At 71.7% G+C, this 57,671-nt stretch carries 40 protein-coding genes, 1 other RNA gene and 1 pseudogene (2 of these 42 only partly in view); 33 read left to right on the top strand and 9 right to left on the bottom strand.

From position 1 onward, the window contains the following. Window positions 1–1,612, top strand: the 3' portion of a protein-coding gene (locus EOT10_RS42585; RefSeq protein ID WP_127828875.1) for a bifunctional glycosyltransferase/CDP-glycerol:glycerophosphate glycerophosphotransferase. The gene continues 1,154 nt to the left of window position 1, outside the view; 1,612 of the gene's 2,766 nt are visible here — the last part of the coding sequence; the start codon falls outside the window, past its left edge; its stop codon occupies window positions 1,610–1,612. Continuing rightward, the gene (locus EOT10_RS16085) at window positions 1,609–2,769 is read left to right on the top strand and encodes a glycosyltransferase (RefSeq protein WP_127828874.1); all 1,161 of its coding nucleotides are present in this window, start codon (window positions 1,609–1,611) and stop codon (window positions 2,767–2,769) included. The genes EOT10_RS42585 and EOT10_RS16085 overlap by 4 nt, the downstream gene beginning before the upstream one ends. A 23-nt stretch (window positions 2,770–2,792) precedes the next feature. On the opposite strand, the gene EOT10_RS16080 is transcribed toward EOT10_RS16085, so the two are convergent. The 5 genes from EOT10_RS16080 to EOT10_RS16060 all read right to left on the bottom strand — a co-directional run bounded on the left by EOT10_RS16080 (window position 2,793) and on the right by EOT10_RS16060 (window position 12,758). Beyond that, on the bottom strand, window positions 2,793–4,994 hold the full coding sequence (locus tag EOT10_RS16080; RefSeq protein WP_127828873.1) for a bifunctional glycosyltransferase/CDP-glycerol:glycerophosphate glycerophosphotransferase: 2,202 nt from the start codon (window positions 4,992–4,994) through the stop codon (window positions 2,793–2,795). A gap of 148 nt (window positions 4,995–5,142) precedes the next feature. After that, window positions 5,143–6,024 carry a carbohydrate ABC transporter permease gene (locus EOT10_RS16075; protein ID WP_127828872.1) on the bottom strand — a complete coding sequence of 294 codons (882 nt, stop codon included), beginning with the start codon at window positions 6,022–6,024 and terminating at the stop codon, window positions 5,143–5,145. Further along, complete coding sequence (locus tag EOT10_RS16070; RefSeq protein WP_127828871.1) at window positions 6,021–7,385, bottom strand: carbohydrate ABC transporter permease; 1,365 nt, start codon at window positions 7,383–7,385, stop codon at window positions 6,021–6,023. Before EOT10_RS16070 ends, EOT10_RS16075 begins: the two co-directional genes overlap by 4 nt. A 9-nt stretch (window positions 7,386–7,394) precedes the next feature. Further along, window positions 7,395–8,768 (bottom strand): ABC transporter substrate-binding protein, encoded by a 1,374-nt coding sequence (locus EOT10_RS16065; RefSeq protein WP_127828870.1) that lies wholly within the window; start codon window positions 8,766–8,768, stop codon window positions 7,395–7,397. Window positions 8,769–9,008: 240 nt separating this feature from the next. After that, window positions 9,009–12,758, bottom strand: coding sequence for an FHA domain-containing protein (locus EOT10_RS16060; protein ID WP_127828869.1), 3,750 nt, complete (start codon window positions 12,756–12,758; stop codon window positions 9,009–9,011). A 445-nt stretch (window positions 12,759–13,203) separates the two neighbouring features. Between EOT10_RS16060 and EOT10_RS16055 the strand changes: the two genes are divergently transcribed. The 4 genes from EOT10_RS16055 to EOT10_RS16040 all read left to right on the top strand — a co-directional run bounded on the left by EOT10_RS16055 (window position 13,204) and on the right by EOT10_RS16040 (window position 18,839). Then, complete coding sequence (locus tag EOT10_RS16055) at window positions 13,204–14,835, top strand: serine/threonine-protein kinase (protein ID WP_127828868.1); 1,632 nt, start codon at window positions 13,204–13,206, stop codon at window positions 14,833–14,835. Between the two features lie 135 nt (window positions 14,836–14,970). Next, window positions 14,971–16,206, top strand: a complete 1,236-nt coding sequence (locus EOT10_RS16050) for a serine/threonine-protein kinase (RefSeq protein ID WP_127828867.1) — start codon at window positions 14,971–14,973, stop codon at window positions 16,204–16,206. Between the two features lie 591 nt (window positions 16,207–16,797). Further along, window positions 16,798–17,901 (top strand): peptide chain release factor 2, encoded by a 1,104-nt coding sequence (gene prfB / locus EOT10_RS16045; protein ID WP_127828866.1) that lies wholly within the window; start codon window positions 16,798–16,800, stop codon window positions 17,899–17,901. A 290-nt stretch (window positions 17,902–18,191) separates the two neighbouring features. Continuing rightward, complete coding sequence (locus EOT10_RS16040) at window positions 18,192–18,839, top strand: LPXTG cell wall anchor domain-containing protein (RefSeq protein WP_127828865.1); 648 nt, start codon at window positions 18,192–18,194, stop codon at window positions 18,837–18,839. Window positions 18,840–19,023: 184 nt separating this feature from the next. On the opposite strand, the gene EOT10_RS16035 is transcribed toward EOT10_RS16040, so the two are convergent. Next, window positions 19,024–19,215 (bottom strand): hypothetical protein, encoded by a 192-nt coding sequence (locus EOT10_RS16035; protein WP_127828864.1) that lies wholly within the window; start codon window positions 19,213–19,215, stop codon window positions 19,024–19,026. A gap of 288 nt (window positions 19,216–19,503) precedes the next feature. On the opposite strand from EOT10_RS16035, the gene ftsE reads away from it, so the two are divergent. The 5 genes from ftsE (at window position 19,504) to ssrA (ending at window position 23,506) form a co-directional block, all read left to right on the top strand. Continuing rightward, complete coding sequence (gene ftsE, locus EOT10_RS16030; RefSeq protein ID WP_100593907.1) at window positions 19,504–20,193, top strand: cell division ATP-binding protein FtsE; 690 nt, start codon at window positions 19,504–19,506, stop codon at window positions 20,191–20,193. A 49-nt stretch (window positions 20,194–20,242) separates the two neighbouring features. After that, complete coding sequence (gene ftsX / locus EOT10_RS16025; protein WP_127828863.1) at window positions 20,243–21,160, top strand: permease-like cell division protein FtsX; 918 nt, start codon at window positions 20,243–20,245, stop codon at window positions 21,158–21,160. Between the two features lie 78 nt (window positions 21,161–21,238). Beyond that, a complete protein-coding gene (locus EOT10_RS16020) occupies window positions 21,239–22,411 on the top strand; it encodes a S41 family peptidase (RefSeq protein WP_127828862.1) in 1,173 nt (390 codons plus the stop codon). Window positions 22,412–22,441: 30 nt separating this feature from the next. Next, window positions 22,442–22,984 carry an SsrA-binding protein SmpB gene (smpB, locus tag EOT10_RS16015; RefSeq protein WP_189491606.1) on the top strand — a complete coding sequence of 181 codons (543 nt, stop codon included), beginning with the start codon at window positions 22,442–22,444 and terminating at the stop codon, window positions 22,982–22,984. 152 nt (window positions 22,985–23,136) lie between these two features. Then, window positions 23,137–23,506: a transfer-messenger RNA gene (gene ssrA, locus EOT10_RS16010) on the top strand. Window positions 23,507–23,699: 193 nt separating this feature from the next. On the opposite strand, the gene EOT10_RS16005 is transcribed toward ssrA, so the two are convergent. Continuing rightward, window positions 23,700–24,983 (bottom strand): MFS transporter, encoded by a 1,284-nt coding sequence (locus EOT10_RS16005; protein WP_127828860.1) that lies wholly within the window; start codon window positions 24,981–24,983, stop codon window positions 23,700–23,702. An 84-nt stretch (window positions 24,984–25,067) separates the two neighbouring features. On the opposite strand from EOT10_RS16005, the gene EOT10_RS16000 reads away from it, so the two are divergent. From EOT10_RS16000 to EOT10_RS15945, 12 genes and pseudogenes are all read left to right on the top strand, one after another. Next, window positions 25,068–26,117 (top strand): LysR family transcriptional regulator, encoded by a 1,050-nt coding sequence (locus tag EOT10_RS16000; RefSeq protein ID WP_127828859.1) that lies wholly within the window; start codon window positions 25,068–25,070, stop codon window positions 26,115–26,117. A gap of 209 nt (window positions 26,118–26,326) precedes the next feature. Then, entirely contained in the window at window positions 26,327–27,100 is a 774-nt protein-coding gene (locus EOT10_RS15995) for a hypothetical protein (RefSeq protein ID WP_127828858.1), read from the top strand. Continuing rightward, window positions 27,101–29,278 (top strand): bifunctional polysaccharide deacetylase/glycosyltransferase family 2 protein, encoded by a 2,178-nt coding sequence (locus EOT10_RS15990; RefSeq protein WP_127828857.1) that lies wholly within the window; start codon window positions 27,101–27,103, stop codon window positions 29,276–29,278. It abuts the gene before it with no gap. Beyond that, a complete protein-coding gene (locus EOT10_RS15985) occupies window positions 29,275–30,537 on the top strand; it encodes an acyltransferase family protein (RefSeq protein ID WP_127828856.1) in 1,263 nt (420 codons plus the stop codon). Before EOT10_RS15990 ends, EOT10_RS15985 begins: the two co-directional genes overlap by 4 nt. Before the next feature lie 145 nt (window positions 30,538–30,682). Next, window positions 30,683–32,035, top strand: a complete 1,353-nt coding sequence (locus EOT10_RS15980) for a nitrate/nitrite transporter (protein ID WP_127828855.1) — start codon at window positions 30,683–30,685, stop codon at window positions 32,033–32,035. Window positions 32,036–32,265: 230 nt separating this feature from the next. Further along, window positions 32,266–33,393: pseudogene (locus tag EOT10_RS15975) on the top strand (uroporphyrinogen-III synthase); the annotation flags it as partial. Between the two features lie 135 nt (window positions 33,394–33,528). Beyond that, window positions 33,529–34,146: a CGNR zinc finger domain-containing protein gene (locus EOT10_RS15970; protein ID WP_127828853.1), complete on the top strand. Its 618-nt coding sequence runs from the start codon at window positions 33,529–33,531 to the stop codon at window positions 34,144–34,146. 173 nt (window positions 34,147–34,319) lie between these two features. Further along, complete coding sequence (locus EOT10_RS15965) at window positions 34,320–34,895, top strand: sigma-70 family RNA polymerase sigma factor (protein WP_127828852.1); 576 nt, start codon at window positions 34,320–34,322, stop codon at window positions 34,893–34,895. Further along, a complete protein-coding gene (locus EOT10_RS15960) occupies window positions 34,892–35,689 on the top strand; it encodes an anti-sigma factor family protein (RefSeq protein WP_127828851.1) in 798 nt (265 codons plus the stop codon). The genes EOT10_RS15965 and EOT10_RS15960 overlap by 4 nt, the downstream gene beginning before the upstream one ends. Before the next feature lie 81 nt (window positions 35,690–35,770). Then, window positions 35,771–38,167: a HelD family protein gene (locus EOT10_RS15955; RefSeq protein WP_127828850.1), complete on the top strand. Its 2,397-nt coding sequence runs from the start codon at window positions 35,771–35,773 to the stop codon at window positions 38,165–38,167. 413 nt (window positions 38,168–38,580) lie between these two features. Beyond that, window positions 38,581–40,014 carry an NAD-dependent malic enzyme gene (locus EOT10_RS15950; RefSeq protein WP_127828849.1) on the top strand — a complete coding sequence of 478 codons (1,434 nt, stop codon included), beginning with the start codon at window positions 38,581–38,583 and terminating at the stop codon, window positions 40,012–40,014. 297 nt (window positions 40,015–40,311) lie between these two features. After that, entirely contained in the window at window positions 40,312–40,593 is a 282-nt protein-coding gene (locus EOT10_RS15945) for an HU family DNA-binding protein (RefSeq protein ID WP_030680681.1), read from the top strand. A 227-nt stretch (window positions 40,594–40,820) separates the two neighbouring features. Here the strand turns inward: EOT10_RS15945 and murA are convergent, their stop codons facing one another. Further along, window positions 40,821–42,161, bottom strand: coding sequence for a UDP-N-acetylglucosamine 1-carboxyvinyltransferase (gene murA, locus EOT10_RS15940; RefSeq protein ID WP_127828848.1), 1,341 nt, complete (start codon window positions 42,159–42,161; stop codon window positions 40,821–40,823). Window positions 42,162–42,498: 337 nt separating this feature from the next. Here murA and EOT10_RS15935 point away from each other — a divergent pair, with 337 nt between their 5' ends. From EOT10_RS15935 to mycP (EOT10_RS15895), 10 genes are all read left to right on the top strand, one after another. Beyond that, window positions 42,499–43,098: a YqgE/AlgH family protein gene (locus EOT10_RS15935; protein ID WP_127828847.1), complete on the top strand. Its 600-nt coding sequence runs from the start codon at window positions 42,499–42,501 to the stop codon at window positions 43,096–43,098. A gap of 53 nt (window positions 43,099–43,151) precedes the next feature. After that, window positions 43,152–43,439 (top strand): DUF3039 domain-containing protein, encoded by a 288-nt coding sequence (locus EOT10_RS15930; protein ID WP_100593929.1) that lies wholly within the window; start codon window positions 43,152–43,154, stop codon window positions 43,437–43,439. Between the two features lie 167 nt (window positions 43,440–43,606). After that, entirely contained in the window at window positions 43,607–45,361 is a 1,755-nt protein-coding gene (locus EOT10_RS15925; RefSeq protein ID WP_127828846.1) for a beta-N-acetylhexosaminidase, read from the top strand. 330 nt (window positions 45,362–45,691) lie between these two features. Continuing rightward, window positions 45,692–46,576 (top strand): FAD binding domain-containing protein, encoded by an 885-nt coding sequence (locus tag EOT10_RS15920; RefSeq protein ID WP_127828845.1) that lies wholly within the window; start codon window positions 45,692–45,694, stop codon window positions 46,574–46,576. A 128-nt stretch (window positions 46,577–46,704) separates the two neighbouring features. Then, the gene (locus tag EOT10_RS15915) at window positions 46,705–48,426 is read left to right on the top strand and encodes a 2Fe-2S iron-sulfur cluster-binding protein (protein WP_223280992.1); all 1,722 of its coding nucleotides are present in this window, start codon (window positions 46,705–46,707) and stop codon (window positions 48,424–48,426) included. Continuing rightward, window positions 48,423–50,768, top strand: coding sequence for a xanthine dehydrogenase family protein molybdopterin-binding subunit (locus tag EOT10_RS15910; protein WP_127828843.1), 2,346 nt, complete (start codon window positions 48,423–48,425; stop codon window positions 50,766–50,768). Before EOT10_RS15915 ends, EOT10_RS15910 begins: the two co-directional genes overlap by 4 nt. 196 nt (window positions 50,769–50,964) lie before the next feature. Next, window positions 50,965–51,570 (top strand): DUF2563 family protein, encoded by a 606-nt coding sequence (locus tag EOT10_RS15905; RefSeq protein ID WP_127828842.1) that lies wholly within the window; start codon window positions 50,965–50,967, stop codon window positions 51,568–51,570. A gap of 1,404 nt (window positions 51,571–52,974) precedes the next feature. Continuing rightward, a complete protein-coding gene (locus tag EOT10_RS41300) occupies window positions 52,975–53,115 on the top strand; it encodes a hypothetical protein (protein WP_189491593.1) in 141 nt (46 codons plus the stop codon). A gap of 87 nt (window positions 53,116–53,202) precedes the next feature. After that, window positions 53,203–54,573 (top strand): type VII secretion-associated serine protease mycosin, encoded by a 1,371-nt coding sequence (gene mycP, locus EOT10_RS15900; protein ID WP_127828841.1) that lies wholly within the window; start codon window positions 53,203–53,205, stop codon window positions 54,571–54,573. Between the two features lie 143 nt (window positions 54,574–54,716). Beyond that, window positions 54,717–55,910 (top strand): type VII secretion-associated serine protease mycosin, encoded by a 1,194-nt coding sequence (mycP, locus tag EOT10_RS15895; RefSeq protein WP_223280991.1) that lies wholly within the window; start codon window positions 54,717–54,719, stop codon window positions 55,908–55,910. 9 nt (window positions 55,911–55,919) lie between these two features. On the opposite strand, the gene EOT10_RS15890 is transcribed toward mycP (EOT10_RS15895), so the two are convergent. Beyond that, on the bottom strand, window positions 55,920–57,671 hold the 3' portion of the coding sequence (locus tag EOT10_RS15890; RefSeq protein ID WP_127828840.1) for a protein kinase domain-containing protein. 330 nt of this gene lie beyond the right edge of the window; the window shows 1,752 of its 2,082 coding nt (coding positions 331–2,082); its start codon lies off the right edge, out of view — the gene reads right to left on this strand; the stop codon is at window positions 55,920–55,922.

Genomic DNA, 57,671 nt, shown 5'->3' with positions numbered 1-57,671 from the left:
CCGCCTCGACCTCACGGTCCGTGGCGGCGGGGCGCGCCTGTACTCCGTGCCGGTCGGCGACCTGCGCAAGGAGGACGGGGGGATCGTGTGGCGGGCCGAGGTGCCGCTCACCGGCGCCCTGCGACCGCGCGGCATCGGTGACCGCGTGTGGGACCCGCGTCTCGTCCTGACGGTGGACGGCGTCCCCGTCACCACCGAGCTGCTCGCCGACAAGGCCACCGTCCCCGCCGGCGCCACCGCGCTCCCGGCCCGCCCCCGCCTGACCCGCCTCACCGCCGACACCTGGCAGCCCTACGTCACCGCCGGGCACCACCTCGCGGTCTGCCTGCTGCCCCGCCGCCGCCCGGCCCGCGCCGCGCACGCCCTCCTGCACTACGTCACCCACTTCCGCCCCGCCCGCGAGCTGAAGCCCGTACTGCGCGCCCTCGGCAAGAAGCGCGAGGCGCTGCACAGCAAGCGCGTCAAGACCCGCGTGTACCGGCGCATCCTGACCCGGCTGCCCGTCAGCCGGGGCCTCGTCGTCTTCGAGAGCCACATGGGCAAGTCCTACGGCGACAGCCCGCGCGCGGTCCACGAGGAACTCCTGGCCCGCGGCGCCCGGCCGCGCTGCGTCTGGTCGTACGCCACCTCGCCCGCCGGGTTCCCGGCCGGCGCGCGGCTCGTGCGCCGCTGGTCCTGGCGCTATCTGTGGGCCCTCGCCCGCGCCGAGTGGTGGGTCGACAACCAGGGCTTCCCGCACGCCCTCGACAAGCCGCGGCACACCAGGTACCTGCAGACCTGGCACGGATCCGCGTACAAGCGCATGGGGTTCGACGAGCCGCGGCACGCGACGCAGAACGCGCCGCAGCGGGACGCGCTCGCGCGTGCGGTCGGCCGGTTCGACCACTTCATGGTCCGCTCCGAACACGATGTGCGGACCCTCGCCCGCGCCTACCGCATCCCCGAGGAGAAGCTGCTGCGGGCCGGCTACCCGCGCAACGACCGTCTCGTGGCGGCCCGCGCGCGCGACGAGCGCGAGGGCCGCTTCCCGCGCCCGGCGCCCGCCACGGAACTAGGCATCCCGGACCACCGCACGGTCGTCCTGTACGCCCCCACGTTCCGCGGCCTCCCCAAGGACGGCCGGACCGTCGAACTGCCGCTGGACGTACGGGAGTTCGCCGAGCGCTTCGGTGACACGCACGTCCTCCTCGTACGCGCCCACTACATGGAGGCGGCGAGCCTGCCCGCCACCCCGCCCGGCACCGTCATCGACGTCTCCGGACATCACGACGTGCAGGAACTCCTCGTCCTCGCCGACGTGTTGATCACCGACTACTCGTCGATCATGTTCGACTACGCGCTCCTCGACCGGCCCCTCGTCCACTTCGCGCCCGACCTCGACGCGTACGCCGCCGAGCGGGGCGCCTACTTCGACCTGCGCGCCCGCGCCGCCGGACCCGTCGCCGAGACGCAGGAGGAACTGCTGCGCACCCTCGACGGGCTGAAGGAGGCCGACGGCGAATGGCAGGCCGCGCGCCGCGCCTTCGCCGCCGAGTTCGGCACCTACGACGACGGCGGAGCCGCCCGCGCGGCCGCCGACCTGATCCTCGGCGTGAAGGAGCCCCGGGCATGACCGTCACCTCAGTACGCACCGGCCGCGACCTCTTCCTCCTCGCCAACACCGTCGACGAGCTGGGCGGCGTCACCGCCTGGACGCACCAGATGGCGCGCCTCTTCCAGGCCGCGGGCCACCGCGTCCACGTCATCGGCGTCCACGAGGCCGAGCTCAAACTCACCCTGCCCGCCGACCTCGGCTACGACGTCACCAGCCTCTACCCCGCCCACCCCCCGACCCCCCGCCCAATCCGCGGCCTCGCCCGCCTCAACCCCGTCGCCCACCACCGCGAGACCCTGCGCCTCGCCGGCCGGGCCCGCGCCGTCGCCCGCCTCACGGAGATCTTCCGCACGGCCCGCCCCGGCGCCGTCGCCGTCGTCACCCAGGTGTGGCCCATGGAGTGGGTGCGCGAGGCCGACACCTCGGGCCTGCGGATCATCGGCATGAGCCACGAGTCGTACGCCTACACGAAGGCCTGCCACCGCTACCGCTCCGTCCGGCGCAACTACCCCTCCGTCGACCGCTGGCTCGCCCTCACCCAGGAGGACGCCGACGACTGGATCGCCGACGGCATGCACAACGTCGGGGCGATGCCCAACGCCCTCGCCCACCTCCCCGAAGTGCCCTCGCCGCGCACCGCGAAGGTCGTGTGCAGCATCGGCCGCCTGGCCGACCAGAAGGGCATCGACATGCTCGTCGACACCTGGGCCCGGGTCGCCCCGCACCGGCCCGGCTGGACCCTGCGGATCTACGGCGCCGGAGCCGACGAACCGGACCTGCGCGCCCAGTGCACGCGGCTCGGGCTCAACGCCTCCGTACGGTGGATGGGCCCCACGGACGACGTGCCGGGCGCGCTCGCCGGCAGCGCCGTCTTCGTCCAGTCGTCGCGCGGCGAGGGCTTCCCGCTCGCCCTGATGGAGGCCATGGCGAGCGCCGTGCCGTGCGCGGCCTTCGACTGCGCGCCCGGCGTACGGGAGATCGTGCGCGACGGCGAGGACGGGCTCCTCGCGCCCCCCGGCGACATCTCGGCGCTCGCCGACCGCCTGCTGCGCCTCACCGGCAACCCGCGCATGCGGGACGCCATAGGAGAGCGGGCCAGGGTCAATGTGCAGCGCTTCTCGGAGGAGCGGGTCCTGGAGCGCTGGGAGGAGCTGTTCGCCCTGCTGGAGAGGTGAGGGGGGCTTGGGCTCTGCCCGCCTCAGGCGCGCGGGCCCACCTGCTCCACCGCCAGGACCGGCTGCCGCTCCCGCAGCGGCACCACCGGCACGGACCGCGGCTCCTCGCCCAGCACGATGTGCCGCACGACCCGCTCGGCCGCCCGCCCGTCGTCGTACGGGCAGAACCGCTCGCGGAACGCGGCCCGCAGCTGCGCCGAGCGTGAGCCGCACCAGTGGCCCGTGGCGAAGATGTCGATCAGCTCGTCCTCGCTGCGCGCGACCGCGCCGGGCGGGGAGGCCCGCACGTCGAAGTACGTGCCGCGCGCCGCCTCGTACGCCTCCCAGTCGCCGGCGTGGATCACGATGGGCCGGTCCAGGTTGGCGTAGTCGAACATCAGGGACGAGTAGTCGGTGACGAGCGCGTCCGCCGCCAGGCACAGCGTCTCGACGCTCGGGTGGTCCGACACGTCGATGAGACGGGCGCCGCCGCTCGCGAGCGGCAGGCGGGCGCGCGTCAGGACGACGAAGTCCGGGCGCAGCTGGCGCAGCACCCGCTCCAGGTCGAGACAGGACCGCTGGGTGCGGCGGTAGTCACGGTGGGTGGGCGCGTACAGGATCGCCCGAGCGCCCTTCGGGATGCCGAGGGAGTCGCGGATCCGGGCCACGTCCCGCGAAGTCGCCCGGTGGAAGGCGTCGTTGCGCGGACACCCGTACTCCAGGGTCGTGTACGAGGACGGGAAGGCCCGCTCCCAGACGAGGGTGGAGTGCCGGTTGGCGGACAGGACGTAGTCCCAGGTGTCGACGTCGCGCAGCAGCCGGCCGAAGTCCTGGCCGCGGGCCGCCGCCGGGTGCTCCTGGAGGTCGAGGCCCGTCTTCTTCAGGGGCGTGCCGTGCCGGGTCTGGATCACGACCTGGCCGGGGCGCTTGACGAGGCGGTGGTCGAGAGCGGTGTTGCTGACGAGGTACTTGGAGCGGGCAAGCGCCGTCCAGTAGGCGGCGGTGCCGGGGCACAGCGCCTCGGTGCCGGGCGGCAGGATGGGGTGGTGCTCGGGGCGCGCGATCCACGCGGTGCCGATATGCGGCGCGTGCGTGCGGAACGCGGCTTCCAGGGCTCCCGGGTCACAGCCGTGGCCGCGCCCGCCGTGGCTGGAGAACACGGCCCGGTCCGCGCGCAGCGGGAGCCGCAGCTGCACGCGGTAGTGCGCCTGGAGGGCGGCATCCCCGAGCGCCCGCCGCAGCCGTCGCGCGAACCCCCGCACCCGCCGCGTCACCCGCATCGCGGCGGCCAGCGTGCGGTACGTGCGGTGCGCGCCGAGCCGCACCAGGCCGTGCCGGAGCCGGTCCCGGGCCGCGACCGGCGCGCCGGGCACGCGGTGGCGCCGGTAGTGCGCGCGGGCCCTGCGCAGGAACGCGGCCCTGCTGTCGCGCGGCAGCCGGTCGGGCCGGGTGAACACGGTGACGAGGTGCTCGACCATCTTCCGGAACACCAACGGCCGCCAGGCCTCGGAGAGTTCGGGGTGCTCGTCCAGGAACGCGAAGACCCGGTCGTACTGGTCGAAGATGTCGAAGTGGTCGCGGGACGTGGTGCCCAGGATGTTGCCCCGGCGGCGCTGGCGGTAGTGCAGGCAGACCCGGTCGAGGGTGGCGATCGTGCGCGCCGACATCAGGACCGGGTACGTCCAGGGGGTGTCCTCGTAGTAGCCGGGCGGGAAGGCGAAGCCCTGCTCCTCGACGAAGGCGCGCCGGTACGCCTTGTTCGACACGATCATGAGGAGTTGGAGGAGCTCCGGCCGCTCGGTGAGCGTGAACGGCGCCGGGCCGTCCTGCGTGAGGCGGTCCGCGTACTGGTTGCGCACGGCCTCGCCCGTCCAGTACGTGCGGGCGTAGTCGTAGACCAGGACGTCGGGGCCGCCCGTCTCGTCGATGCGCCGGGCGATCGCCTGGAGGGCGCCCGGGGTCAGGGTGTCGTCGCTGTCGAGGAAGAGGACGTAGTCGCCGGTGGCGTGTTCGAGGCCGGCGTTGCGGGCGCGGCCGAGTCCCACGTTCTCCGCGAGGCGCACCGGCCGCACCCGTTTGTCGCGTGCCGCGAACTCCTCGACGATCGCACCGCTCGCGTCCGGCGAGCAGTCGTCGACCGCGATCACCTCGAGGTCGGAGCACGACTGCTCCAGGACGGATTCGAGGCACGCGTGCAGATAGGCCTGCACCTTGTACACGGGGACGATGACACTGAAGCGGGGCAAGACGCATCCATGGGTCGGCACGGGCATACTGCCCGGCAACGGCCGATGGAGTGATCCGGTTACGCCGAATGTGGCATACGGGGGACCCTGCCCACCGAAGAGGGGCGAACCGTGACCGGTCCGCCCCTCAATTCGCCTGAGACAGCGGCTACTTCACCGCTCCTGCCATCACTCCGGACACGAACTGCCGCTGGAACGCGAAGAACACGGCCAGCGGGATCACCATCGAGATGAACGCGCCCGGCGCCAGGATCTCGATGTTGCCGCTGAACTGCCGTACCTGCTGCTGCAACGCGACCGTGAGCGGCTGCGAGCCCGAGTCCGAGAAGATCAGCGCGACCAGCATGTCGTTCCACACCCACAGGAACTGGAAGATGCCGAGCGACGCGATGGCCGGCCCGCCGAGCGGCAGCACCACCGTGGCGAAGAGCCGCGCCTCTCCCGCGCCGTCGAGCCGTGCCGCCTCCAGGAGTTCACGGGGGATCTCCGCGAAGAAGTTACGCAGCAGGAAGATCGCGAAGGGCAGCCCGAAGCCGACGTGGAACAGGACGACGCCGATGATGCTGCCGAAGATGCCGATCTTCCCGAAGAGTTCGGACAGCGGGATCAGCGCCACCTGCACCGGCACCACGAGCAGCCCGACGACCGCCATGAACCAGCCGTCGCGCCCCTTGAAGTCCATACAGGCGAAGGCGTATCCGGCCATCGACCCGATGATCACGACGAGCAGGGTCGCCGGGACCGTGATCCAGATCGTGTTGAACAGGGCGTGGGTGATCTCGTCCTTCTCCAGGAGCGCCTGGTAGCTCTTCGTCGTCAGCTGGGCCGGGGCGGTGAACACCTTCCACCAGCCCGACGCGGCGATGTCGGTGGGATCGCGGAACGAGGAGACCAGCAGGCCCAGCGTCGGCACCAGCCAGAACAGGCCCACCACCAGCAGGAAGACGCGCAGCGCCCCGCCCGCCGCGCCGCTCGCGAACCGGGCGGCGAGCGAACGCTTGGCGCGCACGGACGTGTCGAGTGCGGTCACCGCTGACGCTCCTTCCGCAGCCGGCGGATGTTGACCCACATCACCGGGAGGACGAGCAGCAGGAGCAGCACGCCGATCGCGCTGCCCGCGCCGAAGTTCCCCTGGCCGCCGAACGCGGACAGGAACAGCTGGAGCGCCAGGACGTTGGCGTCGTCCTGGGACGGCTGCGGGGCGATGATGTAGATCAGGTCGAAGATCTTCATCACGTTGATCATCAGCGTGACCAGGACGACCGTGAGGACCGGGGCGAGCAGCGGCACCGTGACCTTGCGGAACACCTGCCACTCGTTCGCTCCGTCGACCCGGGCCGCCTCCAGGAGGTTACGGTCGATGCCCGCGAGCCCGGCGGCGATGAGCACCATCGCGAACCCCGCCCACATCCACGCGTACGCGCCGATGACCGACGGTGTCACCAGGGCCGGGCCGAGCCAGTCGACGCCGTTGTAGGCCGTCGCGAAGTTCGAGCCGGGCAGGCGGAGTCGGGCCCCCTCTGCCGCCTTGGGCAGGGTGAAGGTGCCGTCGGCGCCGCTGGTGGCGGACGCGACGACCTTGCCGCCCCGCACCGCCTCCACCTTGACGCCCTTCAGCGCCTTCTCGCCCGCGTCGACGGCGCCCTTCCGGCCGCCCCCGCCGAGCTTGAAGTCCAGCCAGACGGTGCCGGTGATCTCGTTCCCCTTGATGGCGGCCGGCCTGGCGCTCTCCGGGCTGCTCGGCAGCTTGTTCGGCGCGATGCCGACCAGCGGCAGGAGTACCGGGGTGCCTGCCTGTGCGCTTTGTCCGGTCGTGAACGCGCCGCCGCCCGACGGTTTGAGGTCACCGCCGAGCGCGGGGCGCGCCTTCGGATAGACGGAGGCGTCGGTGAAGGTGTCGTGCACCGACGTGACGATCGCGTTCGCCGCACCCTGGTTCGGGTCCTGCTCGTACACCAGGCGGAAGATGATGCCCGCCGCCAGCATCGAGATCGCCATCGGCATGAAGACGATCAGCTTGAACGCCGTGCCCCAGCGCACCCGTTCGGTCAGCACGGCGAAGATCAGACCGAGGCCCGTGCACAGGGCCGGCGCCACGGCCACCCAGATCGCCGTGTTCCTGACCGCGATCAGCGTCTGGTGGTCGCGGAAGATGTCGGCGTAGTTGCCGAGGCCGACGAAGTCCGAGCCGCCGGCGTCGTAGAGGCTGCGCCAGACCGAGTACCCGATCGGGTAGACCACGAGCGCGCCGAGCAGGACGATCGCGGGCAGCAGAAACAGCGCCGCCACCCACGGCCGGGTCCCGATCACGCTCTTGCGCGGTGTCACGGACGGCGCCGACGGCACTGCGCCGGCGCCCCCCGCCGCCGCCTTCGCCACGGAGGACGGCATGGCGCGCCGTCAGCCCTTCCCGTACGCCTTGGCGGCGTCGGCCTCCAGGCGGCTCTGGGTGCCCGCGACGTCCTTCGGGTTCCGCAGGAAGTCCTGGAGCCCCTTCCACTCGCCGACGCCCTGCGTGCCGCCGAACGCCGCCGGCGCCTGGTCGGACATGTCGAAGCGGAAGTCGTCGCCCGCCGCGAGCAGCGCCTTCGCGATGTCCCGGGTCACGCCGTCCTTGTACTTCGCGGTGTCCATCTCCTTGTTCGGGGAGATGAAGCCGCCCTGCGCCGCCCAGATCTCGGCCGCGTCGGTCGAGGCGAGGAACGTGAGGAGCGCCTGGGCGCCCTTGCCGCCCTTGAGCGCCACGGCCACGTCGCCGCCGCTGACCACGGGGGCCTTGGCGCCGACCGCCGGGAACGGGAACACCTTGGCGTCCGTGCCGACCTTGGCCTTCGTGTCCGCGTTGATGTTGGCGGTCACGAAGTCGCCCTCGTAGACCATGGCCGCGGGGCTGCCACCGTTGAACGTCTGGGTGACGGACTTCGGGAACTCCGTCTGGAGGGCGCCCTTGCGGCCGCCGTCGATCAGACCGTCCTTGCCCCACAGCTTGCCGAGCGTGGTCAGCGCCTCCTTGACGGAGGGGTCCGTCCACTTGATCTTGTGGGCGGCCAGCTGGTCGTACTTCTCCGGGCCCGCCTGGGAGAGATAGACGTTCTCGAACCAGTCGGTGAGCGTCCAGCCGTCCGCGCCGCCGATCGAGACGGGCGGCGAGCCCGCGTCCGACAGGGTCTGCGCCGTGGACAGGAACTCGTCCCACGTCTTGGGGGTCTTGGTGATCCCGGCCGCGTCGAACGCCGCCGTGTTGTACCAGACCAGGGACTTGTTGGCGGCCTTCACATAGGCGCCGTACTGCTTGCCCTTGTACGCCCCGAGGCCCTTCCAGCCGGCCGAGAAGTTCTTGTCGACCTGGGCCTGCGCCTCGCTGCCGAGCGGCTTGATCCAGCCCTTGTCCGCGAACTGGTGCAGCACACCGACCTGCGGCAGGAACGCCACGTCCGGCGGCTTGCCGCCCTCGATCTTCGTACTGAGGAACGTGGCGGTGTTGTTGCCCGTCGGCACGAAGTTGACCTTGGCGCCGGTGCGCTTCTCGAACTCGGCGAGGACCTTGGTGAAGTTGTCCTGCTCCGGGCCCGTCCAGACGGCCGCGACCTCAAGGGTCTGGCCGGTGAGCTTGGGGAGCTTGACGGAGGCGCTGCCGCTTCCGCCGGTGCCGCCCTTGTCCTTGTTCCCGCTGCCGCCGCTCCCGCCGCCACACGCGGTCAGTGTCAGCGCGAGGGCACCCGCGGTCAGCGCCGCCGCCACCCCTGCTCGTCTGCCTGTACGAATGCTGCGCATAGCTGCCCCGTTCTCGTCCCGAACGCCGAACGTACGTAACTTCCGTCACCGCGCTGTCCGTTGGCGTCTGGTCTACGCCCGCCCCGCAGGGCAGGCAAGGGCGCCTGCGGCATCAGACCCTTGATCGTGACGGGGTCGTGATCTCGGCCTGGAACATGGGGAGTTGGGGAGTTGGGGAATTCGGGGCCAGGGGCTGGGGGATCACGCGTCCCGCGCTCTGTCGCACGCGGGGACGCGGGGTCACAGCAGGGACGGCACCTCGCGCGCCGACACGGACCGGGCGGCCCGCTCCAACGCGCTGGCCAGCAGGGCGAGATCGGTCGGCCCGTTCCCCAACTCCCTTACGGGGCGGCGGGTCGGCGGGTCGCCCATCCGCGTCCAGTCGAGCGGCACCACCGTGGGCCGCTGCGTGGCCGTACGGGGGATGCGGCCCGTGACCCGGCCCGTCTGGAAGGCCAGCTCGCGGCCGTCCGCGCCGGAGAGCCGGCCGCGCCCGGGTGCCGGTTCCTCGGGGCCGGCCGACGGGGCGTCGAGCACGACCCGCAGCGCCACGCCCCACGCGGGCTCCGAGCCGGACGCGCGGGCCGCGACCAGGTGCACCCCGAGCCGCTCGCCCTCCCGGACGACGGCTTCGAGGGCCCGCACGACCGAGCCCGCGGCGGGCCGCCCCGGCGAACCGAGAGGCGGCGAGAGCAGCGCGTCCAGGTCGTCCACCAGGACCACGAGCCGGGGCAGGGGCGGCGCGGCGTCCGTCTCCTTGCGGGCGGCCCCGGGCCGCAGCCGCATCGTGGAGCTGGGCGGGGTGTCCAGGTCCCCGGCACCCTGGTCGGAGGGGCGGACCGGCGCCGGGCGCTGGGCGACGAGCCGGCCCGACACCTCGCGCTGGGTGTGCCACTCGGCGAAGTGCTGCCGCCCGAGCAGCTCGGCGCGGCGCTTCAGCTCGGCGGCCAGCGACTGCGCGAACTCCCGCATGCGCACCGGGTCGTTGGCGGTCAGATGGGTGGTGACATGCGGCAGGTCCGTGCAGACGCGCAGCCCGTCACCCCGGTCGGATCCGCCGGTGCCGTCCCTGCCGTCGATCAGGACGAGCCCGAGCCGGTCGGGCCGCTCGGCCGCCGCGAGCGACGCGGCGGTCGAACGCAGCAACTCCGTACGGCCACTGCCCGCCGGGCCCTCGATCACGAGATGGGGGCCCTCGGCGGCCAGGTCCACGACGACCGGGCCGCGCGGCCCGGCGCCCAGCACGGCCCAGGCGCGCCCGCCCAGCGCCTCGGTGTCGTCCCCGGCGGCGGCCCAGCGGGCCATCAGGGACGCGGGCGTGGCCCTCGCCAGCCCCAACTCGTCGAGAAGTCTTGCCGTTTGGGGGAGGGGGGCGGACACGCGGGGATGCGGTTCGGCGGGGCCGGTGTCCGTGCGCAGCGGGGCGAGCGCCCGCGCGAAGCGCTCCGCCCAGGCCGCCGACACCGCGTCGATCGCGGCGACCGTGCCATGTCCGACGACCTGTCCGTGGGACGTCCGCATCAGCCGCAGCGCCGTCGCCACGTCGCCGCTGAGCAGCGCGACGGCGCCGCACGCCTTGAACGCGGGCGACACGGCACACGCCATCTCGTACGTCTGCGTGACCGGTGACGCGGGCGAGGACGCGGGGGCCTCGGCGAGACAGATGACATGGATCCCGGCCCGGCCCCCTTCCGTGGCGAGCCGCACGGTGGCCTCACGCAGCCCGGCGGCCCCCGGGTCCCCGTCGACGACGAGAACGGTCAGCGGGCCGCTCCAGCGGTGCGGGGTTTCCGGGGTTCCCGAGACCCCGGGCGCCCAGGCGTCACGGGGGGCGGGCGCCGAGCCATCGGTCCAGGGGGCGGAGGCTGAGTGGCCGGTCCCGGGAGTGGAGGCCGAGCGGCCGGTCGCCGAGGCGGGGTGCCCGGCGGAATGCTCCGCCGCACGCCCGTTCCGGTCCGCCGCGTACTCGTCGTACTCGTCCCGGTCCGCCGCGAACCGCGGGTCACGGTGGCTGTCCGGCCCCGGCCCGCCGGCCATCCGGGGGTCACGGTGGCTGTCCGGCCCGGTCCCGTCGGCCGCGAACCGCGGTGCGCTGTAGCCTTCCGGCCCCGGTCCACCGGCCACTCGGGGGTCACGGTGGCTGTCCGTCCCCGGTCCGCCGGCCACCCGCGGGTCACGGTGGCCGTCCAGCCCCGGCCCGCCGGCCGCGAACCGCGGGTCACCGTGGCCGTCCGGCCCCCGTCCGCCCGTCGCGCCCTCCACTCCTCCGCCGAGGCCGCCCCGCGAGGCGCCCTCGTGCCCGTACGGCCCCGCCGCGGGCATGCCGCCGCCACGCTCCCCGGCGTCGGCGGCCTCACCCGAACGGGACCTCGGCACCGTCGGCCCCGAGCGCTGTGCGCCCAAACCGGCCCCGGCCCCGGCCCCCGGCTGACCCGCCGCGCGGCCGGCCGCCGTCCCCGGGCCGCCCGGGCGGCGCGCCTCGTCCGCGATGTGGTCGTCCAGACGGCGCAGAAGCTCACCCGTACGGGCGAGGGCCTGCTCGCGGTCGTACGCCAGCAGGAGGCGGCAGTCCTGGCCGTGCGTGGGACGCAGATGGGGGAGCCAGCCGAGCCAGGACCAGTCCGCCGCGCGGTCCTGGACCGTGCGCGACCGGTCCGTGCTGACCAGCACGATCTCCAGCACGTCCGGCGAGTGCAGCGCCGCGAGCTGCGCGACGACGGAACGGGCCACGCCCGAGAGCCGCGCCCGCGGCCCCGCGAGCCCCAGCGCGCCGGCCTCCCGCAGCCCCACCGTCACGGGGACGCCGGGCAGCAGCCCCGTACGGTCCGGCGACGTCCGGTCGTCCGTGCCGAGCCGCACCGCAAGGGCTTCCGAGTGCCCGGGCCCGCGCTCCCAGAGCCGGAAACCAGGGCCGAGCGCGGTGAGCAGCAGCGCGGCCGGGTCGGGCCACGCGTCACGGGAGCCCGCGGGGGCGGCGGCGAAGGCCTCGCGCCCGTGCGGATCCGGCTCGCCGTGGTACCCGTCCGCCCGGTCCGCCCCGTCCGTGTCGTACGGGGAGTCGTACGGGGACACGTCGTCGTCGCCCGCGCGTCCGCCCGCCAGGCGCCGGGCCCAGGCGCCGAGCCCGCCGCGTCTGCGCTGCTCACGCGGCACGGGCGTGCCGCGCGCGGGGGTGACGGGGGTCGTGCCGGGGGAGCTCTCGACGGCGGGCGCGCCGCCCTGCAGGGGGACCACGGGGCCGGGTCCGGCGGCCATCGCGCCCGGGCCGTACGCGTGCCGGGTCTCGCCCGCGAGCGGGGGCCGCGCGGCGTGGCCTTCGGAGGCGTCCACGTCGGGGGCCGTCACGCGCACGTGGCCCTCGCCGTCCGGCGCCGTCCGCAGCGCCGTGCCGGGGGAGCCGGTCGCCCCCGCGGGGGCAAGCCGCAGCGTGGACTCGCCGAGCCGCAGCAGGGCGCCGGGGGCGAGCCGGGCGGGGCGGTCGCCGACGGGGCCGCCGTCCACCGTCGTCCCGTTCGTGGAGCCCAGGTCCGTGACCGTCACCCGGCCGTCCGTGTCGAGCGTCACGGCGCAGTGCATCCGCGACACGTCGGGGTCGTCGAGCGCGATGTCCGCGTCGGCCGAACGGCCCACCCGGATCTCGCCGCCGTGCAGCAGATGCACACCGCCCGCGTCGGGCCCCGCCACCACATGGAGCTGCGCCTCGGCGCTCTCCAGCTCGGGGCCGGGCTCGGCCGGGACACCCAGGGACAGCACGGTCCCGTCGATCAGGGGAGGCTCGCCCAGCGTGCAGCGCTGTCCGTCGAGCCTCTCGGGTCCCGCGTACAGGATCGCGGTCCCCTCACCGCCCGCGACGGCCGCCACCAGGCCGGGGGCCACCGCGGCGAGCGCGGTGCCCGCCGGGGCGGTGACCAGCACGTCGCGCGACGCCGCGCGGCCCTGCGGGTCGGGGCGCGTCCCCAGGGGGTCTACGACGGTCAGCCGGATCTGCATCGCGTCAGCGGTCCCTTCTGCGCGGGCGCCCGGGAAGGGGCTGCCCCGCGGTTCCCCCACCGCAGATCCCCCACCGCACAACGGGCACGTAGGCCAGTACGAGAGGCATCCTCGCACTTGCCACGGACAACACGCCCGGCGGCCACCCGTAAGTGATCTTGATTGGTCGGCTCTGCCCGCAAAAGTGCCTGCATGGTGCCGGTTGGGACCGCTCGGACCCGCGCCGTCGGCAACCAACAGCCCGGCTCGGGCGTCTTTCCGTCGAACGCCCCTCCGTCGGCCGACGTCTCAGAAGATCAACAGACTGTGGGCAGTTCGACGGCACTACAGTGGGTCGGAACACCCGCGGCCCGACAGGCCCGGGACCAGTGGCAGGGCGGGACCGGACCGGTCCCGGGCAGAGCCAAGCAGTACGCCAGTTCGCAGCAAGCAGGGAGCGCATGACGTGCGGCCGGTAGGGAGCAAGTACCTGCTCGAGGAGCCGCTCGGACGCGGCGCCACGGGCACCGTCTGGCGTGCTCGCCAGCGAGAGACCGCGGGCGCCGAGGCGGCCGTCGCCGGCCAGCCCGGCGAGACCGTGGCGATCAAGGTCCTCAAGGAGGAGCTCGCCAACGACGCGGATGTGGTGATGCGCTTCCTGCGCGAGCGCTCCGTGCTGCTCCGCCTGACGCATCCGAACATCGTGCGCACCCGCGACCTGGTCGTGGAGGGCGAGCTCCTCGCCCTCGTCATGGACCTGGTCGACGGCCCCGACCTGCACCGCTACCTCCGGGAGAACGGCCCCTTCTCCCCGATGGCCGCGGCGCTGCTGACCGCGCAGGTCGCGGACGCGCTCGCCGCGAGCCACGCCGACGGCGTCGTGCACCGCGACCTCAAGCCGGCCAACGTCCTGCTCAAGCAGGACGGCGGCGAGATGCACCCGATGCTCACCGACTTCGGCATCGCCCGCCTGGCCGACTCCCCGGGCCTGACCCGCACGCAGGAATTCGTCGGCACGCCCGCGTACGTCGCGCCCGAGTCCGCCGAGGGCCGCCCGCAGACGAGCGCGGTCGACATCTACGGCGCCGGAATCCTGCTGTACGAGCTGGTCACCGGCCGGCCCCCGTTCTCCGGCGGCTCCGCCCTGGAGGTCCTGCACCAGCACCTGAGCGCCGAACCGCGCCGCCCGTCCACCGTGCCCGACCCCCTGTGGACGGTCATCGAGCGCTGCCTGCGCAAGAACCCCGACGAGCGGCCCAGTGCCGAGAACCTCGCCCGTGCGCTGCGCACCGTCGCCGAGGGCGTCGGCGTGCACGCGAACTCCGCGCAGATCGCCGCGGCCGAGGCCGTCGGCGCGCTCCTCATGCCGGACCTTGCGCCCGCCCAGGTGCCGGGCAACCCCGGCGCGGCCGACCCCACCCAGGTCCTGCCGAGCACCGCCGGGGACTCGGCCTCGTACGACCCGAACGCGGCGACGAGCGTCATGCAGTCCACCGGTGCCGGCGGGGGCGGGGGCGCGGGCGCGGCCGACCCGACGGCCGTCATGCCGCCCGTGCCGCAGCACCAGCCGGGCGCGAACCCGGACGACCCGCACCCCTGGCAGAACCAGCTGCGGGCGGCCCGCGACCGCAACGAGCAGACGCAGGTCCAGTACCTCGACCCGAACGACGACCCGCTGCGCCATCGCCCTCACCGCCGGCCGGCCCAGCCGCAGCAGTACGCGGGTCAGCAGCAGCCGCGGCAGCAGCCGCCCCAGCGGTACGCGCCGCAGCCCCAGCAGCAGCAGTACGCGCCGCCGCAGCAGCCCCGCAGGCCCGAGCCGCCGCAGCGCGAGCCGCGCCAGCCGAGGCAGCGCAGCGCGAACCCGATGAAGATCCCGGGGCTCGGCTGCCTCAAGGGCTGCCTCTTCATGATCGTCATGCTGTTCGTGGTGAGCTGGCTGGTCTGGGAGTTCACCCCGCTCCAGGACTGGATCGGCACGGGCAAGGGCTACTGGGCCACGCTGTCGGACTGGTTCAAGACGGTCAGCGGCTGGATCGGCGACCTGGGCAACGGGGGTTCGAGCGGCGGCGGTTCCGGAACGGGTACCGGTAACTGAAGTTCGCCGCGCGCCCGAAGCCGGGCGTGACGTTGGAGATTTGTCGACTTCCGGAGGGTGATTTCCCCCGCGGATGTGATGGTTGGCGTCCGAGCCGCGTAGCTTGGGCGCCAACACGCGTCTGTAGGAGCAGTCTTGGCACGGAAGATCGGCAGCCGGTACACCGCGAACCAGATCCTGGGCCGCGGCAGCGCCGGCACGGTGTGGCTGGGCGAGGGACCCGAGGGCCCCGTCGCCATCAAGCTGTTGCGTGAGGATTTGGCGTCCGACCAGGAACTCGTCGGCCGCTTCGTCCAGGAGCGCACGGCCCTGCTCAGCCTGGACCACCCGCGCGTGGTCGGCGTCCGCGACCTCGTGGTCGACGGGAACGACCTGGCCCTCGTCATGGACCTCGTACGCGGCACCGACCTGCGCACCCGCCTCGACCGCGAGCGGCGCCTCGCCCCCGAGGCCGCCGTCGCCATCGTCGCGGACATCGCGGACGGGCTCGCCGCGGCGCACGCCGCCGGGATCGTGCACCGCGACGTGAAGCCGGAGAACGTCCTCCTGGACATGCAGGGCCCCCTCGGCCCCGGCGGCTCCCACCCGGCGCTCCTCACCGACTTCGGCGTCGCCAAGCTCATCGACTCCCCGCGCCGCACCCGCGCCACGAAGATCATCGGCACCCCGGACTACCTCGCCCCCGAACTCATCGAGGGCCTCCCGCCCCGCGCCGCCGTCGACATCTACGCCCTCGCGACGGTCCTTTACGAGCTGCTCGCCGGGTTCACGCCCTTCGGCGGCGGGCACCCCGGCGCGATCCTGCGCCGGCACGTCACGGAGACGGTCGTCCCGCTTCCCGGCATCCCCGACGAGCTGTGGCAGCTCCTCGTCCAGTGCCTGGCCAAGGCGCCCGCGTCCCGGCTGCGCGCCTCGGAGCTGGCGGCCCGGCTGCGCGAGCAGCTGCCGACGCTCGCCGGGATGGCGCCGCTCGACGTCGACGAGCCGGACACCGAGCCCGACCCGGAGCCGGAGGCGGCCCCGGCCGCCCCCAAGGAACCCGTCGCGCGCCGCGGCGCCGTCCCCCTCGTGCCCGGCACGACCCCGACCGACTCGAACCGCGACACCCATACGTCGATGCGGGTCCCGGCCCCCGACGAGCTGGCCGGCGGGGCCCGCGGCACCGCCCGTGCCCCGCGCGCGGCCGGCGCGCCCCGCCCCGGCTCGGCCCGCCACCGCGCCTCCGCCCGCCGCCGCCGTATCACCCTCGGCGTCGCCGGAGCGGTCCTGGCGGCAGCGGCCGGCATCGGCACGTGGGCCGCGGTGTCCGGCGACAACGCGGACGCGACCCCGAACAAGAACCCGGAACACTCGGCCCCAGAGTCCCCCTGACACATCACGGCCGTCCCGCTCTCCCACATCGCACGCCCCTCGTATCCCCCTGGCCCGGCACGACCCCTCCGCACCGCTTAATTCCTGCCTGGTACACCGCTCGGGCCACCCGGGTCCCCCTCCCTCCACCACCACTCGCCCCCACGACCTGGCAGCGCGCCCACCGGTCCTCCCCGCCCCGGCAAACCAAGCCACCCTGGCCCACCCTGCGCCGGACCCTGGCCACCCCCGTACTCGGCCGTGGCGACCCGGCGCCCGACTCCGGCCCACCGCCGCGCAGGGCCTCGGCCCACCCTGCGCCCGGCCGGCCACCCTGCGCCGGGCCCCGGCCCGCCCGCGCAGGGCCTCGGCCACCCCGTGCCCGGCCGTGGCGACCAGGCGCCCGACTCCGGCCCACCCGCGTGGGGCCCCGGCCCATCCCGCGCCCGGCCCGCCCCCCGCGCCGGCCCGCGTCCCGCGCCAGGACCCCGCCCCCCACTCACCCCGCGCCGGGCCCCGCACCGGCCCCCGGCCCACCCCGCCCCGCCCCCGCCCGCCCGGTAGGGCCGGTGCTCGGACTGGATCACTTGCCTCAGCCGTTACGCTGGTGTCGTGGCAGTCGTCGACGTTTCCGAAGAGCTCAAGTCCCTCTCCTCGACCATGGAGTCGATCGAGGCCGTCCTGGACCTCGACAAGCTGAGGGCAGATATCGCCGTGCTCGAGGAGCAGGCGGCCGCACCGTCCCTGTGGGACGACCCCGACGCGGCACAGAAGATCACCAGCAAGCTGAGCCACCTCCAGGCCGAGGTGCGCAAGGCGGAGGCGCTGCGCGGTCGCATCGACGACCTCTCCGTCCTCTTCGAGATGGCGGAGGAGGAGAACGACCCGGACACTCGTGCCGAGGCCGAGTCCGAGTTGACCTCCGTCAAGAAGGCGCTGGACGAGATGGAGGTCCGTACCCTCCTGTCCGGCGAGTACGACGCCCGTGAGGCGCTGGTCAACATCCGCGCCGAGGCGGGCGGCGTCGACGCCGCGGACTTCGCCGAGCAGCTGCAGCGCATGTACCTGCGCTGGGCCGAGCGCCACGGCTACAAGACCGAGGTCTACGAGACGTCGTACGCGGAAGAGGCCGGCATCAAGTCGACCACCTTCGCCGTCCAGGTCCCGTACGCCTACGGCACCCTCTCGGTCGAGCAGGGCACGCACCGCCTCGTGCGCATCTCGCCCTTCGACAACCAGGGCCGCCGCCAGACGTCCTTCGCGGGCGTCGAGGTGCTCCCCGTCGTCGAGACGACCGACCACGTCGAGATCGACGAGTCCGAGCTGCGCGTGGACGTCTACCGCTCCTCGGGCCCCGGCGGCCAGGGCGTGAACACGACGGACTCCGCGGTCCGCCTGACCCACCTGCCCACCGGCATCGTCGTCTCCTGCCAGAACGAGCGCTCGCAGATCCAGAACAAGGCCACGGCGATGAACGTGCTGCAGGCCAAGCTGCTCGAGCGTCAGCGCCAGGAGGAGCGGGCCAAGATGGACGCCCTCAAGGACGGCGGCAGCTCCTGGGGCAACCAGATGCGTTCGTACGTCCTGCACCCGTACCAGATGGTCAAGGACCTCCGGACGGAGTTCGAGGTCGGTAACCCGCAGTCGGTGCTCGACGGCGAGATCGACGGATTCCTCGAAGCGGGAATTCGCTGGCGCAAGCAGCAGGAGAAGTAACCTCCGGGCTTTTCCGGCTTTATCGACAAGGCAACTGCCGCCCAATGGGCGGCAGTTGCCTTTTACGTCACAGTCACATGTCCATGTGGCGGCCAACTCCCCAGATTTCGGGCATCGCGTACGCAACGACCTTGACGCTGACATGAAAACTGGGAAGGCTGGCGCGCGGCATGCGTATCAGTGGGACGCGTGTGCACCGGGGGGCGGGCGGGCAGTCGCCGATGACCCCCGGGCGGCCCCCGTCCCGCGCGCTGCTCCATCAACGATTAGCTACTGGGGGTAGCAAGCAGATGACCAAGAAGACGCGGATCCGTGTCGCGCGGATAGCAGCCGGTGCGGTGATCGCCGCCGGCGCGTCGCTGACCGCCGCGGGCGCCGCTTCGGCCCTCGACATCAACGTCGACCTCCCCGGCGTCGGTGCGAAGGTGCACGCCGGCGGCGACGGTGTCGACGCGGGTGTGGCCATCGGGGACAAGGAGCCGGAGCCCGGCCCGACCACCCCGACGGGCCCGCCCACCGGCCTCCCGACGGACACGCCGCCGACGACCACGGCCCCGACGGACCCGACCGAGCCCACCCAGGAGCCCACGGAGCCCACCGAGGACCCGACCGCTCCGGGCCACGGCGGTAACGGCGGCGGTCACCACGGCGGCGGCAACGGCGGTGGCAACCACGGCGGCGGGAACGGCAACACCGACCCCGACGGCGGCAACAACCCGGTCGAGCAGGGTCAGGGCAAGGACAGCCTGCAGGACACCGGCTCCGTGCCGGTGGCCCAGCAGCCGGCCCAGAACCAGGGCAAGTCGGGCGGCCAGCTGGCCGAGACCGGCGCCGCCGAGACCACGTTCCTGCTGATCGGCGCCGCGACGATGATCGCCGGCGGCATCGGCTTCCGCATGCTGCCCCGCCTCGTCGGCGGCGGCCGCACGGTCGCCTAGGCAGCCGTAAGCGCGATGCGCGGCCGCAGGTACTACGCGCAGCCGTAAGCACGACGCGCGGCCGCAAGTACGACATGCGGCCGTAGGTACGACACGAGAAGGGCCCGGAGCGATGCGCTCCGGGCCCTTCCCGGCTGTTCCGGGGGTCTGGACGGCCTGTCCGGACGGTCTGTCCTGGCGGGGTCTAGACGGTCTGGTGGGCGAGCAGCGCCACCGCCGCGACGAGTATGGCCACCAGAGCTATCAGGGCCATCGGGTGCAGGCCCGCGAACGGGCTCTCCTGCTGCATTCGCGCACGGTTCGCCCGGCACACGGGGCAGCGGCCCTCGCTCACGGGCGCCGCACAGTTCGCGCACACCAGCCGGTCATAGGTCATGCGCTCTCCTCCTCCCGCGCGGCGGAGACGCCACTGCGTGTTCACTCCGCACAACGCTCCGGGGAACGCAACCGTTCCCCCTCCACTGTGCCAGCTTCCGCGGATTTCGGCGCGCCTCGCCGGATCCTGCCCCTTTGGACCCGTTCCGTTCCCACCGAGACCCCCCTCCGACCAGGCAATCAACAGGACAAAACGCTCAACTCAGGACGCCGACTGCGCCGCGGAGCCCGGTTCGCGTATGGTCACGCTCACCTGACCCCGACGCCCCCGATGCTCCGAGGCGCACCCGTGATCCGATTCGACAACGTCTCCAAGGCCTACCCCAAGCAGACCCGGCCCGCCCTCAGGGATGTGTCCCTCGAGGTCGAGCGCGGTGAATTCGTCTTCCTTGTGGGATCCTCCGGCTCCGGAAAGTCCACCTTCCTGCGGCTGATCCTGCGCGAGGAGCGCACCAGCCACGGCCAGGTGCACGTCCTGGGCAAGGACCTGGCACGACTGTCCAACTGGAAGGTGCCACAGATGCGCCGCCAGCTCGGCACGGTCTTCCAGGACTTCCGGCTCCTGCCCAACAAGACCGTCGGCGAGAACGTCGCCTTCGCGCAGGAGGTCATCGGCAAGTCCCGGGGCGAGATCCGCAAGTCCGTGCCCCAGGTGCTCGACCTCGTCGGCCTGGGCGGCAAGGAGGACCGGATGCCCGGCGAGCTCTCCGGCGGTGAGCAGCAGCGCGTGGCCATCGCCCGCGCCTTCGTGAACCGCCCCAAGCTCCTGATCGCCGACGAGCCGACCGGCAACCTCGACCCGCAGACCTCGGTCGGCATCATGAAGCTGCTCGACCGGATCAACCGCACCGGGACGACCGTCGTGATGGCCACCCACGACCAGCAGATCGTGGACCAGATGCGCAAGCGCGTCATCGAGCTGGAGAAGGGCCGTCTCGTCCGCGACCAGTCGCGCGGCGTCTACGGCTACCAGCACTGATCCCGTGCCCAAGAGCACCAGAGCATTGAGAAAGGCCTGACCAGACGCCATGCGTGCCCAATTCGTCCTGTCGGAGATCGGCGTCGGTCTCCGCCGCAATCTCACGATGACCTTCGCGGTCATCGTCTCGGTCGCCCTCTCGCTCGCCCTGTTCGGCGGCTCGCTGCTCATGCGTGACCAGGTGAGCACGATGAAGGGCTACTGGTACGACAAGGTCAACGTATCGATCTTCCTGTGCAACAAGGGCGACGCCGAGTCGGACCCGAAGTGCGCCAAGGGAGAGGTGACCAAGGAGCAGAAGGCCCAGATCGAATCGGACCTGCACAAGATGCCGGTCGTCGAGAAGGTCACGCACGAGTCGGCGCAGGAGGCGTTCAAGCACTACAAGCAGCAGTTCGGCGACTCCCCGCTGGCCAGCTCCCTCACGTCCGACCAGCTCCAGGAGTCGTACCGGATCAAGCTCAAGGACCCGGAGAAGTACCAGGTCGTCGCGACCGCCTTCGACGGGCGTGACGGGGTCCAGTCCGTGCAGGACCAGAAGGGCATCCTGGACAACCTCTTCGGGCTCCTCAACGGCATGAACTGGGCGGCGCTCGCCGTGATGGCCCTGATGCTCGTCGTCGCGCTGATGCTGATCGTCAACACGGTGCGCGTCTCGGCGTTCAGCCGCCGCAGAGAGACCGGCATCATGCGCCTGGTCGGCGCGTCCAGCTTCTACATCCAGATGCCGTTCATCATGGAGGCCGCCGTCGCCGGCGTCATCGGCGGTGCGGTCGCCTGCGGCATGCTCCTCGTGGGCCGCTACTTCATGATCGACCACGGTCTGGCGCTCTCCCAGAAGCTGAACCTGATCAACTTCATCGGCTGGGACGCCGTCCTCGCCAAGCTGCCGCTCGTCCTCGCGATCGGGCTGCTGATGCCCGCGGTCGCCGCCTTCTTCGCATTGCGCAAGTACCTGAAGGTGTGACAAGCCTCCCCAGCGATCCGAAGCGCCGTGCGGTTCAACGAACCGTACGGCGCTTCGCGTTGTCCTAGACTCACCGTCATGTCGGGCCCCGAGCTGTTCTCCCGGCCCCGCCGCTTCGGCCGCGGGGCGGCCCTGACATTGGTCTTCGCGAGCGTCCTCGCGGCCGGCGTCGCCACGGGCTCGTGGAGCGCGGACGGCCGGAAATCCGAGCAGCAGCCCGCCGGTTCCGCCACCGGCGTCGGCAGCGGCGCACGCACCGGACGGGACGAGGTGGCCGACGCGGCCGCCGAGGCGATGGCTGACGGCAAGTCACCCACGCAGGCCGCCGAGGAGGCCGTCAGCCGCAGCGGAGACCGCTGGGGCGCCGTCTACTCGCAGGGCGAGTACAAGGAGTTCGAGCATGAGCTCGACGGCCAGTACACGGGCGTCGGCCTCTGGGCCCGGCGCACCGCCGACGGCCGGATCGAGGTAGCCAAGGTGGGCTCCGGGTCTCCCGCCGCACACGCGGGCGTGCGCCGCGGTGACCGGCTCGACACCGTCGACGGCCGGCCCGTCACCGGCCGCCCCGTCACCGAGGTCGTCTCCCTGCTGCGCGGCGAACACGCCGGGACGGCGGTCCGCCTCGGCCTGGCGCGCGGCACGCGCGCGTGGACCGAGACCCTGCACCGGGCCAACCTCGCCACCGAGTCCGTCACCGTCTCCCACCTCCCCGGCGGCACCGTCCTGATCAAGGTCGCCGCCTTCACGAAGGGCTCCGGCCAGCGCGTACGGTCCGCAGTCCGGGGTGCCCCCCGCCGCGACGGCGTCATCCTCGACCTGCGCGGCAACTCGGGCGGCCTGGTCACGGAGGCGGTCACGGCCGCGTCGGCGTTCCTCGACGGCGGCCTCGTCGCCACGTACGACGTACGCGGACGGCAGCGCGCCCTGCACGCCCAGCGCGGCGGCGACACCTCCAGACCGGTGGTCGCGCTCGTCGACAGCGGCACGATGAGCGCGGCCGAGCTGCTGACCGGGGCCCTCCAGGACCGCGGACGCGCGGTCGTCGTGGGCTCGAAGACCTTCGGCAAGGGCTCCGTCCAGATGCCGAGCCGGCTGCCCGACGGCTCCGTCGCCGAGCTGACCGTCGGGCATTACCGCACCCCCGCGGGCCGCGCGGTCGACGGCCGGGGCATCACCCCCGACCTGGAGGCCGAGGAAGGGGCCCGGCAGCGGGCCGAGACAGTATTGAGTGGCCTCGGGGACCCCTCTTAGTGCGAAAATGGCCGCACTATGAGTAAGGGAATGTTCGTACCGAAGGAATCCCAGCCGAAGCAGGGTGCGTCCAAAAAGTCCGGAAAGGACGGGGACGGCAAGCGCAAGATCGTCGCGCAGAACAAGAAGGCGCGGCACGACTACTTGATCATGGACACCTTCGAGGCCGGCATCGTGCTGACCGGCACGGAGGTCAAGTCGCTGCGTCAGGGGCGCACCTCCCTGACCGACGCCTTCGTCCAGATCGACCAGAACGAGGCGTGGCTGCACAACGCCCACATCCCCGAGTACAGCCAGGGCACCTGGACCAACCATGCCGTGCGCCGCAAGCGCAAGCTGCTCCTGCACCGCGACGAGATCGACAAGCTGGAGTCGAAGTCGCAGGAGACGGGTCACACGATCGTGACTCTGGCGATCTACTTCAAGGACGGCCGCGCGAAGGCGGAGATCGCGCTCGCCAAGGGCAAGAAGGAGTACGACAAGCGGCAGACGCTGCGCGAGCAGCAGGACCGCCGTGACTCGGACCGTGCCATCGCGTCGGCCAAGCGCCGGCAGCGGGCGCGCGAGCGCTGACGCCCGGCTCCGCCGGTTCGGCCGCCGGCTCCGTGGGTTCGGCCGCCCGTCAGGAATAGGCTGGCACCGTCGCCCGTTGGTCACGTACGATGGTCATGTCCCGCTGGTGACGGGACACCCGGATCGAAAGATCCGTTTTGAAAAATCAACATGGGGATGATCGGTTTCGACAGCGGATGTCGAAGCAGGGGAAGCGTGTCGAGGAAGCGGCAATGATCTCGTTAACCATATGTCGCAACCAATAATCGCCAACACCAAGCGCGATTCCTTCGCCCTCGCTGCCTAAGTAGCGACTTGCGAAGTGTCAGCCCGGGGGTGATCCCGACCCGGATCCTGGCATCATCAAGGGATCTAAACTTCTAAGCCCGGTCACGGGGCCTAGAAGGAAATCAAACAGTGACTGAGCCCGTCGGAGACTTGTTCGCGTGATCTCCGGGGCTGAGAAAATCGAAGCGAACTGCACACGGAGAAGCCCTGATTCTGCACCGTTGGACGCGGGTTCGATTCCCGCCATCTCCACGAGACGGATGGACGGACTCTGCTCGCAAAATTGCGCGAGCCGAGTCCATCTCGTTGAATCTCTGGGGGCATGGCCCCCAGACCCCGTCATCCCATGTGAGGCTTAGGCCCGGCTGCAATGCAGCCGGGCCTTCGTCGTTCCACAGGCGTACGACCTGGAGTGCTCGTGGCGCGAGCCGGCCGTCTGCTGACGGGACTACGGGCGGCGTCCGCGTACGTAGCCGGCCAGTGCGAGCGCGAGTGCGCAGGCCGAGGCGATGACCGGGACGGCGTAGCCCGCAGTGGGGCCCAGGCGCTCCACCGCGGAGCCGCCCGCCGCCGAGCCGCAGGCGATGCCCCCGAGCAGACCGGTCACCGCGAGGGTCATGCCCTCGTTCAACTGGCCCTCGGGGGTGCGGGACTGGACCAGTGTCATGCCCGTGACCATCGTCGGCGCCGTGGCCATACCGGCGACAAGGAGCGCACAGGCGAGCACAAGGAGAGAGCCGGTGAGTGCGGCCGCGAGCAGAGGGAGGCCCATCAGAACGGTCATCGCGGCGACGCACACGGGGTGGCGCCGGGCAGCCGGACCGCCCGGCCGCACCGCCCCGAACACAAGGCCCGCAACGCATGAACCGGCCGCCTGGAGCGCGAGGACCCCGCCCGCCGCGGCCTGGTGACCGCCCTCGTCCGCGAACGCGATCGTGACCACCTCCATCGAGCCGAACACGGCGCCGGTCGCGAGGAACGAGGCGAGGAGAACGGGCATCCCGCGCGCGTGGAGGGGCGATTTCCCGGTCGTACGTCCCTGGGCCGGCGGCTGCGTGGAGCGCTGCGCGGCGAAGACGAGCACGCCCGTGAGCAGCAGGACCGCGCCGGTCAGGGTGCCCGCCTCCGGGAAGAGCGCCCCGCACAGGAAGGCGGCGAGCACCGGGCCGAGCATGTAGCAGAGCTCGTCCGCGGCCTGCTCGAAGGAGTTCGCGGTGTGCAGAGCGGCCGGGTCGCCCTTGAGGAGATGGGCCCAGCGGGCCCGCGACATGCCGCCCGTGTTCGGCGTGGTGGCCGTCGCGGCGTACGCGGCGAAGAGGGTCCAGTCGGGCGCTCCGTAGTGCACGCACAGGAGCAGCGCGAGCGAGCCGCAGACGGCGACCGTCGTGGCGGGCACGGCGATACGGGCCTGCCCGTACCGGTCGACCAGGCGCGCCGTCCACGGGGCGACGACGGCGGTCGCGGCAAGGCCGGTCGCGGTGACGGCCCCGGCGAGCGCGTACGAGCCGCGCGCCCCGGCGATCATGATGACGGCGCTGACGCTGAACATCCCCATGGGGAGCCGGGCGATGAGATTCCCGAGGGTGAACGCGAGCGCGCCGGGGGTCGCGAAGAGGCGGACGTAGGGGGAGCGGGGCCTCGTGCGGGCCGGGGGAGCGGTTGCCGGAGGAGAAGGGACGGTAGCGGGCGGGGGAGACGGGATGGTAGCGGGCTCACGTATCGCGTCGGGCATGGGAAGCAGCGTCGCCGGGGGCCGCTCGCCCGGTCCAACACCTTCTCCGTACCGATTCACGCGCCCGCGTTGTAAGTTCACGTGATGCCCGACCAGCCGGCCTCGCCCGACCAGCCAGCCGCCCCCGGCATCCAAGCCCCCGGCACCCCCACCCCCGCCCACCTGGAATCCCGGCTGCTGCGGGCGTTCCTGGCCGTGGCCGAGGAGTTGCACTTCACCCGGGCCGCCGCCCGGCTCTACGTCGCCCAGCAGGCGCTCAGCCGGGACATACGGCGGCTCGAACGCGAGCTGGGGACCGAGCTGTTCGCGCGCAGCACCCGCCAGGTCGCCCTGACCGCCGACGGAGCGCGGCTCCTGCCGTACGCGCGGCGGGTCCTTGTGGCGCAGGACGACCTGCTCGCCGCGTTCGCGCGCCGCCCGGCGCCGGGCGCGGCCCGGCCGCTGCTCGTCGACGTGAACAGCCCCGGCCTCGTCTTCGAGCGCATCCTGCGGCGCGCCCGCGAACTCGCCCCGGACTGCGAGCTGATGGCCCGCTACGAGAGCGGCCTGACCGGCGCCGCCGCCGAGATGACCGCGGGGCGCCTGGACGCCTCCTTCGGGCGCTACGCGGGACTCGACGCGGCGGTGCGGGCACGCCTCTCGCACCAGCCCGTGCGGTACGAGCCGATGACCCTCGTGCTGCCCGACGACCACCCGCTCGCCGCCCTGGACTCCGTGCCGCTCGCCCGGCTCGCGGGCGAGACGGTGTACGCCGGCGCGGGAAACCCCCGTACGCCGGAGTGGACCGACCTGGCCGCGCGGCTCTTCGAGGGGCGCGGCATCGCGGTCGCGCCGCCGGCGCCGCTCGCCGTGGGGACCGAGGAGTTCCGGCGGATCATGGCGAAGACGGGGAATCCGGTGCTCGCCGCGGGGGACTTCCCGGCCCTGCCCGGGACTGTCGTGAGGCCGCTGACCGACCCCGTTCCCCTGTCACCGGTGTCGCTGGTGTGGCCGACGGGTCTGACGCATCCGGGGATCGACGCGCTCCGCGCGGCGGCGGTCACGCTCGCCGAGCGGAACGGATGGCTCACCAAGCCCGAACGTGCATGGATTCCGGCCGCAGATGCACTCATCATGATGAATCAAATCGGCTGAGCGGGCGAGTGTCGCTCCGGCTCGCTACGTTTTCTGCTCCGAGCGCATTGTGAGAAGGGGGGCGCTCGGATCGGGTGGGGGCCCGGTCCGACGGCCAGTGCTCGGTACGTCGTGCGCGCGCCCCTTGATCATGTCCTTGGGGGGATGTGCGTACGGTGGAACGTTGGCGAGAAAGTGCCCGCTCCGGGCTCACTCACGATCCCAATGAAGTGACCGTCCAGATCGACGGCGCGGGGCGTCAGATGGACGAACTCATCACGGCGCGGCGTGAGGGAGCGGGAGACAAAGAAGTTCCGGTCTTCGTCGACGACTCGGGCCGCCGCAATCGCAGATACCGCCGTTTCGGCGCGCTCGTCGGAATGATCTGCGCGGTGTACGCCGTGGTCATCGTGGCGACACTGCTCTCCGGTAATTCGCATGCGCCCTGGCTGCCGATCAACGGCCGGAACAAGGACAGACCCGCGGGCAAGGTGGACACGTCCCCGCCCCCCGCGTACCGGGCCAAGCCGCCCGCAGCCCCGGGCACCACCGCGCAGGCCGACGCACCCGGCGCCGGAGCGGCGGCCGACGAGACCGGCGCCACCGGTGCGCCGGCCGGCCCGTCCGCCGGCGCGAGCGGCAAACCCGGCGGAAACCCCGGCGGAAAGTCCGGCGGAAAGTCCGGCGGAAACCCCGGCGGTAAGCCCGCCGCCTCGCCCGACGCGAAGCCGTCCGGCAAACCTGGCAAACCCGGCAAGCCCGCCCCCGGCACGTCACCCGCCCCTGGCCCCGGCCCCTCGCAGCCGCCCGCTTCGCCCGGCCCCGGCGAGCCGTCCCCGTCGGACAGCGCACCGCCCGCCGAACCGTCGGAGTCCCCGGTCCAGGGCGGCACCTCGGCCGGCGCGCAGCCGCCCGTCTCGGCGTCGGCCACCGCACCCGTCGACCACAGCGCAAGCCCGGCGGGATCGCCGACGCCCTCGTCCCCGGAAAGCAGCACCCTGTAAATGCCCTCCCGACCACACCGGGGCCGTACGGCGCGGCGCCGCCGCATGCCCATGCGCCACCTGCTGCCGTCCCTGCTCCTGGCCGCCATGCTCGCGATGCTCATGCTCCGCGGGTACGTGCACAGCGAGATCCTCGCCGACCACCGCGTCCAGCCGCCCGCCGCCACCGACCGGGTGCCCGAGAAGATCCTCGACGGCGGCCCGGTCATCGACACGCGGAACGGGCGCGAGACCAGCATGTCCGTCCCAGGGCACCGGCTCGTCCTCACCTTCGACGACGGCCCGGACCCGGAGTGGACCCCGAAGGTCCTCGACGTCCTGAGGGAACACCACGCGCACGCCGTCTTCTTCGTCACCGGCACCATGGCGTCCCGCTACCCGGGCCTCGTCAAGCGCATGGTCGACGAGGGGCACGAGGTCGGCCTGCACACGTTCAACCACCCTGACCTCTCGTACCAGTCCAAGAGCCGCATCGACTGGGAGCTCACTCAGAACCAGACGGCGCTCGCGGGCGCGGCCGGCATCCGCACGTCGCTGTTCCGGCCGCCGTACTCCTCGTTCGCCGACGCCATGGACGACAAGTCCTGGCCGGTCACCAAGTACATCGGCAGCCGCGGTTACATCACCGTCGTCAACAACACCGACAGTGAGGACTGGAAGCGCCCCGGCGTCGACGAGATCGTCCGCCGCGCCACGCCCAAGGGCGGCAGGGGCGCGATCGTCCTCATGCACGACTCCGGTGGCGACCGCTCGCAGACCGTCGCCGCCCTCGACCGCTTCCTGCCCCGTCTCCAGGCCGAGGGCTACGACTTCGTGAACCTCACCGAAGCGCTCGGGGCGCCCAGCGCCCACACGCCCGTGCACGGTCTCGAACTGGCCAAGGGCAAGGCCTGGATCTACGCCGTCGACGCCTCGGACAACGTGACGGACGTCCTCGTCGTGTGCCTCGCCGTCATCGGCGTCCTCGTCTTCACCCGCTTCGGCCTCATGCTCCTGCTGTCCATGGTGCACGCGCGGCGGGTGCGGCGCCGGGACTTCGCCTGGGGACCGCCGGTCACCGAACCCGTGTCGGTCCTGGTCCCCGCGTACAACGAGGCCAAGTGCATCGAGAACACCGTGCGTTCGCTCATGTCGGGCGAGCATCCCGTCGAGATCATCGTCATCGACGACGGCTCGACCGACGGCACGGCCCGCATCGTCGAGAACCTGCGCCTGCCGAACGTGCGAGTCGTCCGCCAGCACAACGCGGGCAAGCCGGCCGCGCTCAACAGAGGCCTGGCCAACGCCCGTTACGACCTGATCGTGATGATGGACGGCGACACGGTCTTCGAGCCGTCCACTGTCCGCGAGCTCGTCCAGCCCTTCGGCGACCACCGCGTCGGCGCGGTCGCGGGCAACGCGAAGGTCGGCAACAAGGACTCCCTGATCGGGGCCTGGCAGCACATCGAGTACGTGATGGGCTTCAACCTCGACCGCCGCATGTACGACCTGCTGCGCTGCATGCCCACGATCCCCGGGGCCGTGGGCGCCTTCCGCCGCAGAGCGCTCGAACGCATCGGCGGCATGAGCGACGACACCCTCGCCGAGGACACCGACGTCACCATGGCCCTGCACCGGGACGGCTGGCGAGTGGTCTACGCCGAGAAGGCCCGTGCCTGGACCGAGGCCCCCGAGTCCGTCCAGCAGCTCTGGTCCCAGCGCTACCGGTGGTCGTACGGCACGATGCAGGCCATCTGGAAGCACCGGCGAGCCCTGATCGAGGGCGGCGCGGCCGGCCGCTTCGGCCGCGTAGGACTGCCCCTCGTCGCCCTCTTCATGGTCCTCGCGCCGCTCCTGGCGCCCCTCATCGACGTCTTCCTGCTGTACGGCCTGGTGTTCGGCCCCACGGAGAAGACGATCGTCGCCTGGCTCGGCGTCCTCGCCATCCAGGCTGTCTGCGCGGCATACGCCTTCCGGCTCGACCGCGAACGCATGACCCATCTCATCTCCCTCCCGCTCCAGCAGATCCTGTACCGGCAGCTGATGTACGTCGTACTGCTCCAGTCCTGGATCACCGCGCTCACCGGCGGACGGCTGCGCTGGCAGAAGCTGCGGCGCACCGGAGCGGTGGGGGCGGCGCCCGGGCCGGCTCCGAGCCAGTGGGCATCACGTGGCAACGACCGGAGGCCCGTCGCATGACGTATCCCACCCACGCCACCGACGGGCAGAGCGTCCCGCACACACGGCGCACACGGCCGCTGCCCCATGTGCCGTTCCCGCAGCCGGCGCAGGTGCGGGCGCAGGCGGCCGCGCCCGGGAAGCCGGGCCGTGACCGCTATCTCGACCTGCTGCGTTCCCTCGCGCTCGTGCGCGTCGTCTGCTACCACCTCTTCGGCTGGGCCTGGCTGACGGTCCTCTTCCCGTCCATGGGCGTGATGTTCGCGCTCGCCGGATCGCTGATGGCCCGCTCCCTGAACCGGCCTGCACTCGGCGTGATCAGAGGACGTATCCGTCGTCTCCTGCCGCCGATGTGGGCGTTCAGCGTCGTCGTCCTCGCGCTGCTCCTCCTCGGCGGCTGGAACCCCGGCAAGGACCCCGACAGCGGTGGGACCTGGGGCTGGATCGGCCTGGTCGACTACTTCTTCCCGGTCGGCGCGCCCTCGTTCCCCTGGCACCTCGGCGACAAGGCCGGGCTCCTGGAGGACACCTGGCCCGCGCAGGCCGCGGGCCCGCTCTGGTACCTGCGGGCCTATCTGTGGTTCGTCATCGCCTCGCCGCTGCTCCTGTGGGCGTTCCGCCGGGTGCCGTGGGCGACGCTGCTCGCGCCGCTCGCGCTCACGGCGGTCGTGGGCACGGGCGTCGTCACCATCCCCGGCGAGACGGGGAACGCGGTCACCGACTTCGCGGTCTACGGCGGCTGCTGGGTCCTCGGCTTCGCCCACCACGAGGGCGTGCTCGCCAAGGTGCCGCGCTATCTCGCGGTGTCCTGCTCGTCGATCGTGATGGCGTTCGGACTGTGGTGGGCCTCGGGCCATCTCGGGCCTGACGGCTGGGACCTGAACGACATCCCGCTTGCGCAGGCGGCCTGGTCCTTCGGGTTCGTCGTCATCCTGCTCCAGTACGCGCCGTCCTGGCGGGAGTTGCCCGGCCGGCTCGCCAAGTGGGACAAGCTCATCACGCTGTCCAACAATCGCGCCGTCACGATCTATCTCTGGCACAACATGCTGATCATGGCGACGGTGCCGGTCATCGACCTCGCGTACGACCTGCCGTTCATGGAGGACGCGCGGTGGAGCGGCGCCCTCGACACGACGTACATGCTCTGGATGTTCGTGCTCACCTGGCCGCTGATCGGGCTGGCGGTGCTCGGGGCCGGCTGGATCGAGGACCTGGCCGCCAGGCGCAGCCCGAGACTGTGGCCGGACGGCGCCAAGAAGGCCAAGAAGCCGGCCGGCTGAGGCGCCCGGCCGGCCGGAACTCACGCCCGTGCCCGGTGCCCCGTGAGAGCAACGTTCCCCGCCGGTCACGGTGAGCCACAGGCCCGAAATCCCGCCTCCCTACCTTCGGGTCATCAGCCGCGAACCGTGACCCTGGAGGCGTGTGATGGCAGCCCGGAGTTGGATCCAGAGGTGGGACCCGGAGGACGAGAGGTTCTGGTCGGAGGAGGGCGGCGAGTCGGTCGCGCGGCGCAACCTCGCCTTCTCCGTCCTGTCCGAGCACATCGGGTTCTCGGTCTGGAGCCTGTGGTCGGTGATGGTCCTGTTCATGGGGCCCGAGTACGGCATCGACCCGGCCGGGAAGTTCTTCCTGGTCTCGATGGCCACCCTGGTGGGCGCGGTCGCGCGCGTGCCCTACACGTTCGCCGTCGCCCTGTTCGGCGGGCGGAACTGGACGGTGATCGCGTCGGCCATGCTGCTCGTCCCGGCCGTCGCGGCGTTCGCCGTGATGAAGCCGGGGACCTCGTACACGACCTTCATGGTGTGCGCGATGCTCACCGGTGTCGGCGGCGGCAACTTCGCCTCGTCGATGACGAACATCAACTCGTTCTTCCCGCTGCGCAAGAAGGGCTGGGCGCTCGGCCTGAACGCGGGCGGCGGCAACATCGGCGTACCCGTCGTCCAGCTCGCCGGGCTCGCGGTGATCGGTGCGAGCGGCGGCCCGCGCGTGCTGCTCGGGATCTACATCCCGCTCATCGTGGTGTCGGCGGTCTGCGCGTTCCTGTTCATGGACAACCTCGCCACCGTGAAGAACGACACCGGCGCGGCGAAGGTGGCCGCGCGCGACCCGCACACGTGGATCATGTCGTTCCTGTACGTGGGGACGTTCGGGTCGTTCATCGGCTACAGCTTCGCGTTCGGGCTCGTCCTGCAGACGCAGTTCGGCAGGACACCGCTGCAGGCCGCGTCGATCACATTCATCGGGCCGCTGCTCGGGTCCCTGATCCGGCCGGTCGGCGGCCGGCTCGCGGACCGGTTCGGCGGGGCGCGCATCACGCTGGGGAACTTCGTCGCGATGGCCGCCGCGACCGCCGTGGTCGTCCTCGCGTCGACCCAGAAGTCGCTGCCGCTGTTCACGACGGCGTTCATCGCGCTGTTCGTGCTCACCGGGCTCGGCAACGGGTCGACGTACAAGATGATCCCCGGCATCTTCCAGGCCAAGGCCCTCGTCAAGGGGCTCACGGGGGAGGAGGCGGCGGCGTACGGGCGGCGGCTCTCCGGGGCGTCGATGGGCCTGATCGGGGCGGTGGGCGCGCTCGGCGGGCTCGGCATCAACCTCGCGTTCCGCCAGTCCTTCCAGACCGCCGGCACCGGCACGTCGGCCTTCGTCGGCTTCCTCGTCTTCTACGCGGTGTGCTTCGCCGTCACATGGGCCGTATACCTTCGACGTCCGGCCCGCAGTGCGGCACCCGAGCCGGCCACGGAGGCGAAGCCCCAGCTCAGCTACGCCGAAGTGTGACGCCCGGGCGTGCCGCCGGGGTGTGACGTAACACCGTCGACATCGGGGTGAACCGAGCCTGTCACGGGATCTTGACAGGCTCGGTCGACCCCGGCACGACCCATCGAGCGGGACGAGATCAAGCCATGCACGACGCACAGCACAGCCACCCTGCGGGAACGACGGGAACGACGGGAACGACGGGAACGTCGGGAACTGCGGGAACGACGGGAACTGCGGGAACCACGGGACAGCACGGCCCCTTGGCGGGCTTCACCGTGGGCGTGACCGCCGCCCGCCGCGCCGACGAACTCGGCGCGCTCCTCCAGCGGCGCGGCGCCGCCGTCCTGCACGCGCCCGCTCTGCGCATCGTCCCGCTCGCGGACGACGGCGAACTCCTCGCGGCGACCAAGGAGATCGTCGGCCACGTGCCGGACGTCGTGGTCGCGACCACCGCCATCGGGTTCCGCGGCTGGATCGAGGCCGCCGACGGCTGGGGCCTCGGCGAGCGTCTGGTCGACCGGCTGCGCGAGGTGGAACTGCTCGCGCGCGGGCCCAAGGTCAAGGGCGCGATCCGGGCCGCCGGGCTCACCGAGGAGTGGTCCCCGTCGTCCGAGTCGATGGCCGAGGTCCTGGAGCGGCTCCTCGACGAGGGCGTCCAGGGCCGCCGGGTCGCCGTCCAGCTGCACGGGGAGCCGCTGCCCGGCTTCGTGGAGGCGCTGCGCGAGGCGGGCGCCGACGTCGTGGGGGTGCCGGTGTACCGGTGGATGCCGCCGGAGGACATCGGGCCCGTCGACCGGCTCATCGACGCGACGATCGGGCGGGGCCTCGACGCGCTCACGTTCACCAGCGCGCCCGCGGCCGCCTCCCTGCTCTCCCGGGCCGAACTGCGGGGACAGCTCCCGGAGTTGCTGGCCGCGCTGCATCACGACGTCGTGCCCGCCTGTGTCGGTCCCGTCACCGCGCTGCCGCTCCAGGCGCACGGTATCGACACCGTCCAGCCCGAGCGCTTCCGCCTCGGCCCGCTCGTCCAGCTGCTGTGCGCCGAACTCCCGGGCAGGGCCCGTACGTTGCCCGTCGCCGGACACCGCGTGGAGATCCGTGGGCAGGCCGTCCTCGTCGACGGTGACCTGCGGCCGGTGCCTCCCGCCGGGATGTCGCTCCTGCGCTGCCTCGCGCGCCGCCCGGGCTGGGTGGTGGCCCGCTCCGAACTCCTTGCCGCGCTGCCCGGCGCGGGCCGCGACGAGCACGCCGTGGAGACGGCGATGGCCAGGCTGCGTACGGCACTCGGCGCGCCGAAGCTGATCCAGACGGTGGTCAAGCGGGGCTACCGCCTCGCGCTCGACCCGGCGGCGGACGCGAAGTACGCGGACGGGTGAGGGGCGGTGTGGCCGGTGCAGGCGGTGCGGGTCACATACATCGTGCCGGCGTGACCCGGTCCGGCCTGTGAACCCTTCGTGTGCGGCCCGGTACCAGGGGTTCCGGCCGCGCGCGCGGCCGGGCACTGTAGGGACATGGCATCGCCATCGGCATCTGCACCGGTATCGACAGCGGCACCGGTATCGGCCTCGGGCGAGCTGCGCTTCGACTCCGGACGCAGCTCGCTCGACCTCCTGACCACGGCGCACCCCGAGGAACGGCTCGACTCGGTGGTGCGGCTGCGGGCCTGGCTGGTCGGCTCAGGGCTCGTGCCCGCCGACACCCCGCTGCGCGGCGCCGGCCCGGCCTGGCTCGCCGCCGTGCGGGAACTACGGGACCACATCGAGCAGTTGGTGTGCGGCGAACTCGACGGCAGGCCGGCGCCCGCCGCCCTGGAGCGGGTCAACGCCCTCGCCCGCTGCGCCCCGCCCGCCCCGTGCGCGATCCGCCGCGCCGACGGCACCCTCGACCGGGCCCTGCACGCCGATCCCGGCTGCCGCGAGCTCCTGGCAGCCGTCGCCCGGGACGCCGTGGAACTCCTCACCGACCCGGCCGCCCGCTCCTGCCTGCGCCGCTGCGAGGGCGACAGCTGCCCGATCATCTATCTCGACACGTCCCGGGGGCGCCGCCGCCGCTGGTGCTCCAGCGAGGTCTGCGGCAACCGCGAACGGGTCGCGCGGCACCGCCGCAGGGCGGCGCTCGCCCGCACCTGAGGGCTCCCGCACCTGGGGCCCCGCACCTGAGAGCTCCCGCGCCCACTTTTTCTGCATGTCCTCACGGTCCCGTTGAACAGATCGCGGGCCGCGTACGTACGGGAGGGCGTCCGGCCGGGAGGTGACACCGCCGGATCTCCCGAACATCCGAGAACGGGACAGCGGAGGCCGACTTGCGCAAGGATTCCGCCGTGGCCGATGAACGCCCGCCCAGGGCACGACATCGCGCGCCGCAGCGTCCCGGACCCGACGAGGAGCTGATGCGCGCGCTCTACCGTGAGCACGCGGGTCCCCTTCTGGCGTATGTGCTCAGACTGGTGGCGGGAGACCGGCAGCGCGCGGAGGATGTCGTACAGGAAACGCTCATCCGTGCCTGGAAGAACGCCGGTCAGCTCAACCGGGCGACCGGTTCGGTACGCCCCTGGCTGGTGACGGTCGCCCGTCGCATCGTCATCGACGCCCACCGCAGCCGGCAGGCCCGGCCGCAGGAGGTCGACCCGTCGCCGCTGGAGGTCATCCCCGCGGAGGACGAGATCGACAAGGCGCTGTGGCTGATGACGCTGTCGGACGCGCTCGAAGACCTGACGCCCGCCCACCGTGAAGTGCTGGTCGAGACGTACTTCAAGGGGCGTACGGTCAACGAGGCGGCCGCGACACTCGGTATCCCCAGCGGAACGGTGCGCTCACGGGTGTTCTACGCGCTGCGTTCCATGAAGCTGGCGCTGGAGGAACGGGGGGTGACGACATGAGTGCCTCGTACGACGACTACGGACCGCACGGGTCGGGTGACGTGCACGAGACCGTCGGAGCCTATGTGCTCGGCATCCTCGACGACGTCGAGGCGAGCGCCTTCGAGGCCCATCTGGCGGGCTGCGAGCTGTGCGCGCGCCAGCTGGACGAGTTCTCCGGCATGGAGCCGATGCTCGCCGCGCTCGCCGACATCCCCGAGCCGCAGGGCACCCCCGCCAGGGAACGCGTCGGCGCGCAGCTCGGCGCCCGGCCCAGCGACCAGCTCGCCGACCGGCTCTTCACCGAGGTGGCGCAGCAGCGGGCGAGCAAGCGGCGGCGCGGGATGTACCTGGTGGCGGCGGCCGCCGCGCTGATCGTCGGCGGACCGCTGACGGTGCTGGCGGTGAACAGCGGCGGCTCGGGCAACGTCGCCGAGGCGCCGCACCCCACCAGCTCGGCCGCGGCCTACTTCAGCCAGATGCCCGACAAGGTCAGGGCGACCGACGCGGGCACGAAGGTGACCGCCACCATCGGCATGGAACCGAAGGCCTGGGGCACCCAGGCCGTCCTGGAACTGAAGAACGTCAAGGGCCCGCTGAAGTGCTCCCTGATTGCGGTCGGGAAGAACGGAACGCGCGAGACGGTCACCACGTGGGCCGTCCCGACCTGGGGATACGGCATCGCGAACAGCAAGCACGAAGCGGCGAAATACCCCCTGTACGTGCAGGGCGGCGCCGCGCTCGCGCCCAACGCCATCGACCACTTCGAGGTCCGTACTCTCGACGGCAAACAACTCGTCGAGGTCGACGCGTAGCCCCGGCGGCCGGACGCGTAGCCTCCCGGGCCTCCCTTCGCGTACCTTTGACGGCTGCCCAGCACGTCAGAAGGGGGCCCGGTGGCCGCTCAGGCTCATCAGCAAACCGCGCTCGACCAGGACCGCGATTCCGTACGGGACCGCGAGACCGGTATCGAACAGGAACACCTCGACCAGGTGTACCGCCGTCTTGAGGAGAAGATCCACGAGGCGGAGTTCCTGATGAACGACGCGGCCAAGCGAGGGCAGGTCGGCACCCCCGGCGCCCTCGCGGAGCGCGACGCCCAGGTGTTCCGCGCGGGGATCCACCTCAACCGTCTCAATAACGAGTTCGAGGACTTCCTCTTCGGCCGTATCGACCTGCTGCCCGGCAAGGACGGCAAGAAGGGCCCCGACGGCGCCTACACGGCCGTGGAGCCCGCCGAGGGAGCCGTCCGCGAGGACGCGGACGGGAAGAGGACCGCCGACATCGCCGAGACCCTCCACATCGGCCGGATCGGCGTCCTGGACGCCGACTACTCGCCGCTGGTCATCGACTGGCGCGCGCCGGCCGCCGCGCCCTTCTACCGCTCGACCCCGGTCGACCCGGGCCGGGTCGTACGCCGCCGCGTCATCCGCTCCAAGGGCCGCAAGGTGCTCGGTGTCGAGGACGACCTCATGCGCCCCGAGCTGACCGCGTACCTCGACGGCGAGCGGCTGCCCGTCATCGGCGACGGCGCCCTGATGGCCGCCCTCGGCCAGGCCCGCAGCCACACCATGCGCGACATCGTGGCGTCCATCCAGGCCGAGCAGGACCTCGTGATCCGGGCCCCCGCCGCCTCGGTGACGTACGTGGAGGGCGGTCCCGGCACCGGCAAGACGGCCGTCGCCCTGCACCGCGCCGCGTATCTCCTCTACCAGGACCGCCGCCGGTACGCGGGCGGCATCCTGATCGTCTCGCCGACCCCGCTCCTCGTCGCCTACACCGAGGGCGTCCTGCCGTCGCTCGGCGAGGAGGGCCAGGTCGCGATCCGCGCGGTGGGCTCGCTGGTCGACGGGGCCGAGGCCACGGTCTACGACTCCCCGGCGGTGGCCCGCGTCAAGGGCTCCTCGCGGATGCTGAAGGTCCTGCGCAAGGCCGCCCGCGGCGCCCTTGAACTGGGCACGCCCGCGAAGGAGGCGAACAAGGAGGCGAAGACGGGCCAGCTGGCCTTCGGCGAGGAGCCCGAGGACGACAAGCAGGCCCCCGCCGAGCAGCCCACGCGCCTGCGCGTCGTCGCCTTCGGCCGCCGCCTCGAACTGGAGGCCGCCGACCTGAACCGGATCCGCCAGAACGCGCTGAGCGGCACCGCCCCCGTCAACCTCCTGCGCCCGCGCGCCCGCAAGCTCCTTCTGGACGCCCTGTGGTCGCAGTCCGGCGCGGGCACCCGCCACAGCGACCCGGAACTCGCCGCGGAGCTGCGTTCGTCCTTCGACGACGACATCACCTCCGAGGACGACTTCATCCGCTTCCTCGACGCGTGGTGGCCCGAGCTGACCCCGCGCGGGGTCCTCTCCGCGATGGGCGACGAGCGCCGCCTCGGCCGCTGGGCCCGGCGCATCCTCAACCCCGGCGAGGTCCGCAAGGTCGCCCGCTCCCTGCGCCGCGACGCCCTCTCGGTGCACGACGTGGCGCTCCTCGACGAGCTGAACGCGGTCCTCGGCACGCCCGTACGCCCGCGGAGGAAGCGCGAGTACGACCCGCTCGACCAGCTCACCGGACTCGACGAGCTGATGCCCACGCGCGAGGAGACGCAGTTCGAGCGCGCGGAGCGCCTGGCCCAGGAGCGCACCGAGTACGCGCACGTCATCGTCGACGAGGCGCAGGACCTCACGCCCATGCAGTGGCGCATGGTCGGCCGCCGAGGCCGGCACGCGACGTGGACCGTCGTCGGCGACCCGGCCCAGTCGTCGTGGTCGGACCCCGACGAGGCGGCCGAGGCGCGCGACGAGGCGCTCGGCTCCCGCCCGCGCCGCCGCTTCACCCTGACGGTCAACTACCGCAACCCGGCGGAGATCGCCGAGCTCGCGGCGAAGGTGCTGGCGCTCGCCATGCCGGGCTCCGAGTCCCCGTCGGCCGTTCGTTCCACCGGCGTGCGCCCCCGGTTCGAGGTCGTGCGGGACGGACTCGGGCCGAGCGTCCGCGAGGCGGCGGAGCACCTGCTGGCCCAGGTCGACGGCACGGTGGGCGTCGTCGTGGCGATGAACCGGCGGGACGAGGCGGCGCGCTGGCTGGCCGGGCTCGGCGACCGCGTCGTGGCGCTCGGCAGCCTGGAGGCCAAGGGCCTGGAGTACGACGCGACGGTCGTCGTCTCGCCCGCGGAGATCGCCGACGAGTCCCCGGCGGGACTGCGGGTCCTGTACGTGGCGCTGACCCGCGCCACCCAGCAGCTCACGGTCGTCTCGGGCGCCCGGGACGAGCCGGACGCGGACGGGGTGCCGGATCTGCTCCGCGACTGAGCCGGCAACTGAGTCGGCGACCGAGTTGGCGACGGGGGAATTGCCTTACGGGGATCCTTTGTTACCGTTGACGTGACACCGGCTCGATCCAAGCCCCCGGGCCCAACCTTCGTCGCTACGAGCGACCACTTGCCGCGAGGCGAGCATGGCGGGCCGGTGCCATCTACGTGAGAAGAGGTCCACGTCACCCCGGTGACGTGGACCTCTTTCTGTTTCCCCGAACTTCTCGTATGGTGGAAACAAGTTTCCGAAAGTGAGTATCCCGGGTGCCGCGCAGGCGTCGGCCGGGTGCTGGCCGGGCGGTGAACAAAACGTTCGCAATCCGGGGCGGCTACCACGTACTCGGCGGTAGGTGCGACGATCGGACGGAAAAACAGCAGCAGTAGCGACGGTGAAAGCAGAGGAATCCGGCCATGGCAACGGCGCCCAGCGTCTCCTACTCGATGACGGTTCGCCTTGAGGTGCCCGCCAGCGGAACAGCGGTATCCCAGATCACCACGGCCGTCGAGTCCCACGGAGGCTCGGTCACCGGCCTCGACGTGACGGCGTCCGGCCACGAGAAACTCCGCATCGACGTCACGATCGCGGCGACCTCCACCGCCCACGCCGACGAGATCGTCGAGCAGCTCGGGGACATCGAGGGCGTCACCCTCGGCAAGGTCTCCGACCGTACGTTCCTGATGCACCTCGGCGGCAAGATCGAGATGCAGTCCAAGCACCCCATCCGCAACCGTGACGACCTCTCCATGGTCTACACGCCGGGTGTGGCCCGCGTCTGCATGGCGATCGCCGAGAACCCTGAGGACGCCCGCCGTCTGACGATCAAGCGCAACACCGTTGCGGTCGTGACGGACGGCTCCGCCGTGCTCGGCCTCGGCAACATCGGCCCGATGGCCGCCATGCCGGTCATGGAGGGCAAGGCGGCCCTCTTCAAGCGCTTCGCCGACATCGACGCCTGGCCGATCTGCCTGGACACCCAGGACACCGACGCCATCGTCGAGATCGTCAAGGCGATCGCCCCCGGCTTCGCGGGCATCAACCTGGAAGACATCTCCGCCCCCCGCTGCTTCGAGATCGAGGCCCGCCTGCGCGAGGCCCTCGACATCCCCGTCTTCCACGACGACCAGCACGGCACGGCCATCGTCGTCCTCGCCGCCCTGACGAACGCCCTGCGCGTCGCGGGCAAGGCGATCGGCGACATCCGCGTCGTCATGTCCGGCGCGGGCGCGGCCGGTACGGCCATTCTCAAGCTCCTGATCGCGGCCGGCGTCAAGAACGCCGTCGTCGCCGACATCCACGGTGTCGTGCACGCGGACCGCGAGGACCTGGTAGACGCCGCCGCCGGCACGCCGCTGCGCTGGATCGCCGACAACACGAACCCCGAAGGCCTCACGGGCACGTTGAAGGAGGCCGTGCGCGGCGCCGACGTGTTCATCGGCGTCTCCGCCCCGAACGTGCTCGACGGCGACGACGTGGCGGCCATGGCCGAGGGTGCCATCGTGTTCGCGCTCGCGAACCCCGACCCCGAGGTCGACCCCGCAATCGCCCGTCAGACGGCGGCAGTTGTGGCCACGGGCCGCTCGGACTTCCCGAACCAGATCAACAACGTGCTGGTGTTCCCGGGCGTCTTCCGGGGCCTCCTCGACGCCCAGTCGCGTACCGTCAACACGGAGATGATGCTGGCCGCCGCGACCGCTCTGGCGGACGTGGTGAGCGAGGACGAGCTCAACCCGAACTACATCATTCCGAGCGTCTTCAACGACAAGGTCGCGGGCGCCGTCGCCGGAGCGGTGCGCAACGCCGCGAAGGCCGCCGGCGCCACTGTGACAGGCGCCACGGCCTCCTGAGGCCCGGCGCGTCGCGGAATGCGGGGCCCCCGGCCGCCCTCTAGGGTGGCCGGGAAGCACGGCCCTGACCCCGCCCCATTCCGGGACGGCGCCGCATTTCGTGTGACCCCCAAGGGCGCCGGATTGGCTTTCCCGCCGCTGGTGGGGGCAGGATGCGTCTTCGGGCGCGAGGGTCTGAAGACGGACCCGGGTCCGGGGCCTGACCAAAGACCCTGGCAGCATCGGCTTCGCTGTGCCCAACATGCGGCTCCGCCGCGTGGCACGCCTCAATGGCAAGAAGAACACGGGAGTACAAACATGAACCGCAGTGAGCTGGTGGCCGCGCTGGCCGACCGCGCCGAGGTGACTCGCAAGGACGCCGACGCCGTGCTGGCCGCGTTCGCCGAGACCGTCGGCGAGATCGTCGCCAAGGGCGACGAGAAGGTCACCATCCCCGGCTTCCTGACCTTCGAGCGCACGCACCGTGCCGCTCGCACCGCCCGCAACCCGCAGACCGGCGAGCCGATCAACATCCCGGCCGGTTTCAGCGTGAAGGTGTCCGCGGGCTCCAAGCTCAAGGAAGCCGCCAAGGGCAAGTAACCCTTACGGCAAGCGCGAGGGGCGGTACCCGTTTCTGGGTACCGCCCCTCGTGGCGTTCTGGGTGAGCGTGTGCGTCTGCGGGTGCGCTGTGGCTGGTCGCGCCCCGCGGCGGAGCCGCTAATGACACAGCCCCGCGCCCCTTGAAGGCTGCGCGCAGCGCATGCCTTCAAGGGGCGCGGCGAACTGCGCGACCAGCCCCCACCGGGCCCGCAGACGCAAACAGGCCCTAGCCCAGCGCCTTGCCAGGCAGCTCGACCTTCGCGCCGAGCTCGACCAGCTTGTCCATGAAGTTCTCGTAACCCCGGTTGATCAGATCGATCCCGTGCACCCGGCTGGTCCCCTGCGCAGCCAGCGCAGCGATCAGGTACGAGAACCCACCACGGAGGTCAGGAATGACCAGGTCGGCCCCCTGCAGCTTCGTCGGGCCCGACACGACCGCGGAGTGCAGGAAGTTGCGCTGGCCGAAGCGGCAGTCGGAGCCGCCCAGGCACTCGCGGTAGAGCTGGATGTGCGCGCCCATCTGGTTCAGCGCGGACGTGAAGCCGAGCCGGGACTCGTAGACCGTCTCGTGGACGATGGAGAGGCCCGAGGCCTGCGTCAGGGCGACGACGAGCGGCTGCTGCCAGTCGGTCTGGAAGCCGGGGTGGACGTCCGTCTCCAGGGCGATCGACTTGAGCGAGCCGCCGGGGTGCCAGAAGCGGATGCCCTCGTCGTCGATCTCGAAGGCGCCGCCGACCTTCCGGTACGTGTTCAGGAACGTCATCATCGAGCGCTGCTGGGCGCCGCGGACGTAGATGTTGCCCTCGGTCGCCAGCGCGGCCGACGCCCACGACGCGGCCTCCAGGCGGTCCGAGAGGGCGCGGTGCGTGTAGCCGCCGAGCTTGTCGACACCGGTGACGCGGATGGTGCGGTCGGTGTCCATCGCGATGATCGCGCCCATTTTCTGCAGAACGCAGATCAGGTCCTCGATCTCCGGCTCCACGGCCGCGTTCGACAGCTCCGTGACGCCCTCGGCGAGGACGGCCGTGAGCAGGACCTGCTCGGTGGCGCCCACGGAGGGGTAGGGGAGGCGGATCTTGGTGCCGCGCAGCCGCTGCGGGGCCTCCAGGTACTGGCCGTCCGCCCGCTTCTCGATCGTCGCGCCGAACTGGCGCAGCACCTCGAAGTGGAAGTCGATCGGCCGGCCGCCGATGTCGCAGCCGCCCAGGCCCGGGATGAACGCGTGACCGAGCCGGTGAAGCAGCGGGCCGCACAGCAGGATCGGAATGCGCGAGGAGCCCGCGTGCGCGTCGATGTCCGCGACGTTCGCGCTCTCGACGTGCGACGGGTCCATGATCAGCTCGCCCGGCTCCTCGCCGGGACGGACCGTCACACCGTGCAGCTGCAGGAGGCCGCGCACGACGCGGACGTCACGGATGTCCGGGACGTTGCGCAGCCGGCTCGGGGCGCTGCCGAGCAGCGCGGCGACCATGGCCTTGGGCACGAGGTTCTTCGCGCCGCGGACACGGATCTCGCCCTCCAGCGGGGTTCCGCCGTGGACAAGCAGTACATCGTCGGTGACGGTCATGAATCTCGCGTTCCGATGAGATGGACAGGACAGATGGGCAGGACCGCAGGGCGGAGCCTTCGGGCGAGGCCTTTCGGCGAGGCTTTCGGGCCGGGCCCTGGGCGGACCAAGGCATAAGCGTAAGGGCCGCCTACCCCCCTTCCGTAAGCCCAAGTGCGGAGGGAGGACGTCATGACTTCGCTACAACACGAAATGTGGCTAAACGGGCGCGGAGGGTCACGCTCCGGGGGCCTCGCGCGGCGCACGCCCCGGGCGCGCACGGCCTGTCTGAGCTGCGGGCACCCGGTTAGCGCCATTGACTCCCCGCTCGGCGGCAAGATGCGGGATCATGTCTGGCATGACCGAGGTGTCCTCGCTCACAGGGCGGCTGCTCGTGGCCACACCCGCCCTGACGGACCCGAATTTCGACCGGGCGGTCGTGCTCCTCCTCGACCACGACGAGGAGGGCTCGCTGGGCGTCGTCCTCAACCGGCCCACGCCGGTGGGCGTCGGCGACATCCTGGAGGGCTGGGGCGAGCTCGCCGGCGCTCCGGGCGTCGTCTTCCAGGGCGGACCGGTCTCGCTCGACTCGGCGCTCGGCGTCGCGGTGATCCCCGGCGACGAGGGCACCTCCCAGGGCGCCCGGCTGCGTTCCGGCGGCGCGGACCCCATCGGCTTCCGCCGGGTGCACGGCGCGATCGGCCTCGTCGACCTGGAGGCCCCTCCGGAACTGCTCGCCGCCGCCCTCGGCTCGCTGCGCATCTTCGCCGGGTACGCGGGCTGGGGTCCGGGGCAGCTGGAGTCCGAGCTGACCGACGGTGCCTGGTACGTCGTCGAGTCGGAGCCGGGCGACGTCTCGTCGACGGAGCCCGAGGGGCTGTGGCGGGCGGTGCTGCGGCGCCAGCGCAGTGAGCTGGCGATGGTGGCGACGTATCCGGACGATCCCTCGCTCAACTGACCCCGTCCGAGGCCGCTGACTCTTCCCCGCGCGCTTCAGTACCCTTGGCACCTATGAGCACTCTTGAGCCCGAGCGCGGGACAGGTACGGGGACCCTCGTAGAGCCGACGCCTCAGACGTCGCACGGTGACGGCGACCACGAGCGCTACGCCCACTACGTCCAGAAGGACAAGATCATGGCGAGCGCCCTCGAGGGGACGCCCGTCGTCGCGCTCTGCGGCAAGGTGTGGGTGCCGGGCCGGGACCCGAAGAAGTACCCGGTGTGTCCCATGTGCAAGGAGATCTACGAGTCCATGGGCGCCGGCGGCGACAAGGACAAGGGTGGCAAGGACAAGAAGTAGCGGCGGCGGCTCATGAGTTTCTGAGTCTGCTGTGTGAGGCCCCTGGGTGCGTGCGCCGGCGCGCGCCGGGGGCCTTTGTGCTCGGCTTTCTGTACTGTGCCGGGACCGTTTTTTGTACTGTGCCGGGACCGTTGCCCTAGTGGTCTGGACCTCTTAGCCTCGTCCGTGTGTCAGTGACTTCGGCAGAACTCGTTCCCGCACCCCGCCGCACGACGGCCGGCGACGGCCACCACGAACTCGGCGACACCACCGCCCTCACCGCCGGACCCGGCACCGAGGGCGTCGCCCGCTGGCTGCGCTCGACGGTCGGCGCGGCCACCGGCCTCGCCCTTCCGGAGCGCCCGGGCGACAGCCCCGGCATCGTGCTGAGCGTCGACCCCGCGCTCGCCCCGGAGGCGTACCGCCTCACCGTCGACCCGCACACCGTCCGTATCGAGGGCGGCAGCGCGGCCGGCGTCTTCTGGGGAGCCCAGACGCTGCGTCAGCTCCTCGGCCCCGACGCGTTCCGGCGCGCGCCCGTCGACCGCGGCCGGAAGTGGACGGTCCCCGAGGTCGTGATCGAGGACGCGCCGCGCTTCTCCTGGCGCGGCCTCATGCTCGACGTCTCCCGCCACTTCATGCCCAAGGACGGGGTCCTGCGCTACCTCGACCTGCTCGCCGCGCACAAGCTCAACGTCTTCCACTTCCACCTCACCGACGACCAGGGCTGGCGCATCGAGATCAAACGCCACCCGAAGCTCACGGAGCAGGGCGCGTGGCGCGCACGCACGAAATTCGGCCACCGCGCCTCCCCGTTGTGGGACGAGCGGCCGCACGGCGGCTACTACACGCAGGACGACATCCGCGAGATCGTCGCGTACGCCGCCGAGCGCCACATCCGCGTCGTCCCCGAGATCGACGTCCCCGGCCACTCGCAGTCGGCCATCGCGGCCTACCCGGAACTCGGCAACACCGACGTCGTGGACACCACTTCACTCACCGTCTGGGACAACTGGGGCGTCACCCCGAACGTGCTCGCGCCCACCGACCACACCCTCCGGTTCTACGAGGGCGTGTTCGAGGAGATCCTCGACCTCTTCCCGGCCGACGTCTCGCCGTTCGTCCACATCGGCGGCGACGAGTGCCCCAAGGACCAGTGGAGGCAGTCGCCCGCCGCACAGGCCCGCATCGCCGAACTCGGCCTGAAGGACGAGGACGAGCTCCAGTCCTGGTTCATCCGGCACTTCGACACCTGGCTCGCCGAGCGCGGCCGCCGCCTCATCGGCTGGGACGAGATCCTCGAAGGCGGGAGTCGAGCCGAAGGGCGCGCCCCTGTCGAAAGCGACGAGGAGGAGGGAGCGCAGCGACCGCTCGACGAGGAGTTTCGACAGGGGACCCGAGCGCCCGGAGGCGAGACGACGGAATTGGGCCTCGCGCCGGGCGCCGCTGTCTCGTCCTGGCGCGGCTACGAGGGCGGCATCACCGCCGCCCGCGCGGGACACGACGTCGTCATGTGCCCCGAGCAGCACGTGTACCTGGACCACCGTCAGGCGCCGGGCGACGACGAGCCGATGCCCATCGGATGGGTCCGCACCCTCGAGGACGTCTACCGCTTCGAGCCCGTTCCGCCGCAGCTCACCGCGGAGGAGGCGCGGCACGTCCTCGGCACCCAGGCCAACGTGTGGACCGAGGTGATGGACAGCCAGGCCCGCGTCGACTACCAGGTGTTCCCGCGCCTGGCCGCCTTCGCCGAGGTCGCCTGGAGCACCCTGCCCGCCCCCGCCGAGCGCGACTTCCCCGCCTTCCAGCGGCGAATGACCGCCCACTACGGCCGACTTGACGCACTCGGCGTCGACTACCGTCCGTCCACGGGCCCCCGCCCGTGGCAGCGGCGACCCGGGGTGCTCGGACGCCCGATCGAGGGGGCGCCCCCGAACGTGTGAGCCGCCCGCCGTACGCGTGCCCCGGGGCCCCGGCCCTGGGACCGTGGATGCGCAAGAAAAAGCACGAGGAAAACCATGAGGAAAACCACCGAAGAGTGGCAATGCGCGCCGACGGGTGACCAGGGGCCAAAACGGTTCATCTCCCTGATCCCCGGGGCGAAAGCCTCCTAGCGGACCCCCTCGCCGGGCCCCCGGGAAGATGTGCCAGAGTTGCCACGTCCGGCCTGTCAGCACGTACCGTACGGCGGAGCAGGCGTAACGGCGCGAACGGCGGCTCACCGACCGAAGCCGCCGGGCGGAAGTGCCGGACATCGGGAAGGGGCAGCCGGTTTGACCACGCACGCAACGCAGGCCGTGACGCTCCCGGGCTCGCTGGACGAGGCCGTGGCAGCACTCGCCGCCATGCCCGCCGCGGTACCGGTCGCGGGCGGCACCGACCTCATGGCCTCGGTCAACGCCGGGCTCCTGCGCCCCGCCGCCCTCGTCGGACTCGGCCGCATCAGCGAGATCCGCGGCTGGCAGTACCAGGACGGCCACGCGCTGCTCGGCGCCGGCCTCACCCACGCCCGCATCGGACGCCCCGACTTCGCCGCGCTCATCCCGGCCCTGGCCGCCGCCGCGCGCGCCGCGGGACCACCCCAGATCCGTAACGCGGGCACCCTCGGCGGGAACATCGCCTCCGCCGCCGCGACCGGCGACACCCTGCCCGTGCTCGCCGCCCTCGAAGCCACGCTCATCATCGCGGGGCAGGGCGGGGCGCGCCGCGAGGTCCCCGTGTCGCACCTGCTCGCGGGCATGGAGATGCTCAGCCCCGGCGAGCTCATCGGCTTCGTACGGGTGCCGCTGCTGCACGCTCCGCAGACCTTCCTCAAAGCCACCGGGCGTACCGGCCCCGGGCGCGCACTCGCGTCCGTCGCGCTGGTCGTCGACCCGGCCCGACGCGGCGTGCGGTGCGCGGTCGGCGCGATCGCGCCCATGCCGCTGCGGCCCCTGGAGGCCGAGCAGTGGGTGGCCTCGCTCATCGACTGGGACGGCGAGCGGACGCTCGTACCCGAGGCGCTGACCGCGTTCGGCGAGTACGTCGCCGCGGCCTGCATCCCGGAGCCCGCCCCGGCCCCGGACGGCACGCAGGAACAACTGCCGCCCGCCGTACTGCACCTGCGGCGCACGGTCGCCGCGCTGGCCCGACGTGCACTTGGGAGGGCGCTGTCGTGACGGACGAGCACAACCAGGGTGGCCACGGAGGTCACCAGGACCCTTATCGGGCAGGCCATCAAGCAGGCCACCAGGCAGGCCATCAAGCAGGCCACCAGGCAGGCCATCCGGGCGGCGGCTGGGAGCCGTTGCCCCAGGGTGACTACGACGCGGACGCCACCGCCTTCGTGCAGCTCCCCGAAGGCGGCCTCCCCGACGCGCCCCTGGCCGCGCCGGGCCACGGCTACGTACCGCCCCAGATCACCGTCGCCCCCGGCGGCCCCTCGGCCACGGACCCGGCGGCGACCGGGGTGTGGGTCCTGCCGCCGGACGCGACGGGTGGCGTCACGGGGGCCGCGACCGGGGGCGTGCAGTGGCCCGAACCGGCCGCGGCGCCGGAGATGCTGCCGTCGGCGCCCGCGATGCCTTCCGTGCCCTCCGCGCCCTCTGCGATTTCGTACGACCATCATGGGTTTTCCGGCGACCACGGTATGACCGGGCAGTGGAACTTCTCGGAGGCCGAGCCGCACCGGGAGCCGTCCGCGCATGAGCCGGCTGCCGCGCACGAGCCCGGGCCCGCTCATGAGCCGACGGCCGCCCATGAGCCGACGGCCGTGACGGGGCAGTGGTCGATCCCGGTCATCGCCGAAGGGGATCTTCCGGACGAGTCGGGTGAGTTCACGACGTCGTCCCTCGCCGCACAGTGGGGCCGGACGCCTCCGGCGACGCTGCCGGGGGGCGCGGTGGCGCCCTGGGCGGCGGAGGGGTGGGCGCAGGAGCAGTCGGAGCCGGAGGCTGCGCCGGCGCCGGAGCCTGAGCCTGCGTTCGAGCACGGGTTTGAGCCCGAGTTCGAGCCTGGTTTCGAGCCGGTCGAGGGCGGGTCCGAGCACGGGCACGGGCATGAGCCCGAGGCGGTCGCGATAGTGGCCGATGTACCGGCAGCGCCGGACGCCGAGCCGGAGCTCACCTCCGAGGTACCCGAGGCGCCTGAGGCGACCGAAGCCCCTGTCGCTTCCGAGGCTCCCGAAGCCGCTGAGGTTCCCGGGGCTCCGGAGACTCCCGAGGTTTCCGAGCCCTCCGCCCCGGCAGAGCACGCCGTCGCCGACCCGGATACCGCAGCCGCCGACACCGCTGCCGAGCCCGCCCCCGACAGCGCCCCCGACCCCGACAGCCCCGCCGGCACCGACATCGGCACCGGCACCGACGCCCCCCCGCTCCACGACGACCACCCCCTCGCCTCCTACGTCCTGCGGGTCAACGGCACCGACCGCCCCGTCACCGGCGCCTGGATCGGCGAGTCCCTGCTCTACGTCCTGCGCGAGCGCCTCGGCCTCGCCGGGGCCAAGGACGGCTGCTCGCAGGGCGAGTGCGGCGCCTGCAACGTGCAGGTCGACGGCCGCCTCGTAGCGTCCTGCCTGGTACCCGGCGCGACCGCCGCCGGCAGCGAAGTACGCACCGTGGAGGGCCTGGCCGCCGACGGGCAGCCCTCCGACGTGCAGCGAGCCCTCGCGGCCCGCTGCGCCGTGCAGTGCGGATTCTGCGTGCCGGGCATGGCGATGACCGTGCACGACCTCCTGGAGGGCAACCCGGCGCCCACCGAACTGGAGACCCGCCAGGCCCTGTGCGGGAACCTGTGCCGCTGTTCCGGGTACCGCGGGATCCTGGACGCCGTACAGCAGGTCGTCGGTGAACGCGGGGCGGCTGCGGAGGCCGCCACGGCCGACGCCATGCCTGACACCACGGCCGACGAAGGTGACGCACCCGGCGAGGCCCGCATCCCGCGCCAGGCGGGACCCAGCGCAACCGAAGGCATTCAGGACTTCCAGGACTTTCAGGACTTTCAGGACTTCCAGGACGGAGGCCAGGCGTGAGTGACGAAGCAGCAGCCATTACGCCCGTGGCTCCCGCGACCCCCGTGACCCCTGAGGCCGAACCGCTGCCGCACGGCATCGGGGCGCCCCTGACGCCGGCCGAGGCGCGCGCCAAGACGGAGGGCACGTTCCCGTACGCCGCCGACCTGTGGGCCGAGGGCCTGCTGTGGGCGGCCGTTCTGCGCTCCCCGCACCCCCACGCGCGCATCCTGTCCGTCGACACGACCCACGCGCGCGAGATGCCCGGCGTACACGCCGTCATCACGCACGAGGACGTACCCGGAGCGCCCCTGCCCGGCCATCGCGCCGCGGACCGCCCGGTCTTCGCCTCCGACGTCGTACGCCACCACGGCGAGGCCATCGCCGCCGTCGCGGCCGACCACCCGGACACCGCCCGCATGGCGGCGGCGGCCGTGATCGTCGAGTACGAGGTCCTCGAACCCGTCACCGACCCCGAGCAGTCCTTCGCCGCCGAGCCCCTGCACCCCGACGGCAACCTGATCCGCCACATCCCCCTGCGCCACGGCGACCAGGACGTGACGGGCGAGATCGTCGTCGAGGGCCAGTACCGCATCGGCCGCCAGGACCCGGCCCCCATCGGCGCCGAGGCCGGCCTCGCCGTCCCGCGTCCTGACGGGGGAGTGGAGCTCTACATCGCCTCCACCGACCCGCACGGCGACCGTGACCTCGCCGCCGCGCGCTACGGCCTCGAACCCGAGCGCGTGAAGGTCGTCGTCACCGGTGTCCCGGGCGCGACCGCCGACCGCGAGGACCAGAGCTTCCAACTCCCCCTCGGCCTCCTGGCGTTGAAGACCGGCTGCCCGGTCAAGCTCACCGCGACGCGCGAGGAGTCCTTCCTCGGCCACACCCACCGCCACCCCACCCTCCTGCGCTACCGCCACCACGCGGACGCCGAGGGCAAGCTGGTCAAGGTCGAGGCGCAGATCCTGCTCGACGCGGGCGCGTACGCCGACACGTCGTCCGAGGCGCTCGCCGCCGCCGTCTCCTTCGCCTGCGGCCCGTACGTCGTGCCGCACGCGTTCATCGAGGGCTGGGCCGTCCGCACGAACAACCCGCCCTCCGGCCACGTACGTGGAGAGGGCGCCCTCCAGGTCTGCGCCGCGTACGAGGCGCAGATGGACAAACTGGCGAAGAAGCTCGGCATCGACCCGGCGGAGCTGCGCCTGCGCAACGTCATGGCGACGGGCGACGTCCTGCCCACGGGCCAGACGGTGACGTGCCCCGCCCCGGTAGCCGAACTCCTCACCTCTGTACGGGACTTCCCCCTCCCGGAACTTCCCCGGGACACCCCCGAGGACGAGTGGCTGCTGCCCGGCGGCCCCGAGGGCGCGGGCGAACCGGAAGCCGTGCGCCGCGGCGTCGGCTACGGCATCGGCATGGTCCACATGCTCGGCGCGGAAGGCACCGACGAGGTGTCGACGGCGACGGTCAAGGTCCAGGACGGAGTCGCGACGGTCATCTGCGCGGCGGTCGAAACCGGCCAGGGCTTCACCACCCTCGCCCGCCAGATCGTGCAGGAGACGCTCGGCATCGACGAGGTGCAGGTGGCGCCCGTCGACACGGACCAGCCCCCGGCGGGCCCAGGCTGCCGCGGCCGCCACACGTGGGTCTCCGGCGGAGCGGTGGAACGGGCCGCGAAAATGGTCCGCACCCAGCTCCTCCAGCCCCTCGCCCACAAGTTCGGCATGTCCACGGAGCTGCTCCAGATCGCGGACGGCAAGATCACGTCGTACGACGGAGTCCTTTCGACCACGGTCACCGAGGCGATGGACGGCAAGGAACTGTGGGCAACGGCCCAGTGCCGCCCCCACCCGACCGAGCCCCTCGACGCGGACGGCCAGGGCGACGCGTTCGTAGGCCTCGCCTTCTGCGCGATCCGCGCGGTCGTGGACGTGGACATCGAACTGGGCTCGGTACGGGTAGTGGAACTAGCAATTGCCCAGGACGTAGGCCGCATCCTGAACCCCGCCCAACTGGCCGCCCGAATCGAAGCGGGCGTCACTCAAGGAGTCGGCGCAGCCCTCACGGAAAACCTCCGCACCCCACGCGGCCTGGTCCGCCACCCCGACTTCACCGGCTACGCCCTCCCCACATCCCTGGACGCCCCCGACATCCGCATCGTCAAACTCGTGGAGGAACGGGACGTGGTGGCCCCCTTCGGAGCGAAGGCGGTGAGCGCGGTCCCGGTGGTCGCGTCCCCGGCAGCGGTAGCCTCAGCGGTCCGCGCGGCCACGGGCCGCCCGGTAAACCGCCTCCCGATCCGCCCCCAAGCAGCGGTGACCACTCCTGCGTCCGCCCCGGCGATGGCGTCAACGGACTGACACCCCCTGCCCGTTGCAACTTGTTACGTGTCGTGTCGATGTGTGACGCGATGTGCATGGTCTCGACAACGGGTGACGTGTGAACTGACAGTGCGCGTCGCTAGAGTTGTCACCGAGACTTCGCAGCCGACGCCGGCCGACGACCATCGGCAGACGCCACTGCAGAGAAACGACACGGGGGAACGGGGAGGACGCGATGGCAGAGGACAAGGGCGACGGGGGCGGAGCGGCATCGCTGCCGCTCTTCGGCGGGGCGCTCGGAGGGGCACTCGGCGGAGTGGCCATGGCGTCGGGGGCAATGGCCGACATCGTCACGGAGCTGGAGTCGTTCACGAAGTTCCAGCAGCGGGTTGATCAACTCATCAAGGACCTCAGCGGGTCGGACGCGGGCTCCAAGAAGATCGGCCAGGAACCACTCGGCCGCCATCAGTTCGGAGGCGGCGCGGGCGATTGGGGCGACGCCGCCGGTCTGTTCACGTCGTACGAGACGGTGCTCACAGAGCTGGAGAACCTGTCGAAGATCCTCTCCGACTCCATAGAGGGGATGGGGATCGCTGTTCTCGCGTCTCACAAGGGCTATGCGGCCATCGACGCAGACCTCCGGGATCGCGTTGCGGCGATCAAGGCGGAGACGAAGGACCACTACGGCGGCGATTACGACCCCGAGAAGTCCAAGCTGTGGCACCAGGGGGCGGGTCCGGCGATTGACGAAATCGGGACCAAGGACGGGGCCAAGGACGCGGCCAAGGGTGGCCAGCACAGCGCGGGCGCCAAGCATGGTGGAGCGGAGGTTGGTCTCTGATGTCCAAGGACCCGTTTGACGGCATGAGCCACGAAGCGATGCTGGAGTGGCTCGACCAGGCGAACTCCGGCTCGGTGCAAGCAGCGGCCGACCGGCTCGCCGCGGCGGCCAAGGAGATCCACTCGATCGCTGAGGACCTGAAGGTGCGGCCTCAGTGGGTGGAGTGGAAGGGGAAGGGTGCGGAGGCGTTTCGCACCTGGGCCGGAGACCTGGCCAATGCGACCTTGACGCTCGGTGACTTCAGCCAGGACTCGTCGAAGTGGCTGGGCGAGGCATCGAAGGCGATCGGTACCGCTCAGGCGTCCATCCCGCGAGACAAGGCCAGTGCCCAGGCGAATCTGGATGCGGCAAGGTCTGCGCACAACGATCCTGACGCCGGCGCCATTGCGAGCAAGTCGGCGAGTGAACTCCAGGCGATCGCGGCCAACAAGGAGAAGGTGCGGCAGGAAGCCGCTACCGAAATGCGGAAGTTGGGGCATGCGTATTCGCTGTCCTCGACGCAGATGAACGGGCTGACTCGGCCCAAGTTCCCGCCGGCGCCCGATGCCGTCGTGCCCGACAGTCGTGGTCGAGACCACTCCTCCCAGGGGGAGAGCGACGGCGGAGTTGCTGGAAAGGCCATGCCCGGAACCGGCGTGGCTGAGGCGACGGGTCGCACCGTCACCTCGGATGTGTCAACAAGGCATCGCGCGGACGTCGCGCAGGGACGAGCCGTACCGAGTATTGACGAGCGTCCTACGCACTTGGGTATCGACTCGGTAGGGACGCTGCCTGACGTCAAGCAGCCTCCAGTGCCCACCACCGGATCAGGCCCAGTCGGGCCAGGCCCAACCGGTCCTGGTGTCACGCCTCCCTCAATCGGTATGGTTCCGCCCGTATTTGGCGGCGCAGGGCGAAATTCTGTCACTGCCCGTGGCGCCGGACCGTCGATCACAGCGCGAGGAACTTCGCCGACGGGCCGAGCCGTAGGTGCGCCCCGGACGGGGATTCCGTCGGCCGAGGGCGCTACGGGGCGGCCGACCACGCCGGGTACACGGGGCCCTCTGATGCCGGGCCAAAGCGCCACGGGCCGAGCGGGGTCGGGCCAGCCCGGTCGACTTCCGACCAATGGTGGAGTGTCGGGTGGCCGTCCTCAACCGGTAACAGGCAAGCCTGCAACGGGCATTCCTCGCGGCACGGTGATGGGCGGAGAGGGTGCCGCAGGTGCCCGAGGCTCGTCGGCTCAGGGCACGACGGGAGCCAGGCCGGCGCCGACGCCCGGGACCACTGGTTCGCGCGGCGGGGCCTCGGGGCGTCGTGTGACCGGGGCAACGGGCGAGAACGGTGGCATCGTGGGGGGCCGGCCGCAGCAGCAAGGCCGTGCGAACACCCGCTCCTTCAGTTCCGGGGGCTCAGGCTTGGTCCGTGGTCAGAGCGCGGTGTCAGCACCCCAAGAAGGTGCTGACGGCGCGCGCCGGGCGGGGCGCGGAGGCGCTGTGCCACATGGCGCTCAACCGCAGGGCCGCCAGGACGAAGAGCGGGGTGGCCGCCCGGACTATCTCGTAGAGAACGAGGCGACCTGGCAGTCAGATGACCAGGGGAACATGCCGCCCGTCATTGATGACGCTCCCAAGAACAGCGAGAGGTAATCACATGCCCGCCAGCAGCAATTGGTACGGCCGCCGAGCCGTTTCCTCGGCAGCTCTCGGTTTGCTGCTGGTGGGTGCCGCGGCTACGCCCGCACTGGCGGAATCCAACCGCGAGAAGCAGTGGTACCTCACGGCGATGAAGGCCGAGAGCATGTGGCGCATCAGCAAGGGGGAAGGCGTCACAGTTGCGGTGATCGACTCCGGAGTCGAACCGAACAACCCTGACCTACAGGGCCGGGTGCTGGACGGCCTGGACCTGGCGCCGAAGGAGACCGGCGATGAGCACACCGACTACGAAGGCCATGGCACTGGAATGGCCGGGCTGATCGCAGGTACAGGGGCACGGCGGGGTGGCCAGGGAGCCTTCGGACTGGCTCCGGGCGCCAAGATCCTTCCGATTCGCATGCCGGACGCGAACAAGGTTGGTAATCAGTACTACGGGACTGAACAATTCAACCAAGTTGCACCCAAAGCGATCCGGTTTGCGGTGGACCAAGGTGCCAAGGTCATCAACATCTCCCTGGGAGCCATGGAAGGCTCGCCTCAACTCACGGACTCGGTGGACTACGCGCTGAAGAAGGGTGCGTTGATCTTCGCTTCCAGTGGAAACAGTGGAGACGGCCTGAACAAGCCGGAATATCCGGCGGCCACTCCGGGGGTCGTTGCCGTCAGCGCGATCGGCAAGGATCTCCATATGACCCCTGAGTCCACTCACGGTAAGCAAGTGGATATGGCCGCTCCGGGCGCCGACATGGTCCATGCGTGTGGGAGCAAGTCCAGTGACACCGGCCTCTGCAGGACCAGTGGCACCAGTGATGCCACGGCCCTGGCGTCCGCGAGTGCTGCCCTGATCTGGTCCAAGCATCCGAACTGGACCAACAACCAAATCCTCCGGGTCATGCTCAACACCATTGGCCGCGCAGCTGACGGGGAAAAGCACAATGATTTCACCGGCTATGGAGCGGTCCGGCCCCGTATCGCCCTGACGAACCCCGGCGACCCTGGCCCGGCCGACAAGTACCCGCTGCCGGACTACCCTGTCGCGGCCTCCAAGCCCGCCGGCAAGCCCTCCAAGGGCGCCCCGGATGACGTCAGCGCCGCGCCGGCCGCCGCGTCCAAGGGTGACGACAGCAGCACCCCCCTCTGGATCGGCATCGGCGGAGGCGTCGCAGCCTTGATCGCCGCGGGAATTGCCGTTCCGGTCCTCCGTAACCGCAAGCGCCGCAGTGCCCAGCAGCAGCCCGCAAACCCGTATGCCCCAGTTCAGGGAGCGCCGCAGTACCAGCCTTATGGCGCCCCGCAGCACCACCCCGCGAGCCACGATCCGAACTCGCCGTACGGTGGCGGGCCGCAGGGGCCGGGTCCGTCTGCGTGACGCATACCCGGAGCAACGGGGGCACCGGCACCCGACGCCACGGTGCGGTCATCTCAGCCCTTGTCGGCCTGGTGCTGGTAGGCGCGGGATCCGCCCCCGCTCACGCCGAATCGACCCGCTCCCAGCAGTGGTACCTGGACCGCATGCACGCCGAAGAGATGTGGAAGGTCAGCACCGGCAAGGGCATCACCGTCGCGGTGGTCGACACCGGGGTGGACGCCACGAACCCGGACCTCGTCGGCAGAGTCGTGCCGGGTAAGGACCTCGCGCCCCGTTCGCCCGGCGACGAGCGGACCGACTACGACGGGCACGGCACCGGAATGGCCGGTCTGATCGCGGGGACGGGCGCATACGGCGGCGGGAGAGGGGCCTTCGGCCTGGCGCCGGGCGCCGAGATCCTGCCCATTCGTATCCCTGACATCGCGAATGCGAACAGCATGGGTGAGCTGGCGACCAAGGACAATCCCGTCTTCGCGAGAGCCATTCGCTACGCGGCCGATCACCAAGCGCAGGTCATCAACGTCTCCCAGGAGCTGATGCGCGGCTCGCCAGAGCTGACCGCGGCGGTGAAGTACGCCCTGGGCAAGGGGGCCTTGATCTTCGCGTCGGTGGGAGAGGGCGGTGACAGCGGCAGGGAACTGAACTACCCAGCCGCAACGCCTGGCGTGGTGGGCGTCGGTGCGGTGAACAGGGATATTTTCGCGACGGCTACGTCCCAGAAGGGCGCACAGGTCGACCTGTCCGCCCCCGGTGTCGACATGGTGCACGCGTGCGGGACCAAGGCGAGTAAGACCGGCCTCTGCAAAACGGCCGGGACGGGTGATGCCACTGCCCTCGCTTCCGCCAGCGCGGCCCTGATCTGGTCCCAGCACCCGAGCTGGACCAACAACCAGGTGCTTCGAGTGCTGCTCAACACCATCGGCGGTCCGACGGACGGCGCGAAGCGCAACGACGCCATCGGCTACGGAGTCGTCCGTCCCCGCATCGCCCTGCAGAAGCCCGGCAACCCTGGCCCGGCCGGCAAGTATCCGCTGCCGGACTTCCCGGTCCCCGAGGTGATCACGTACCCGTCACCGAAGGCATCGGGTGCTGACGCGCAGACCGCCGCCGCCGAGCAGAGCGGCAGCGACGTCCCGCTGTGGATCGGCATCGGCGCCGCCGTGCTGATCGGCGCGGGCATCGCCGTTCCGCTGGCCCGACGCCGTAAGAGCCGAGGCGCGCAGCAACCTCCGTCGCCAGCCTATGCTCCGAGCCCGCCACCGCATCCCACGTACGCCCCGTGGCCCGCCTCGGACCCGAACCCGTCCGGCCCCGGGGCCCCGCCCGGCGGACAATAGGGGCCGAGGTCAGAAGACCGACAGAGCCGTGATCGAGCTGTCGTGCTGCACGAACACGCGATTGCCGTCCGCCGCCACGTCGAGGTAGTCCGTCTTGGGCAGGCCGTAAGCCCACGTGGCCTTGCCGTCCTCGATGTTCATGGTGCTGACCTGCGCCGAGTCCTCCCTGTACAGGTAGGCCCAGAGTCCGCCTCCCTGACGCAGCACAGGGCTGAAGTAGCTCGCCTCACCCAGCGTCGACCAGACCTCGGAGCCGTCCTTCATCAGGATGCGCCGGGTGTGGTCCCCGTCGTTCGCGTAGATCGAGTCGCCGTACACCAGGGGCGGTCCCCAGGCCTTCGCGCCGAGCCGATATGAGGGCTCGGACTCCCACAGCTTCTTTCCGTCACGCAGGCGACGAGCCGTCAGGGGCTCGCCGTTGAGATAGACGATTCCCTTGTGGACGGCCGGATAGATGTCCAGATCCGTCTTCTGCGGGAACGACCACACCGGATGGCCGTCGGCCGTGGCCATGGTGAGGATGCCGCCGCCGTCTCCCACGAACACCAGCAGTCCGTCATCGATGACCGCTCGGTGCTGGACCTTTTCGCGGTATTCCGCCGGGAACTCCGACGTCCAGCGGATCTTCGCGTCAGTACGGCTGATGCTGCGCAGCCGGTCGTCGCCGGTGAGTATGTACACGGATTGGTCGTCCGCGGCGACGAGCGCCTTTGCCCCTGCCGCCGGGCACGTCCACTTGGGCCGGCCGGTCGAGGCGACGAACGTGCGGAGTGCTCCCTGGCCGTCGGACATCGCGATCAACTGGTCCGACAGGGAGAGGCAGCCGGCCTTGACCTGCGCCTCGGGCACGGCCCACCGCCGCTTCCCGCTCCGGACGTCGTGCGCGGCGAACCCGCCTTTCAGGGACGCGAAGACGAGGACGTCCCGCACGGGAAGCAGTCCCCCGTGTGCGCCGTCCATCACGCCGGCCGCTTTCCACAGACTTGTGGGCTTGCCGCCGGCTCCGGTGTCGAGCGTGGCCTTGGGCGTGCGCACCGGCGGCGGAGCGTAGAAGGGATCCTTGCTCTGCTCTACTTCCCTCTTCTTCTGCGCGCCCAGCCACCAGGCGGTACCGCCGCCTCCCGCCGCCAGTACCGCGCCGCCCGCGGCGAACCCGGTGATCAGCCGTCGCCGGGTCAGGTCCGGGGCGGCCGCCGGCGGGACCTGAGTGGTCAACTGCCGTGCGCCGGCCTCACGTTCCTTGATCGCCTCAGCGACAGGCCCCCGCCGCCAGACCTGGCGGGCGGCGCTCCCAGGCTCTTCGAACGCGGCGGTGATCTGACCGGGCGTGGGACGGGCCGCCGAATCCTTCGCCAGGCACGGAGCGATCAGAGTCCTCAACTGCGGGGAAATGCCGTCCAGTTGGGGATCACCGTGCACGACCTCGTACTGAACGGCCGCGACATGCCCGCCGCTGTACGCGGGCCTGCCGCCGGCCGCGTAGACCAGGACCGCGCCCAGCGAGAACACGTCCGCCGGGGGCGAGACACGCTGTCCGAGGACCTGCTCGGGCGCGCCGTAGCCGGGGGTGACCGGGACCTGGCCGGTGATGGTGAGGGTGAGGCCGTGTTCGGGCCGGGCGATGCCGAAGTCGATGATGCGCGGTCCGCTCGACGTCAGCACGATGTTCGGCGGCTTGAGGTCGCGGTGGATGAACCCGGCCGCGTGGATGTCGGCAAGGGTGCGGGCCAGTGAGGCCGCGAGGGCCCGTACGGCCGCTTC

The sequence above is a fragment of the Streptomyces antnestii genome, from assembly GCF_004005495.1.
Classification (GTDB): Bacteria; Actinomycetota; Actinomycetes; order Streptomycetales; family Streptomycetaceae; genus Streptomyces; species Streptomyces antnestii.
This window is presented reverse-complemented; position numbering and strand designations above follow the sequence as displayed.

Bases quoted from the DNA above. Each gene is read 5' to 3' on its own strand.
- EOT10_RS16085 (WP_127828874.1), top strand. From the start codon at position 1,609: ATGACCGTCACCTCAGTACGCACCGGCCGCGACCTCTTCCTCCTCGCC.
- EOT10_RS16070 (WP_127828871.1), bottom strand. From the start codon at position 7,385: ATGCCGTCCTCCGTGGCGAAGGCGGCGGCGGGGGGCGCCGGCGCAGTG.
- EOT10_RS16065 (WP_127828870.1), bottom strand. From the start codon at position 8,768: ATGCGCAGCATTCGTACAGGCAGACGAGCAGGGGTGGCGGCGGCGCTG.
- EOT10_RS16060 (WP_127828869.1), bottom strand. From the start codon at position 12,758: ATGCAGATCCGGCTGACCGTCGTAGACCCCCTGGGGACGCGCCCCGAC.
- EOT10_RS16040 (WP_127828865.1), top strand. From the start codon at position 18,192: ATGACCAAGAAGACGCGGATCCGTGTCGCGCGGATAGCAGCCGGTGCG.
- EOT10_RS16035 (WP_127828864.1), bottom strand. From the start codon at position 19,215: ATGACCTATGACCGGCTGGTGTGCGCGAACTGTGCGGCGCCCGTGAGC.
- ftsX (WP_127828863.1), top strand. From the start codon at position 20,243: ATGCGTGCCCAATTCGTCCTGTCGGAGATCGGCGTCGGTCTCCGCCGC.
- EOT10_RS16020 (WP_127828862.1), top strand. From the start codon at position 21,239: ATGTCGGGCCCCGAGCTGTTCTCCCGGCCCCGCCGCTTCGGCCGCGGG.
- smpB (WP_189491606.1), top strand. From the start codon at position 22,442: ATGTTCGTACCGAAGGAATCCCAGCCGAAGCAGGGTGCGTCCAAAAAG.
- EOT10_RS16005 (WP_127828860.1), bottom strand. From the start codon at position 24,983: ATGCCCGACGCGATACGTGAGCCCGCTACCATCCCGTCTCCCCCGCCC.
- EOT10_RS16000 (WP_127828859.1), top strand. From the start codon at position 25,068: ATGCCCGACCAGCCGGCCTCGCCCGACCAGCCAGCCGCCCCCGGCATC.
- EOT10_RS15990 (WP_127828857.1), top strand. From the start codon at position 27,101: ATGCCCTCCCGACCACACCGGGGCCGTACGGCGCGGCGCCGCCGCATG.
- EOT10_RS15985 (WP_127828856.1), top strand. From the start codon at position 29,275: ATGACGTATCCCACCCACGCCACCGACGGGCAGAGCGTCCCGCACACA.
- EOT10_RS15980 (WP_127828855.1), top strand. From the start codon at position 30,683: ATGGCAGCCCGGAGTTGGATCCAGAGGTGGGACCCGGAGGACGAGAGG.
- EOT10_RS15970 (WP_127828853.1), top strand. From the start codon at position 33,529: ATGGCATCGCCATCGGCATCTGCACCGGTATCGACAGCGGCACCGGTA.
- EOT10_RS15960 (WP_127828851.1), top strand. From the start codon at position 34,892: ATGAGTGCCTCGTACGACGACTACGGACCGCACGGGTCGGGTGACGTG.
- EOT10_RS15950 (WP_127828849.1), top strand. From the start codon at position 38,581: ATGGCAACGGCGCCCAGCGTCTCCTACTCGATGACGGTTCGCCTTGAG.
- EOT10_RS15945 (WP_030680681.1), top strand. From the start codon at position 40,312: ATGAACCGCAGTGAGCTGGTGGCCGCGCTGGCCGACCGCGCCGAGGTG.
- murA (WP_127828848.1), bottom strand. From the start codon at position 42,161: ATGACCGTCACCGACGATGTACTGCTTGTCCACGGCGGAACCCCGCTG.
- EOT10_RS15935 (WP_127828847.1), top strand. From the start codon at position 42,499: ATGACCGAGGTGTCCTCGCTCACAGGGCGGCTGCTCGTGGCCACACCC.
- EOT10_RS15930 (WP_100593929.1), top strand. From the start codon at position 43,152: ATGAGCACTCTTGAGCCCGAGCGCGGGACAGGTACGGGGACCCTCGTA.
- EOT10_RS15905 (WP_127828842.1), top strand. From the start codon at position 50,965: ATGGCAGAGGACAAGGGCGACGGGGGCGGAGCGGCATCGCTGCCGCTC.
- mycP (WP_127828841.1), top strand. From the start codon at position 53,203: ATGCCCGCCAGCAGCAATTGGTACGGCCGCCGAGCCGTTTCCTCGGCA.
- mycP (WP_223280991.1), top strand. From the start codon at position 54,717: ATGCACGCCGAAGAGATGTGGAAGGTCAGCACCGGCAAGGGCATCACC.